General features: G+C 66.6%; 52 protein-coding genes, 1 tRNA gene and 1 pseudogene (1 of these 54 running past the window's edge). 35 read left to right on the top strand and 19 right to left on the bottom strand.

Features of this window, described 5'->3' with window-relative positions; translation table 11 throughout:
* Both LGN19_RS23240 and LGN19_RS23235 read left to right on the top strand, forming a co-directional pair.
* Positions 1-44, top strand: the end of a protein-coding gene (locus LGN19_RS23240; protein ID WP_226217331.1) for a LysE family translocator. The gene continues 547 nt to the left of window position 1, outside the view; 44 of the gene's 591 nt are visible here — the last part of the coding sequence; its start codon lies beyond the left edge, outside the window; its stop codon occupies positions 42-44.
* Between the two features lie 272 nt (positions 45-316).
* Positions 317-1,396 carry a purine-nucleoside phosphorylase gene (locus LGN19_RS23235; protein WP_043180933.1) on the top strand — a complete coding sequence of 360 codons (1,080 nt, stop codon included), beginning with the start codon at positions 317-319 and terminating at the stop codon, positions 1,394-1,396.
* Positions 1,397-1,490: 94 nt separating this feature from the next.
* On the opposite strand, the gene LGN19_RS23230 is transcribed toward LGN19_RS23235, so the two are convergent.
* The 4 genes from LGN19_RS23230 to ceoR all read right to left on the bottom strand — a co-directional run bounded on the left by LGN19_RS23230 (position 1,491) and on the right by ceoR (position 5,322).
* Entirely contained in the window at positions 1,491-2,246 is a 756-nt protein-coding gene (locus tag LGN19_RS23230) for a hypothetical protein (protein ID WP_226217329.1), read from the bottom strand.
* Positions 2,247-2,259: 13 nt separating this feature from the next.
* Entirely contained in the window at positions 2,260-2,871 is a 612-nt protein-coding gene (locus LGN19_RS23225) for a M35 family metallo-endopeptidase (RefSeq protein WP_226217327.1), read from the bottom strand.
* Between the two features lie 662 nt (positions 2,872-3,533).
* Entirely contained in the window at positions 3,534-3,827 is a 294-nt protein-coding gene (locus LGN19_RS23220; RefSeq protein WP_226217325.1) for a DUF4148 domain-containing protein, read from the bottom strand.
* A 490-nt stretch (positions 3,828-4,317) separates the two neighbouring features.
* Complete coding sequence (ceoR, locus tag LGN19_RS23215; RefSeq protein WP_122948099.1) at positions 4,318-5,322, bottom strand: putative multidrug efflux transcriptional regulator CeoR; 1,005 nt, start codon at positions 5,320-5,322, stop codon at positions 4,318-4,320.
* Between the two features lie 174 nt (positions 5,323-5,496).
* On the opposite strand from ceoR, the gene LGN19_RS23210 reads away from it, so the two are divergent.
* The 4 genes from LGN19_RS23210 to opcM are packed head-to-tail and all read left to right on the top strand — an operon-like array spanning position 5,497 to position 12,399.
* Positions 5,497-6,357: an alpha/beta hydrolase gene (locus LGN19_RS23210; RefSeq protein WP_122948098.1), complete on the top strand. Its 861-nt coding sequence runs from the start codon at positions 5,497-5,499 to the stop codon at positions 6,355-6,357.
* Between the two features lie 32 nt (positions 6,358-6,389).
* Positions 6,390-7,607, top strand: coding sequence for a multidrug efflux RND transporter periplasmic adaptor subunit CeoA (ceoA, locus tag LGN19_RS23205; RefSeq protein WP_226217323.1), 1,218 nt, complete (start codon positions 6,390-6,392; stop codon positions 7,605-7,607).
* 45 nt (positions 7,608-7,652) lie between these two features.
* Positions 7,653-10,853: a multidrug efflux RND transporter permease subunit CeoB gene (gene ceoB, locus LGN19_RS23200; protein WP_122948096.1), complete on the top strand. Its 3,201-nt coding sequence runs from the start codon at positions 7,653-7,655 to the stop codon at positions 10,851-10,853.
* Between the two features lie 10 nt (positions 10,854-10,863).
* Complete coding sequence (opcM, locus tag LGN19_RS23195) at positions 10,864-12,399, top strand: multidrug efflux transporter outer membrane subunit OpcM (RefSeq protein ID WP_226217322.1); 1,536 nt, start codon at positions 10,864-10,866, stop codon at positions 12,397-12,399.
* Between the two features lie 314 nt (positions 12,400-12,713).
* On the opposite strand, the gene LGN19_RS23190 is transcribed toward opcM, so the two are convergent.
* Together LGN19_RS23190 and LGN19_RS23185 are read right to left on the bottom strand one after the other, a co-directional pair.
* The gene (locus tag LGN19_RS23190) at positions 12,714-14,207 is read right to left on the bottom strand and encodes a M81 family metallopeptidase (RefSeq protein WP_226217320.1); all 1,494 of its coding nucleotides are present in this window, start codon (positions 14,205-14,207) and stop codon (positions 12,714-12,716) included.
* Between the two features lie 101 nt (positions 14,208-14,308).
* The gene (locus LGN19_RS23185) at positions 14,309-15,613 is read right to left on the bottom strand and encodes an MFS transporter (protein ID WP_226217318.1); all 1,305 of its coding nucleotides are present in this window, start codon (positions 15,611-15,613) and stop codon (positions 14,309-14,311) included.
* 141 nt (positions 15,614-15,754) lie between these two features.
* On the opposite strand from LGN19_RS23185, the gene LGN19_RS23180 reads away from it, so the two are divergent.
* The gene (locus LGN19_RS23180) at positions 15,755-16,726 is read left to right on the top strand and encodes a LysR family transcriptional regulator (protein WP_174958126.1); all 972 of its coding nucleotides are present in this window, start codon (positions 15,755-15,757) and stop codon (positions 16,724-16,726) included.
* Positions 16,727-16,753: 27 nt separating this feature from the next.
* Here the strand turns inward: LGN19_RS23180 and LGN19_RS23175 are convergent, their stop codons facing one another.
* Complete coding sequence (locus LGN19_RS23175) at positions 16,754-17,644, bottom strand: LysR family transcriptional regulator (protein ID WP_175222527.1); 891 nt, start codon at positions 17,642-17,644, stop codon at positions 16,754-16,756.
* Between the two features lie 99 nt (positions 17,645-17,743).
* On the opposite strand from LGN19_RS23175, the gene LGN19_RS23170 reads away from it, so the two are divergent.
* The 4 genes from LGN19_RS23170 (at position 17,744) to plcR (ending at position 22,380) form a co-directional block, all read left to right on the top strand.
* On the top strand, positions 17,744-18,187 hold the full coding sequence (locus LGN19_RS23170) for a PACE efflux transporter (protein WP_122949627.1): 444 nt from the start codon (positions 17,744-17,746) through the stop codon (positions 18,185-18,187).
* A gap of 122 nt (positions 18,188-18,309) precedes the next feature.
* Positions 18,310-19,248: a hypothetical protein gene (locus tag LGN19_RS23165; RefSeq protein ID WP_226217317.1), complete on the top strand. Its 939-nt coding sequence runs from the start codon at positions 18,310-18,312 to the stop codon at positions 19,246-19,248.
* Positions 19,249-19,627: 379 nt separating this feature from the next.
* Positions 19,628-21,781: a phosphocholine-specific phospholipase C gene (locus tag LGN19_RS23160; RefSeq protein ID WP_226217315.1), complete on the top strand. Its 2,154-nt coding sequence runs from the start codon at positions 19,628-19,630 to the stop codon at positions 21,779-21,781.
* Positions 21,781-22,380, top strand: a complete 600-nt coding sequence (gene plcR / locus LGN19_RS23155; protein ID WP_226217312.1) for a phospholipase C accessory protein PlcR — start codon at positions 21,781-21,783, stop codon at positions 22,378-22,380. The genes LGN19_RS23160 and plcR overlap by 1 nt, the downstream gene beginning before the upstream one ends.
* Positions 22,381-22,460: 80 nt before the next feature.
* Here plcR and LGN19_RS23150 read toward each other — a convergent pair whose 3' ends face one another.
* The 5 genes from LGN19_RS23150 to LGN19_RS23130 form a co-directional block, all read right to left on the bottom strand.
* Entirely contained in the window at positions 22,461-23,312 is an 852-nt protein-coding gene (locus LGN19_RS23150; RefSeq protein WP_226217310.1) for an alpha/beta fold hydrolase, read from the bottom strand.
* Positions 23,313-23,582: 270 nt separating this feature from the next.
* Positions 23,583-23,912 (bottom strand): DUF3579 domain-containing protein, encoded by a 330-nt coding sequence (locus tag LGN19_RS23145; protein WP_226217308.1) that lies wholly within the window; start codon positions 23,910-23,912, stop codon positions 23,583-23,585.
* 22 nt (positions 23,913-23,934) lie between these two features.
* Positions 23,935-25,296 (bottom strand): sigma-54-dependent transcriptional regulator, encoded by a 1,362-nt coding sequence (locus LGN19_RS23140; protein WP_226217306.1) that lies wholly within the window; start codon positions 25,294-25,296, stop codon positions 23,935-23,937.
* Positions 25,286-27,169 carry a sensor histidine kinase gene (locus LGN19_RS23135; protein ID WP_226217304.1) on the bottom strand — a complete coding sequence of 628 codons (1,884 nt, stop codon included), beginning with the start codon at positions 27,167-27,169 and terminating at the stop codon, positions 25,286-25,288. Before LGN19_RS23135 ends, LGN19_RS23140 begins: the two co-directional genes overlap by 11 nt.
* 103 nt (positions 27,170-27,272) lie before the next feature.
* Entirely contained in the window at positions 27,273-28,637 is a 1,365-nt protein-coding gene (locus tag LGN19_RS23130; RefSeq protein WP_175222533.1) for a 2-hydroxycarboxylate transporter family protein, read from the bottom strand.
* A 430-nt stretch (positions 28,638-29,067) separates the two neighbouring features.
* Between LGN19_RS23130 and LGN19_RS23125 the strand changes: the two genes are divergently transcribed.
* The 6 genes from LGN19_RS23125 to LGN19_RS23100 are packed head-to-tail and all read left to right on the top strand — an operon-like array spanning position 29,068 to position 35,282.
* Positions 29,068-29,898, top strand: coding sequence for a MetQ/NlpA family ABC transporter substrate-binding protein (locus LGN19_RS23125; protein ID WP_226217302.1), 831 nt, complete (start codon positions 29,068-29,070; stop codon positions 29,896-29,898).
* Between the two features lie 11 nt (positions 29,899-29,909).
* Entirely contained in the window at positions 29,910-31,322 is a 1,413-nt protein-coding gene (locus tag LGN19_RS23120) for an LLM class flavin-dependent oxidoreductase (RefSeq protein ID WP_226217301.1), read from the top strand.
* 18 nt (positions 31,323-31,340) lie between these two features.
* Entirely contained in the window at positions 31,341-32,528 is a 1,188-nt protein-coding gene (locus tag LGN19_RS23115) for a methionine ABC transporter ATP-binding protein (protein ID WP_226217299.1), read from the top strand.
* Positions 32,521-33,177: a methionine ABC transporter permease gene (locus LGN19_RS23110; protein ID WP_011353926.1), complete on the top strand. Its 657-nt coding sequence runs from the start codon at positions 32,521-32,523 to the stop codon at positions 33,175-33,177. The genes LGN19_RS23115 and LGN19_RS23110 overlap by 8 nt, the downstream gene beginning before the upstream one ends.
* A gap of 54 nt (positions 33,178-33,231) precedes the next feature.
* On the top strand, positions 33,232-34,074 hold the full coding sequence (locus LGN19_RS23105) for a hypothetical protein (protein WP_226217297.1): 843 nt from the start codon (positions 33,232-33,234) through the stop codon (positions 34,072-34,074).
* Positions 34,071-35,282, top strand: coding sequence for an acyl-CoA dehydrogenase family protein (locus tag LGN19_RS23100; RefSeq protein ID WP_226217295.1), 1,212 nt, complete (start codon positions 34,071-34,073; stop codon positions 35,280-35,282). Before LGN19_RS23105 ends, LGN19_RS23100 begins: the two co-directional genes overlap by 4 nt.
* A 16-nt stretch (positions 35,283-35,298) precedes the next feature.
* Here the strand turns inward: LGN19_RS23100 and LGN19_RS23095 are convergent, their stop codons facing one another.
* Entirely contained in the window at positions 35,299-36,114 is an 816-nt protein-coding gene (locus tag LGN19_RS23095) for a hypothetical protein (RefSeq protein WP_226217293.1), read from the bottom strand.
* A gap of 264 nt (positions 36,115-36,378) precedes the next feature.
* Between LGN19_RS23095 and zigA the strand changes: the two genes are divergently transcribed.
* Genes zigA through LGN19_RS23070 form a run of 5 tightly spaced genes read left to right on the top strand, consistent with a single transcriptional unit; the run spans position 36,379 to position 41,084 of the window.
* A complete protein-coding gene (gene zigA / locus LGN19_RS23090) occupies positions 36,379-37,587 on the top strand; it encodes a zinc metallochaperone GTPase ZigA (protein ID WP_226217292.1) in 1,209 nt (402 codons plus the stop codon).
* A 58-nt stretch (positions 37,588-37,645) separates the two neighbouring features.
* On the top strand, positions 37,646-38,566 hold the full coding sequence (folE2, locus tag LGN19_RS23085; protein ID WP_226217291.1) for a GTP cyclohydrolase FolE2: 921 nt from the start codon (positions 37,646-37,648) through the stop codon (positions 38,564-38,566).
* A complete protein-coding gene (locus LGN19_RS23080; protein ID WP_226217289.1) occupies positions 38,560-39,138 on the top strand; it encodes a 6-pyruvoyl trahydropterin synthase family protein in 579 nt (192 codons plus the stop codon). Before folE2 ends, LGN19_RS23080 begins: the two co-directional genes overlap by 7 nt.
* Positions 39,138-39,698: a carbonate dehydratase gene (locus LGN19_RS23075; RefSeq protein WP_089433370.1), complete on the top strand. Its 561-nt coding sequence runs from the start codon at positions 39,138-39,140 to the stop codon at positions 39,696-39,698. Before LGN19_RS23080 ends, LGN19_RS23075 begins: the two co-directional genes overlap by 1 nt.
* A 3-nt stretch (positions 39,699-39,701) precedes the next feature.
* A complete protein-coding gene (locus tag LGN19_RS23070; protein ID WP_226217287.1) occupies positions 39,702-41,084 on the top strand; it encodes a dihydroorotase in 1,383 nt (460 codons plus the stop codon).
* Between the two features lie 127 nt (positions 41,085-41,211).
* Here the strand turns inward: LGN19_RS23070 and LGN19_RS23065 are convergent.
* Positions 41,212-41,313: pseudogene (locus LGN19_RS23065) on the bottom strand (transcriptional regulator); the annotation flags it as partial.
* Between the two features lie 98 nt (positions 41,314-41,411).
* Positions 41,412-42,257 carry a helix-turn-helix domain-containing protein gene (locus LGN19_RS23060; RefSeq protein WP_122948075.1) on the bottom strand — a complete coding sequence of 282 codons (846 nt, stop codon included), beginning with the start codon at positions 42,255-42,257 and terminating at the stop codon, positions 41,412-41,414.
* Between the two features lie 196 nt (positions 42,258-42,453).
* On the opposite strand from LGN19_RS23060, the gene LGN19_RS23055 reads away from it, so the two are divergent.
* Positions 42,454-43,416 carry a DUF2167 domain-containing protein gene (locus tag LGN19_RS23055; protein ID WP_226217285.1) on the top strand — a complete coding sequence of 321 codons (963 nt, stop codon included), beginning with the start codon at positions 42,454-42,456 and terminating at the stop codon, positions 43,414-43,416.
* A complete protein-coding gene (locus tag LGN19_RS23050; protein WP_043180875.1) occupies positions 43,413-44,138 on the top strand; it encodes a site-2 protease family protein in 726 nt (241 codons plus the stop codon). Before LGN19_RS23055 ends, LGN19_RS23050 begins: the two co-directional genes overlap by 4 nt.
* A gap of 71 nt (positions 44,139-44,209) precedes the next feature.
* Here LGN19_RS23050 and LGN19_RS23045 read toward each other — a convergent pair whose 3' ends face one another.
* On the bottom strand, positions 44,210-45,589 hold the full coding sequence (locus tag LGN19_RS23045) for an MFS transporter (protein ID WP_226217283.1): 1,380 nt from the start codon (positions 45,587-45,589) through the stop codon (positions 44,210-44,212).
* A 247-nt stretch (positions 45,590-45,836) separates the two neighbouring features.
* On the opposite strand from LGN19_RS23045, the gene LGN19_RS23040 reads away from it, so the two are divergent.
* The 3 genes from LGN19_RS23040 (at position 45,837) to LGN19_RS23030 (ending at position 48,482) form a co-directional block, all read left to right on the top strand.
* Positions 45,837-47,414 (top strand): aldehyde dehydrogenase (NADP(+)), encoded by a 1,578-nt coding sequence (locus LGN19_RS23040; RefSeq protein ID WP_226217281.1) that lies wholly within the window; start codon positions 45,837-45,839, stop codon positions 47,412-47,414.
* Between the two features lie 47 nt (positions 47,415-47,461).
* Positions 47,462-47,761 carry a hypothetical protein gene (locus LGN19_RS39955; protein ID WP_226217279.1) on the top strand — a complete coding sequence of 100 codons (300 nt, stop codon included), beginning with the start codon at positions 47,462-47,464 and terminating at the stop codon, positions 47,759-47,761.
* Positions 47,762-47,927: 166 nt separating this feature from the next.
* Positions 47,928-48,482 carry a hypothetical protein gene (locus tag LGN19_RS23030; protein WP_175033757.1) on the top strand — a complete coding sequence of 185 codons (555 nt, stop codon included), beginning with the start codon at positions 47,928-47,930 and terminating at the stop codon, positions 48,480-48,482.
* A gap of 118 nt (positions 48,483-48,600) precedes the next feature.
* Here LGN19_RS23030 and kdgD read toward each other — a convergent pair whose 3' ends face one another.
* Complete coding sequence (gene kdgD, locus LGN19_RS23025; RefSeq protein WP_122948070.1) at positions 48,601-49,515, bottom strand: 5-dehydro-4-deoxyglucarate dehydratase; 915 nt, start codon at positions 49,513-49,515, stop codon at positions 48,601-48,603.
* A gap of 229 nt (positions 49,516-49,744) precedes the next feature.
* On the opposite strand from kdgD, the gene garD reads away from it, so the two are divergent.
* From garD to LGN19_RS22995, 6 genes are all read left to right on the top strand, one after another.
* Positions 49,745-51,298 carry a galactarate dehydratase gene (garD, locus tag LGN19_RS23020; RefSeq protein ID WP_226217277.1) on the top strand — a complete coding sequence of 518 codons (1,554 nt, stop codon included), beginning with the start codon at positions 49,745-49,747 and terminating at the stop codon, positions 51,296-51,298.
* Between the two features lie 286 nt (positions 51,299-51,584).
* On the top strand, positions 51,585-51,977 hold the full coding sequence (locus LGN19_RS23015) for a nuclear transport factor 2 family protein (RefSeq protein WP_226217275.1): 393 nt from the start codon (positions 51,585-51,587) through the stop codon (positions 51,975-51,977).
* A gap of 79 nt (positions 51,978-52,056) precedes the next feature.
* Positions 52,057-52,512, top strand: a complete 456-nt coding sequence (locus LGN19_RS23010) for an RbsD/FucU family protein (protein WP_226217274.1) — start codon at positions 52,057-52,059, stop codon at positions 52,510-52,512.
* Between the two features lie 117 nt (positions 52,513-52,629).
* Complete coding sequence (locus LGN19_RS23005; protein ID WP_226217272.1) at positions 52,630-52,899, top strand: hypothetical protein; 270 nt, start codon at positions 52,630-52,632, stop codon at positions 52,897-52,899.
* Between the two features lie 26 nt (positions 52,900-52,925).
* Positions 52,926-53,750 (top strand): DNA polymerase, encoded by an 825-nt coding sequence (locus LGN19_RS23000; protein WP_264173158.1) that lies wholly within the window; start codon positions 52,926-52,928, stop codon positions 53,748-53,750.
* Complete coding sequence (locus LGN19_RS22995) at positions 53,737-54,105, top strand: hypothetical protein (protein ID WP_226217268.1); 369 nt, start codon at positions 53,737-53,739, stop codon at positions 54,103-54,105. The genes LGN19_RS23000 and LGN19_RS22995 overlap by 14 nt, the downstream gene beginning before the upstream one ends.
* Before the next feature lie 133 nt (positions 54,106-54,238).
* Here the strand turns inward: LGN19_RS22995 and LGN19_RS22990 are convergent.
* Positions 54,239-54,327, bottom strand: a tRNA-Ser gene (locus LGN19_RS22990).
* A 35-nt stretch (positions 54,328-54,362) separates the two neighbouring features.
* Positions 54,363-54,977: a hypothetical protein gene (locus tag LGN19_RS22985; RefSeq protein WP_226217266.1), complete on the bottom strand. Its 615-nt coding sequence runs from the start codon at positions 54,975-54,977 to the stop codon at positions 54,363-54,365.
* 324 nt (positions 54,978-55,301) lie between these two features.
* Here LGN19_RS22985 and terL point away from each other — a divergent pair, with 324 nt between their 5' ends.
* Together terL and LGN19_RS22975 are read left to right on the top strand one after the other, a co-directional pair.
* Positions 55,302-56,414, top strand: a complete 1,113-nt coding sequence (terL, locus tag LGN19_RS22980; protein WP_226217264.1) for a phage terminase large subunit — start codon at positions 55,302-55,304, stop codon at positions 56,412-56,414.
* Entirely contained in the window at positions 56,378-56,812 is a 435-nt protein-coding gene (locus tag LGN19_RS22975) for a tyrosine-type recombinase/integrase (protein ID WP_226217262.1), read from the top strand. The genes terL and LGN19_RS22975 overlap by 37 nt, the downstream gene beginning before the upstream one ends.
* The last annotated feature ends 112 nt before the right edge of the window (positions 56,813-56,924 follow it).

Raw genomic sequence — 56,924 nt, 5'->3', positions numbered from 1 at the left:
TCGTCGTGCTGGGTTACGGAGTCGCAGGGCTGGCGCGGCTGTAGCAGTATGCGGAGAGCGGTTGTGCGGGCACGGCGGGCGAGTCGGTCAACTCGATAGCATTCCTGATGGTGTTGCATGAGGTGGATGCCGATTGCTGCGCAATTGCGCTCGAATTCCGGCGATGTGCATCACGCTTTGCGCGCAGATCTCGTCCGTACGGCAACATCGCTGCCGTTTCGTAGTCGGGTTCCGGATCGCGCACGCCCGTTCTATACTCCGACGCGCAGTCTACGAGAGCCGTTCTCACCCAACATCATCGAAACAAGGAACGCCGATGCTGACTCGCTCCATTCTTTCCGCCGCTGCATTCTCGCTCGCAGCCTGTGCCACTGCGCCGTCGATCGCGCAGGATAACCAGGGCAACGACGCGGGCAACAATGCATTCGCCGAGACCGGTGCACAGGGCCGCCCGGTCAAGGTCATGATCATCACGATGTTCGGTCCGGAGGGCCAGGCATGGCTCGACCGGCTCGGCCCGTGGCGCGACATCGCCGTGCCCGGCCTGTCGCCCGATTATCCGAACGTGCATTGCAACAAGCAGGACGTGTGCGTGGTCACGACCGGCATGGGCTATGCGAATGCGTCGGCGACGATCATGGCGCTCACGTTCTCGCAGCGCTTCGATCTGCGCCGCACGTACTTCCTGATCTCGGGTATCGCGGGCGTCGACCCGGCGCAAGGCACGATCGGTTCGGCCGCGTGGTCGAAATACCTCGTCGATTTCAGCCTGCAGTGGGAGCTCGATGCACGCGAGATTCCGGCCGGCTGGAATACCGGCTTCCTCGGCATCAACACGAAGAGCCCGAACGACAAGCCACCGCTCGACTATCGCACCGAGGTGTTCCAGCTCAACCCGCAACTGACCGACGCCGCGGTCGCGCTGTCGCGCAACGTGGTGCTTGCCGACAGTGCGCAGGCGCAGGCCGCGCGCGCGAAGTTCACGTATGCGCCGGCGAACCGGCCGCCGACCGTGATTCAATGCGACACGTCATCGGGCAACACGTGGTTCTCGGGCACGCTGATCGGCGAGCGCGCGCGCCAGTGGACGAAGATCCTGACCGACGGCAAGGGCACCTACTGCATGACCGCGCAGGAAGACAACGCGACGTATGAAGCGCTCAAGCGCGCGGCGAGCGTGAAGCGGGTCGACCTGTCGCGCGTCGCATTGCTGCGCACGGGGTCCGATTTCGACCGGCCGTATGCGGGGCAGACGAGTGCCGACAACCTGCTGAACTACGCGGACCAGGGCGGCTTCGCCCCGGCGACCGAAAACCTGTATCGCGCGGGCAATCCGCTCGTTCAGGACATCGTGACGCACTGGGGCGAATGGCGTGATGGAGTGCCGCGCCGCTAAGTTGACGTAGCGACGCGTGGAAGCAGGTTGATCGTCCGCGCGTGGCAGAACTCCGGGTGACTTTGTGTCACCCGGAGCGACCGGACATCAGGAATCACTGCGTGGGCCGGGCGATCTTGAGTTCGATTCGCGTATATTCGGGCCCCAATAGCTGCATGGTTGCAGTTTGACCGTGCTCATCCGTCATTCCGATGTACTGCTTTGCACTGGTGCTGATCCGGTAGCAGATGTGTGCAAGCGGCTGCTTGTCCCCATCCCGTAAAAACAACGATTGGTTCCGTGTGCGAGCGGTCCAGCGCTCGGACGTCACGAATCGTGCCGGCGCGGGTTCCCTGTCATCGTCGCACGTAAAACGGTACGAGCCGGGCGGGGGGCCTGGTGTCTCGGGTGTCAGTGCATAACTGGCGACGCCAGGTGTACCGGCCGAATTGCAGAGACTTTGGCACCCTGTGGGCGGGCACTTGGGAACGAATTGAACCCAAAGCTGCTTTGCGTCGTCGGGATCGAGCCAGCCGTTCCGACGCGACACGATTCGCTCGCCGACATGGATGTCATCGGGCACCATGCCGAGTTGCACGAGGAATGATTTCATCTGTGCGCCGCGTTGTTGTGCGAGTTGAACCGGTTGTTTTTCCCAATCGTAGGCTGTCGCTTCAATCGATGCAGCGGCGCCCTCGCGCGTCCACTCCTTGGCGGTCAGGTAGTGTCTGACGACGGAGAGTCTGTCGCTGTTGTTGATTTCGACCGAATTCATCGGTAACTGCATGCTGTCGGTCAACATGACCTTGCATGCATCGGCCTGTATCGGGAATGACAGGACGGCAGTCAGTGTGGCAATGGCATGTCGCATGAGACGCTCCGATCTAACGTGCCAGAATGAACCAGGCAATGTTGTCCGCGTTGCCGATCGCCTTGTCCGGAAAGCGCTTGGCGAACTGGGCACAAGCCGAGCGCCCGTATGCTCCCGAGTGGTCGTCGGCACCGAATGTGTCTGCAAAATGAGCGCATTCGTGAACGATCGTCAGTTGCTGCGACGAGAGATTGCCGGCCGATCGCCGGGGCAGTGAGCAAAAAGGAAGGTTGATGGCGATGGTATGGGTTGACGTGTCCGGTCGACAGACGTGTGCGACTTCAGCGTCGAGATGTTGCGTGTTCGGCAGGCATCCTGTCGCGTGATCGGCCTCGGAGCCGATGCGGACGAAATTTCTTGGGCCGAGATTCGACATGACGCTGGCCAAGGCGCCGAGTCCCAATATCAGCCGCCGTGTCGTATCGAAATGCGCCGAGCCGAACCATTCGATAACCCGCGTTTCAGTGGCCGGACTCCATCGAACCAATTCCCGCCTGCGCTGTTCGGTGATTGCCACCGCCTCGTCTCGCAATTCGAGTATTTGCTTCCTGAACGCCGAATCCGTCATGTTCGGACATATCGGCGCTCCGTCGAGCGATAAGTCGCGCTCTTGCGATGTTGTCATGGGCACTCTCCATTGGGTCATCATCGGGAGTGCTCATGCTAGATATCTGACCGCGACCCGCGATGCGCAAAATTTCAAGCGACGAGGCGAGCGAGTGTTGGGAAGTGTGAATGGAGGGCTTGCACGCGCACGGCTTCCTGCGGCGAAGCCGCGTTCGTTCGCGCGCTCAACCCTGGATATGAGCAGGTTCAGCGCCGCGTGAACAGGCGAGGTGCAGCCGTTCAGCCCCGAAGGACTGCAGCGAATGTGGCTCGGCAGACGAGTCCGTCTGTGTCAATTGATCTGCCAAGCCTGGGTCGGATTCGGCCGTCGACTTCCCGGCGAGTAACGTCAGGAATTGTGTCGCTGCGAAGACAGAGTATCGATGCGATCGTGACGTGCGTTTCACGCACGCCAAGCCGATATGTACTGTTTGCCTGCCGCGCTGCTAGTGGCCGCCTTGGTCTCGGCGGCACATCACGGCAGACGTCAATGCGCGTGCGGGGCCGAACGGAACGGCGTCCACACTGGCGTGGTGTCGTCCCAGTGATCGAGCGGCGAAGGGAGTTGATCGTTCATCATGTGCTCCTGCAACTAACTATCTAACTGACTGACTCGGCGAGTCGTCGACAGGGAAATCACGACGCCGCGCACGGGGCAACCCGTTGCGCGGCGTTGCGCGTTTACCGGCCTCCGCCGGCGAGCTGGTTGCTTTCCGGCATCGAGCGATACGGGCCTTGTGCCAGTTCGAGCCCTTGCGGATATGAGTTCGCCTTGCGCAGGTACGCGAGCGTGCCGTCCTTGCGTGCTTGTACGACTTCCGCATTCACTTCGGCGCGTGTGCGCGGGCCGTAGTGCTGCGAGTACCACGACGTGTTGCCGTAGTCGCCGGCGTGCGGCGTGCCCGAATCGGCGAAAGCCGGTGCGGACACCGCGAGCGTGAGGGCGAGGGCGGAGAGAAGATGGCGGCGGTTCATGGCGAAACTCCTGTGTCGATATGAGTTAGCGCTTCAGCGCTTACTCAGATCCCATGCTTGGCGGTCGATATGAGTTAGCGCTTCAGCGCTTACTCAGATCCCATGCAACGCATTTCGGAGCTGGCGCCAGAGCGCTTACTCCGGTCCCATCAAGCGGGATCTGTTCGGTGCGCAACGAGGTGCGCGACAGGGTTTACTCTAGGTATCTGTTCCGTCGCGATAAATGCGGCAGATGCGAATTGAATAGTCGTGTCAGTGGAACAATCGACATCCGTACACCTGGCAGGGTTATGCGGAAACCGCTCGAACCCGCCTGCAGCGGGCCTCGCACGGGTGCGGCGACGATGCGCGACGACGCATGCGGACGATTGCGTCGCCTGGCACAAAGGTTTGCTGCGGATTCGGGAAGGATCAGGTGCGCCGGGCTGGAACGTGGCGCGGAGGCGGGGCGACGCGCGGGCCGCTCAGCCCGCGCGTGCAGTTCAGACGATTACGCGACCCACTCGTTGATGACCGGCGTGTCGAGCACCGGCGCGCGCTCGGCTTCCTCGAACGTGCGCTTGCTGCACGTCGCGTCGAGGCTGCCCTTGCCGCTCAGCAGCGGGCAGCGGTCGAACACCTCGGCGACCCAGTCGACGAACACGCGCACCTTCGGTGACAGATGCCGGCTGTGCGGATACACGACCGAGATCGGCATCGGCAGCGGCTTGACGCCGGGCAGCACTTCCTTGAGCCGGCCTTCGCGCAGATGCGGCAGCACCATGAAGAGCGGCGGCTGGATCAGCCCGAAGCCTTCGATCCCGCAGGTCACGTACGCATCCGCGTCGTTCACCGACAGGATGCCCTCCATCTTCATCTCGACTTCCTTGCCGTCGGTCAGGAACGTCCAGTCGATCGTGCGGCCGGTGCGGCTCGAGAAGTAGTTGACGGCCTTGTGCTGGTTCAGGTCGTCGATCGTCTGCGGCTCGCCGTGGCGTTCGAGATAGTCGGGCGACGCGACCGTCACGCATTCGAACAGGCCGACCCGGCGTGCGACGAGCGACGAGTCCTGCAGTGCGCCGACGCGGATCACGCAATCGACGCCTTCCTGCAGCAGGTCGACCGGCCGGTCGGACAGGCCGAGCTGCAGGTCGATGTCCGGATAGCGCGTATGAAATTCGCACAGCGACGGAATCACGAGCAGCCGCCCGATCGAACCCGGCATGTCGATACGCAACTTTCCGTGCGGCTTCCGGTTGTTCGCCTGGAAGCTCGCCTCGGTTTCCTCGACATCCGCGAGGATCCGCACGCATCGTTCGTAGTATGCGGCGCCGTCCGGCGTGAGCGACAGCCGGCGCGTGGTCCGGTGCATCAGCCGCACGCCGAGGAAGGCTTCGAGATTCTGGATGATCGTCGTGACGGACGCTCGCGGCAAGCTGAGCGTTTCTGCTGCCTTGGTGAAGCTGCTTGTATCGACGACGCGAGTAAACACCTGCATGGCCTGAAGCCGGTCCATCACAACCTCCGCAATCTAATGAGCCTCCCGAATAAGAAGGCTGCGCTACCTCGTGGGTAAACGCAGCCTCGGATTGTTCGGGGGCGTTGAATTGTGTTGCCGGATTATAGGCATTTATCCCAATGTCTGCCGGACCCAGAATTCGTTCCATCTCGAAATGGATGCTGCATCGTCATGGACGCTTCTGAATTCAGCAAATTCCTGAAGGCCGCGTTGCCCGTGCAAGCCACGGCAGGCGCGGCGCTGACGGTCACCGAAGTGGAAATTCCCGGCTACGCGCAGGACATCGTGCTGCGTCTCTACCGCCGCCCGGACAAGACCGGGTTGCCAGTAGTGCTTTATTTCCACGGCGGCGGCTTCGTCCGCGGTTCGCTCGAAGACGCCGATTTCGCCGCGCGTTTTTTAGCAGAACGCTTACCAGCTCTCGTAGTGTCGGTCGACTATTCGCTCGCGCCGGCCTTTCCTTTTCCGGCCGCGCCGGAGGATGCGTATCGCGCTGCCGTGTGGGCCGCGACGCGCGCCCGCGCGTTCGGCGGCAACCCGAAGAAGATCGGTGTCGCGGGCCACGACGCGGGCGGCCAGCTCGCGAACTGCCTCGCGTTCATCGCGCGCGATCGCGGCGAAGTGTCGATCGTCGCGCAGGCGCTGTTCGGGCCGATGCTCGACCCGAGCATGACGCGTATCGGCGACGCCGATCGTCTCGCCTCCGACATCACGGCGCGCGAATGCGCCGCCTGTTATCGCGCGTATCTGCCGCAGGCCGCGCAACGCATGCACCCGTACGCGGCGCCGCTCGAATCGGTGCGCCTCGCGGGGCTGCCGCCGACGCTCGTCGTCACCGCGCAGAACGACGTGCTGCACGTCGAGGCGGAGAAATATGCGGGCTGCCTGATCTCGTCGGGCGTGCTCACGCAGGTGATCCGCTATCCGGACATCACGCACGCCGCGCTCGCGACGCACGAAGCCGCCTTCGAGGAAGCCGTGCGCTTCTTCCAGTGCCGCTTCCAGGCGCGCCAGCCGAACCGTTCCGAATAACCAAAACCAATCCACGTTTACTGGAGATCCACATGGCCATCCTACGCACCTCCCGTTCCCGAATCGCGACAGCGGCGATCGTGACGCTCGCCGTCGTCGGCCTCGGAACGTTCGGCGCGATGCGCGTGAACGCGAACGCACCGGAGAAATCGGCAGCGCCGCTGCCCGAAGTCGACGTCGCGACCGTCGTGCCGCAGACCGTGACCGACTGGCAGAGTTATTCGGGCCGCCTCGAAGCGGTCGAGAAAGTCGACGTGCGCCCGCAGGTGTCGGGCACGATCGTCGCGGTGAACTTCAAGGACGGCGCGCTCGTGAAGAAGGGCGACGTGCTGTTCGTGATCGACCCGCGCCCGTACCAGGCCGAAACCGACCGTGCGGCCGCGCAGCTCGCGGCCGCGCAGGCACGCAACGGCTACGCGCAGACCGACTGGCAGCGCGCGCAGCGGCTGATCGGCGACAACGCGATCGCGAAGCGCGATTACGACGAGAAGCAGAATGCGGCGCGCGAGGCGACGGCGAACCTGAAGGCCGCCGAAGCCGCGCTGGAAACGGCGCGCATCAACCTCGGCTATACGCGGATCACCGCGCCTGTTTCGGGCCGCGTGTCGCGTGCGGAAATCACGCTCGGCAACGTCGTGTCGGCCGGTGCGTCGGCTGTGCCGCTGACGACGCTGGTGTCGGTGTCGCCGATCTACGCGTCGTTCGACGCGGACGAGCAGACCTACCTGCAATACATCAACGGCGCGCGCAGCGGCCGCAAGGTGCCGGTCGAACTCGGCCTCGCGAACGAAACCGGCTACTCGCGCAGCGGCGAGATCGACTCGGTCGACAACCGGCTCGACACGTCGTCCGGCACGATCCGCGTGCGCGCGCGCTTCGACAACGCCGATGGCGCGCTCGTCCCGGGCCTCTATGCACGCGTGAAGGTGGGCGGCAGCGCGCCGCACGAGGCACTGCTCGTCGACGACGCGGCGATCAACACCGACCAGGACAAGAAGTTCGTGTTCGTCGTCGACCAGCAAGGCCGCGTGTCGTACCGCGAAGTGCAGCAGGGGATGCAGCACGGCAACCGGCGCGTGATCGTGAGCGGGCTCTCCGCCGGCGATCGCGTGGTCGTGAACGGTACGCAGCGCGTGCGCCCCGGCGAACAGGTGAAGCCGCACATGGTCCCGATGACGGGCGGTGACGCGCCGTCCGCGCCTCTGGCGGACAACGCGAAGCCGGCCGCACCGGCGAAGGCGGATTCGTAAGCGGCTCGCCGCTTCCTATCCGCGTTCAACCAGACAGAGCCACACATGAACATTTCAAAATTCTTTATCGACCGGCCGATCTTTGCAGGAGTCCTATCGGTGATCATCCTGCTCGGCGGGGTGATCGCGATGTTCCTGCTGCCGATCTCGGAGTATCCGGAGGTCGTGCCGCCTTCCGTGATCGTGAAGGCGCAGTATCCGGGCGCGAACCCGAAGGTGATCGCCGAGACGGTCGCGTCGCCGCTCGAAGAGCAGATCAACGGCGTCGAGGACATGCTCTACATGCAGTCGCAGGCGAACAGCGACGGCAACATGACGATCACCGTCACGTTCAAGCTCGGCACCGATCCGGACAAGGCCACGCAGCTCGTGCAGAACCGCGTGAACCAGGCGCTGCCGCGCCTGCCGGAAGACGTGCAGCGGCTCGGCATCACGACGGTGAAGAGCTCGCCGACGCTGACGATGGTGGTCCACCTGATCTCGCCGGACAACCGCTACGACATGACCTACCTGCGCAACTACGCGCTGATCAACGTGAAGGATCGCCTGTCGCGGATCCAGGGCGTCGGCCAGGTGCAGCTGTGGGGTTCGGGCGACTACGCGATGCGCGTGTGGCTCGATCCGCAGAAGGTCGCGCAGCGCGGGCTGTCGGCCGAGGACGTCGTGCAGGCGATCCGCGAGCAGAACGTGCAGGTCGCGGCCGGCGTGATCGGCGCGTCGCCGTCGTTGCCGGGTACGCCGCTGCAGTTGTCGGTGAACGCGCGCGGCCGTCTGCAGACGGAAGACGAGTTCGGCGACATCGTCGTGAAGACGACGCCGGACGGCGGCGTCACGCACCTGCGCGACATCGCGCGGATCCAGCTCGACGCGTCCGAATACGGGCTGCGCTCGCTGCTCGACAACAAGCCGGCCGTCGCGATGGCGATCAACCAGTCGCCGGGCGCGAACTCGCTGCAGATCTCGGACGAAGTGCGCAAGACGATGGCCGAGCTGAAGCAGGATATGCCGGCCGGCATCGACTACAAGATCGTCTATGACCCGACGCAGTTCGTGCGGTCGTCGATCAAGGCAGTCGTGCACACGCTGCTCGAAGCGATCGCTCTGGTCGTGATCGTCGTGATCGTGTTCCTGCAGACGTGGCGCGCATCGATCATTCCGCTGATCGCGGTGCCGGTGTCGATCGTCGGCACGTTCTCGCTGCTGCTCGCGTTCGGGTATTCGATCAACGCGTTGTCATTGTTCGGGATGGTGCTCGCGATCGGGATCGTGGTCGACGATGCGATCGTGGTGGTCGAGAACGTCGAGCGCAACATCGAGAGCGGGATGAATGCACGGGCGGCGACCTACAAGGCGATGCAGGAAGTGAGCGGGCCGATCATCGCGATCGCGCTCACGCTCGTCGCCGTGTTCGTGCCGCTTGCGTTCATGTCGGGCCTGACCGGCCAGTTCTACAAGCAGTTCGCGATGACCATCGCGATCTCGACGGTGATCTCGGCGTTCAACTCGCTGACGCTGTCGCCGGCGCTGTCCGCGATCCTGCTGAAAGGGCATGGCGACAAGGAAGACTGGCTCACGCGCGTGATGAACCGCGTGCTCGGCGGCTTCTTCCGCGGCTTCAACAAGGTGTTCCATCGCGGCGCGGAGAACTACGGCCGCGGCGTGCGCGGCGTGCTGTCGCGCAAGACGGTGATGCTCGGCGTGTACCTCGCGCTGGTGGGCGCGACCGTGCTCGTGTCGAAGGTCGTGCCGGGCGGCTTCGTGCCCGCGCAGGACAAGGAGTACCTGATCGCGTTCGCGCAGCTGCCGAACGGTGCGTCGCTCGACCGCACCGAGAAGGTGATCCGCGACATGGGCTCGATCGCGCTGAAGCAGCCGGGCGTCGAGAGCGCGGTCGCGTTCCCGGGGCTGTCGGTGAACGGCTTCACGAACAGCTCGAGCGCGGGCATCGTGTTCGTCACGCTGAAGCCGTTCTCGGAGCGGCATGGCAAGGCGCTGTCGGCCGGTGCGATCGCGGGTGCGCTGAACCAGAAGTACGGCGCGATGAAGGACTCGTTCGTCGCGGTGTTCCCGCCGCCGCCGGTGCTCGGCCTCGGTACGCTCGGTGGCTTCAAGATGCAGGTCGAGGATCGCGGCGCGGTCGGCTATGCGCGGCTCGCGGATGCGACCAACGACTTCATCAAGCGCGCGCAGCAGGCGCCTGAACTCGGCCCGCTGTTCACGAGCTACCAGATCAACGTGCCGCAGCTCAACGTCGATCTCGACCGCGTGAAGGCGAAGCAGCTGGGCGTGCCGGTGACCGATGTGTTCAACACGATGCAGGTGTATCTCGGCTCGCTGTACGTGAACGACTTCAACCGCTTCGGGCGTGTGTACCAGGTGCGCGTGCAGGCCGATGCGCCGTTCCGGCAGCGCGCGGACGACATCCTGCAGCTGAAGACGCGCAACGACAAGGGCGAGATGGTGCCGCTGTCGTCGCTCGTCACGGTGACGCCGACGTTCGGCCCGGAAATGGTCGTGCGCTACAACGGCTACACGGCGGCCGACATCAACGGCGGCCCGGCGCCGGGCTTCTCGTCGGGCCAGGCGCAGGCCGCGATCGAGCGCATCGCGCATGAAACGCTGCCGCGCGGCGTGCGGTTCGAGTGGACCGACCTCACGTACCAGCAGATTCTTGCCGGCGATTCGGCGATGTATGTGTTCCCGATCAGCGTGCTGCTCGTGTTCCTCGTGCTCGCCGCGCTGTATGAAAGCCTGACGCTGCCGCTCGCGGTGATCCTGATCGTGCCGATGAGCATTCTGTCGGCGCTGACGGGCGTGTGGCTCACGCAGGGCGACAACAACATCTTCACGCAGATCGGCTTGATGGTGCTGGTGGGGCTGTCGGCGAAGAACGCGATCCTGATCGTCGAATTCGCGCGTGAACTCGAACACGACGGCAGGACGCCGCTCGAGGCCGCGATCGAGGCGAGCCGGCTGCGTCTGCGCCCGATCCTCATGACGTCGATCGCATTCATCATGGGTGTGGTGCCGCTCGTCACGTCGACGGGGGCCGGTGCGGAAATGCGCCATGCGATGGGGGTCGCGGTGTTCTTCGGGATGCTCGGCGTGACGCTGTTCGGGCTGATGCTGACGCCGGTGTTCTACGTCGTGCTGCGGACGCTCGCGGGCGGCAAGATCCACGTCGCCGGCAAAGACTCGTCCGGCTACGGTGTGCCGTCCCAGGGTGTGCCGGCTTCGGATGCTTGAGGACCAGAAGATGAATAACTTGCACAACACGAATGGCCTGATGCGCTTCGCGAAGGTGGCGGCCGCGAGCACCTTGCTCGCGACGCTGCTCGCCGCGTGCGCGGTGGGCCCCGACTACAAGCGCCCGGACGCGCCGACGCCCGCCGCGTTCAAGGAAGCGCCGACGCTGGCTGCCGGCGAACAGGCCGGCACGTGGAAGACGGCCGAGCCGTCGGACGGCACGCATCGCGGCGAATGGTGGAAGGTGTTCGGCGACCCGGTGCTCGATTCGCTCGAGACCCAGGCGCTCGCCGCGAACCAGAACCTGAAGGCCGCAGCCGCACGTGTCGAGGAAGCGCGCGCGGCGACGCGTTCGGCGCGCTCGCAATGGTTCCCGCAGATCGGCGCCGGCTTCGGGCCGACGCGCGAAGGGCTGTCGTCGGCGTCGCAGTTCCAGCCGCAGGGCACGGGCCCGACCAATGCGACGCTGTGGCGCGCGCAGGGCACGGTGTCGTACGAAGCCGACCTGTTCGGCCGCGTCGGCCGTAACGTCGAGGCGTCGCGTGCCGACCAGGCGCAGAGCGAAGCGCTGTTCCGCTCGGTGCAGCTCGCGCTGCAGGCGGACGTCGCGCAGAACTACTTCGAACTGCGCCAGCTCGATTCCGATCAGGACCTGTACCGCCGGACGGTGGAACTGCGCGAGCAGGCACTGAAGCTCGTGCAGCGCCGCTTCAACGAAGGCGACATCAGCGAGCTCGACGTGTCGCGCGCGAAGAACGAGCTGGCGACCGCGCAGGCCGATGCGGTCGGCGTCGCGCGCCGGCGCGCGGCGTCCGAGCATGCGCTCGCGATCCTGCTCGGCAAGGCGCCCGCGGATTTTGCGTTCAAGGAAACGCCGATCGTGCCGGTGGCGGTGAAGGTGCCGCCGGGCCTGCCGTCCGCGCTGCTTGAGCGCCGCCCGGACGTGTCGGCGGCTGAACGCGCGATGGCGGCCGCGAACGCGCGGATCGGCCTCGCGAAGTCGGCGTACTTCCCGAAGCTCGACATCACGGGGGCGTTCGGCTATGAAGCATCGACGCTCGGCAGCCTGTTCATGTGGTCGAGCCGCACGTTCCTGCTCGGGCCGTTCGCGGGCACCGCGCTGACGCTGCCGCTGTTCGACGGCGGGCGCCGTGCGGCCGGCGTGCAGCAGGCGCGCGCGCAGTACGACGAGCAGGTCGCGAACTACCGGCAGCAGGTGCTCGTCGCGTTCCGCGAGGTCGAGGACAATCTCGCCGACCTGCGCCTGCTCGACGACCAGATCCGTGCGCAGGATGCGGCCGTCAACGCGTCGCGGCGCGCGGCGACGTTGTCGCGCACGCAGTATCAGGAAGGCGAGGTTGCCTATCTCGACGTGATCGACAGCGAGCGCTCGGTGCTGCAGTCGCAGCTGCAGTCGAACCAGTTGACCGGTGCGCAGGCAGTGTCGACCGTGAACCTGATTCGTGCGCTGGGTGGCGGCTGGGGCGCGGCGCCGACAGCGGTCGGCAGCGCGGTGTCCGGCAAGGAGGACGTTGCCGCGCGATGAGTGTGCGTGACGGGCGGCGATGCGTGATGCATCGTCGTTCCCGTCATGCGGCGTATCGACGAACCCCGGTCATGCGGCTTTTGCCGGATGACCGGGGTTTTTTCATGGCATCGCCGCGGATGGCGTGATGTCGTCCATCGCCATGTTGCAACTAACGGTCAACCCCTGCCGGCACCTGCCAGCGGTGCGGACGGCGTCCCGCCGTCCGCACCGGTCAGGCACTGCCGCCAGCAGGACTCGGGACGGAACGGGGCCTTGGGCTGCGTTGCCGGATACGTGCGCGTGACGCGTCCGGCAGCCTGGATGCGCACGCGTCACGCGCCCGCGAACGCGTCGCCGGTCGGCCTCGTTCGCATGCCGCGCGCGAGCCGCGTCCACGGCAGGTCGGCCGGGTCGGCCTGCATCGGCCCCGGCGCCTTCGCGATCAGGATCGCGTGCGCGATGCCCTGGAAGTCGGCGCGGAAATGCACCGAACTCTTGTTGACGAGGATTTTCATCGCTTCCGGTTCGACGCCGCCCACGCGGTACAGATTGCGATCGAGCATCTGCGCCTTGCCGCCGCTGACGACGATCCGCACGCCGTCGATCCTCAGGCAGGCGACCGGCCCGACGTCGGCCAGCATGCCGTTCATCATCGGTCCGTCGTAGCGGCACACGCCGTCCGATACCGCGACGACCTCGAAGTGTCCGCGAAACGGCTCGTCGCCGGGTACGCCGGAGCCGCCGAGCGACAGTTCGATGCGCGCGCCGACACCGGCCCGCACCGCCGCCGCCGCCGCGGCCGGATCCCACAGCAGGCCGAGCGCTGCGTCTTGCGCGCCGTTGCGCAGCAACGCGCGCAGCAGGCCCGTCGTATTGGAATCGCCACCCGCCCCCGGGTTGTCCTGCGTGTCGGCGATCACGACGGGCCGGCTCGCGCCTTCCGCGAGCCGCATGGCTTCGCGCACCGCGTCGTCGGGCGACAGGAACGGCACTTGCCACTGCGCTTCGTCGGCCAGCATCTTGTCGTACAGCGCCTGCACGGCCGCGTCGACTGCGTCGGCGTCGCCATAGCCCCAGACGACCGGCCCGCACTCGGGGAAATCCGCTGCCGGAAAACCCGGCGCGAACGACAGCGATGCGACGCCGTCCGTCTCCAGCGACGCGAGGCGCGCGTACATCTCGCGTGCGGGATCGAGCAGCGTGCACATTCCGTTGATCGGGATCAGGAACGGCAACCGCCGTGCGGCGCGACGTAACGGGTCGCCGCCCGCGAGGAGGCGTTCGAGCAGCCCGGCCGTGCGTTCGCCGGTCTCGGCCATGTCCACGTGCGGGTACGTGCGATAGGCGACCAGCGCATCGGCATGGCTCAGCATCCGTTCGGTGACGTTCGCGTGCAGGTCGAGCGACGCGACCACCGGCACCGCAGGGCCGACCGCGTTACGTACGCGTTCGAGCAGCGTTCCTTCGCCGTCGTCGGTATGCTCGGCGACCATCGCGCCGTGCAGGTCGAGATACACCGCATCGAAGTCGCCGCGCCGCGCCGCGTCGACGATCTCGCCGGCGATCCGTTCGAATGCATCCTCGGTGACATGCGCCGACGGGCTCGCGCCCGCCCAGATCACCGGCTGCAACGCCCAGCCGCGCCGCTCCGCGGCGTTGATGAAGCCGCCAGCCGGAATGTTGACGTGGCGCAGCGCGAGCACGTCCGCGCCGCGTGCCATGGCCGGAAAGCCTTCGCCGCGTTCGAAGTTCGCATAGGCGGCCCGCGTGGGTGCGAAGGTGTTGGTTTCGTGCTGGAAACCGGCGATCAGGATGCGTGTGGTCATGAGACTGATTCCAGGAGGAGGGTCGGTGCAGGCGACGTGCGCCTGCCGGCAGGGCCGGCGGTACGGCGCCGCACGAGTTCAATGGGGCAACGCGACGTGGATCAGCGCGTCGCGACGGGGAGGCGGTTCATGATCAGCGTCACGGCGCCTGCGACCATCAATGCGACGATCACCAGCAGCCCGGCCTGCATGCTGCCGGTCGCGGTGCGGATCTCGCCGATGACGGTCGGGCTGAGGAAGCCGCCGATCAGGCCGATCGTGTTGATGAGCGCGATACCGCCGGCGGCCGCATTGCCTGTCAGGTATTGAGACGGGATCGCCCAGAACACGGTATAGGCCGCCCACGTCATCGCCGTCGCGATCGTCATGCAGACGAGCGATATCGCGAGGTTGCCGTCGGAGAAGGTCGCGGCAGCCAGCGCGGCCGCGGCGACCAGTGCCGACACCGCGCTGTGCAGCCGGCGTTCGTCGCGTCGATCCGAGCGTCGGCCGATCACGAGCATCGCGCCTGCGGCCGCGATATACGGAATCATCGAGTAGAAGCCGATCTGCATCGTGTCGGTCACGCCGTTCGCCTTGAGGATCGACGGCAGCCAGAAGCTGACCGCGTAGATCCCGCAGATCATCGTGAAGTAGGCGAAGGCCAGCAGGTAGACGCGCGGGTCGCGCGCCGCCTGCCCGAACGCGTGGTGGCCGGCCGCGGGCGTGTGCAGCTCGGACGCGAGCAGGCTTCGTTCGCGGTCGGTCAGCCACGCGGCATCGTCGGGCCGGTCGGCCAGCACCTTGAAGACGAGCAGGCCGAGCAACGCGCACGGCAGGCCTTCGACGACGAACATCCATTGCCAGCCGGCCAGGCCGTGTGCACCGTCGAGGGCGGTCATCAGCCAGGTCGACAGCGGTGAGCCGACGATGCCGCCGATCGGGCCGGCGAGCATCACGATCGCCATCACGCCGGCCATGCGCCGCGTGCCGTACCAGTACGTCAGGTAGAAGATCATCCCCGGCGCGAAGCCGGCCTCGAACACGCCGAGCAGGAAGCGCAGCACGTAGAACGAGGTTTCATCGTGCACGAACATCATGCCGGCCGACGTCAGTCCCCAGAGCACCATGATCCGGCTGATGGTCTTGCGTGCACCGATCCTGGGCAGCAGCAGGTTGCTCGGAATCTCGAACAGCACGTAGCCGAGAAAGAAGATGCCGGCACCGAGGCCGTACGCTGCGTCGGAGAAGCCGAGCGCGCTTTGCATATGCAGCTTCGCGAAGCCGATGTTCACCCGATCCAGATAGGCGAACGTGTAGCACAGCAGCAGGAGCGGCAGCAGGCGCCAGTTCAGCTTGCGATACAGGGCCTGCACGGGTGCACTGTCCAGAGCCGCCGGATGGCGGGAGGAGGAAACGGCGGACATAGATGTCTCCGGTGACGTGGGCGACTTACGACATGGATCTCGGTTGCTGCATCGTCAGAGAGACGAAAAAGCAGAGCAAGAGCAACTTCCATGAGCTAATGTTGCCCAACAGGCAACACACTGCGACGAACCGGAATCCCCATGCGCGAACTGAACCAGCGCCGCTTGCGCTACTTTCATGAAGTCCTGACCCACGGTTCGATCCGCGGTGCGGCCGACAGCATCAACACCGCGCCGTCGGTGATCACGCGGCAGATCCGGCTGCTCGAGGAGGAAATCGGCGTCGAGCTGTTCGAGCGCCAGGCGCGTGGCGTGCGGCCGACCGAGGCTGCCGTGCATCTGCTCGAATACTGGCGCGGTTGCCGCTCGCAGCAGGAACTGTTCGAGGAGCGGTTGCAGGCGCTGCGGCGGCTGCAGTCCGGCCAGGTGCGCATCGTGACCAGCGAAGGCTATGTCGACGTGCTGATGGACGAGGTGCTGACCGATTTCTGCATGCGTTATCCGAAGCTCGACGTGATCGTCGACGTGCTGCCCGTCAACAACGTGCTGCAGGAGGTGGCCGAGAGCCGCGCGCATATCGGGCTGGCGTACAACCCGCCCGCGCATCCGGAGATCCAGAATCTCGCGACGTCATCGCAGCCGGTGGTGGCGCTCGTCCACGCGGGCCATCCGCTCGCGGTACGCGGCGGCTCTGTGCGCGCGCACGAGCTCGGTGCGTATCCGCTCGCGCTGATGCCGCCGGCCTTTGGCCTCGGCCAGGTTGCGCAGATGCTCGCCTATACGGAGAACCTGCCGATCCGCCCGACGCTGACGACCAACTCGCTTGCGGTGCTGCGTCATTTCGTCAAGCGCCATGAAGGGGTCACGCTGATCGGCGCGTTCGCGGCCTATCGCGAACTGGAGAGCGGCGAACTCGTCGCGCTGCCGATCGAGCATCCGTTGTTCGATTCCGCGAAGGCGCGCCTGCTGGTGAAGGTGGGGCGGCCACTCGGCGTGGCGGCCGACACGCTGCTGAACTGCTTGCTGCACGACATGAAGATGTTCGCGACGGCGGATGGCGCCGGCCGGAACAAGGCGGCGACGCGGAAGCGGGCGGCCCGGCGCGTGCGATAACGCGAGTCGGGCCGTCGCGCGCAACGATCAGGTGGCGTCGCGGCCCGCCCGCAGCGCGCGCACCAGTTCGCTCGCCGCCTTGCCGAGCCCCGTGTGTTTCGGCCGCCGCAGGTACACGGGCAGCGGCAGCCCGTTGCGGATGTTGGCGAACACGAGCGGCGCGAGTTCGCCGTCGGCGACGTATCGGGCGATCACGGATTCGGGCAGGTTCGCCCAGCCATGTCCGGCTTTCACGAGTGCGATCGCGGTCGCCATGTCGGTCACTTTCCACGTGCGGTTGCCGATCAACGGCCGAATGTCGGTCAGTGGTCGCTCCGGATCGGCGATCACGATCTGCCGAAAGCCCGACAGCCGCTCGATCGCCTCGGGTGGCGCGCCTTCGGCGATCGCCGGATGGCTCGGCGCGGCGACGGCGACGAGCGTCTCGGTCCACAGCGCATGAATCTGCTCCTGCGGATGCAGGTCGAGCCCGCAGTACGCCACACAGAGATCGATGGTGGTGCGATGCAGCGCATCGACGATCGCGTCCTGCGGCGCCGTGACGACGCTGATGGCGAGCGCCGGATACTTCGCGGCAACCGCCATCAGCGCGCGGGCGACGGGCGCCGGGTCGATTTCGGCCGCGACGCCGAGCCGCAGCGTGTCTTCGACGCCTTCCGACAGATGCTGTGCGTGTGCACGCAACACCTGCAACTGCTCGGCGATCGATCGCGCGTCGGGCAGCAGCGCGGCCATCGCGGCGGTCGGCGTCGGTTCGCGTGTGCCGCGGTCGAACAGCACGAGGCCGAGCTCGGCCTCGAGGTTCGCGATCGCCATGCTGATCGCCGACGGCGTGCGGCCGAGCGCGCGCGCGGCGGCGGAAAACGAGCCTTTGTCGATGACGGTCAGCAGCATGTCGATGTGGTCGCTGGTCAGCATGCGCGGGCCTCCTGTCAGAAAAATTGAAAGGACCTGACTTTTGCGGGCGCGCTACCCGCTGATAGTCTCGCCACCTTGTTCGATAGAAGGGGGATGGTCATGCAAGGGTTGAAGAGACGCATAGTCTACGTCGTGATGTTCGAGGTGCTCGGCATCCTGATCGCATCGTCGGTGCTCGGCATGCTGAGCGGCGCGAGCGCGGCGACGAGCGGCCTGATGGGGGTGATGATCTCGACGACGGGCGTCACCGTCAATTTCCTGTACAACCTCGCGTTCGAGGCGTGGGAGCGCAAGCGCGCGGCGACGACGCGCACGGTCGGGCGCCGCGTGCTGCATGCGATCGGCTTCCAGGTCGCGCTCGTGACGTTCCTGATCCCGCTGATCGCATGGTGGCTCGACGTGTCGCTGCTGCAGGCGTTCCTGTACGACGCGGTGCTGATCGTGTTCTTCCCGATCTTCACGTTCGTGTACAACTGGGCGTTCGACAGCGTGTTCGGGCTGCCGGATGCGGTCACGCGCAAGGCTGAGCCGGCGGTCTGGTAAGCGAGGGCGCGGCGTGATGCAGGCAGCCGCTACAATCGCGCAAAGCATCGTTCGGGCGTGCGGGCCGCATGCCCGACGGTATTCCGTCGCGATTCATGCGCCCGAGCGGGCCGTTCAGACCGATGAGCATTCGAAAGACGTCGATATCCTGCGTGGCGTGGCTTGCCGGCGCATTCATCCTCGCATCGTCCGCGCAAGCGGAAGGGCCGAGGGTGCTGCCGCGCAGCGAACAGGCCGATAACGGTTACGCGTCGACGCAATTGCTGCTCAAGCCATGCGTCGACGTGCGCAAGCTGAGCGACGACCCGGATGACGATCTGTTGAAGGCGGCCGCCACCGCGCGTGCCGCGCTGCCGCCCGGCACCTGCGACAACGCCGCGTTGGCGGAGAAGGTGTTTGCCGCGCGCTTTCTCCAGTACGCGACGCTTGCCGCGGTGGACGACCCGTGGAATATCGACGAGAAGATCGATGCGCAGAACCGGGCAATCGGGCGCTGCAAGGACACACGATGTCTCGATCGCGAACTGGATGCGGTGATCGGTGCGTTGTCGCCGCTGTACCTGCATGCGCATCCCGTGTGGCCGCGCGGCAACGGCCTGTGCACGAGCGCGCCGGTCGATGCGCGTGCCGATCGCGCGCTGGCACCGCTCGGCACACGTGTACGCAAAGCACTGGCCCGCGAATGCGGCGACGAAGCGGTGATCGCACAAACCTGCGAGGGCCCGCACGGCAAGGTGCTGTTCGTGAGTTGCGAGATGAGCGGGAACCAGGTCAACGCGAATCAATGGCTGTACCGTGCGCGCAACCGCGGATTCGAACCGCTGCTGGGCGTCGAAGACGGCCCGGTCGGCGTGCTCGACACCACCTGCAACGGGTGGCCCGACCTCAAGACGCTGGCCCGGATCAGCATGGGTGAGCATCAGGCGACCTATTACCGCTACGACGGCGGCACGTACCAGCCCGTCTACTCATACACCGAAACGGGTGTCGGTAGCGACGGCAACGGCCGCGACCTGGTCGTTGCGCAGGGCGGGCCGTCCGTCCGCGTGACCTGCCGATAACGGCCAGACCGCCGCGCTGCCTCGGATCGCCTGGCCGGACGCATGGCGAATGCGCCGGCCCCCACGTATCCGCTGATTCCCCCATACCCGACACATGAAGCGCCACGTTGCCGCCGGATTGCATCGCCGAAAAATTGTAGAGGACTTCTAATGTCGTAATCGTCTGGATATTTGTCGGATCTTAACAAAATTGTCCGATTTCCCTTTCTAGAATCCGACAGATCGATGACGCGCGCGGCGGGCAGGAGGGGGCCGTCGACGCGCCGCGCGCCTGGTTCGGAACCGCCTTGCGGCCCCGAGGCCGCGCATCGCCCGCACGCGGCGCACGCCGCCTGCATGACCATCCCCGTCCAGCCAGAAAAACGAGGAGGGATTGCCGATGTCGCGTATCGATCGCCGTACGTTCCTGACCCGCTCGGCGCAGGCGGCCGGCGCTGCCGCGCTTGCGGCGACGCTGCCCGACAGCATTCGCCGCGCACTGGCCGTCGAGCCGGCCCGCGTGACCGGTACGATCCGGGACGTCGAGCACATCGTCGTGCTGATGCAGGAAAACCGCGCATTCGACCATTACTTCGGCACGTTCCCGGGCGTGCGCGGCTTCAACGATCCGCGCGTGGTCGCGCGTCCTGACGGCAAAAGCGTCTGGTATCAGAACTACAAGGGCCGCGATTACGTGCCCTGGCATCTCGACACGTCGAAGACGTGGGCGCAGTGGATGATGCCCGAGAACCACGAGTGGGATGCGTTCCACAAGCTGTGGAACGAAGGGCGCAACGACCAGTGGATGGCCGTGCAGTGGCCCGACGCGATGGGCTATTTCAAGCGCAACGACCTGCCGTACTACTACCCGCTCGCGAGCGCGTTCACGATCTGCGACGCGTACCACCAGTCGATGATGGGGCCGACCAATCCGAACCGGCTCTACCTGATGACGGGGCGCTCGTCGCCGAACGCGGACGGCAGCCAGGTCGCGATGTCGAACTGGATGGGCGACCGCTCGGGCACGGTGTCGTGGAAGACCTTCCCCGAACGCTTGCAGCAGGCCGGCATCGACTGGCGCGTCTATCAGGAAGGCGGCGTCGGTTCGTTCAACGTCGCATGGAATTTCCTGTCGAGCCGCTACTGGATCGACAACACCAACAACTACGACTGCAACGCGCTCGCGTGGTTTTCGCAGTACAAGTCGGCAGCGTCGAGCTCGCCGCTCAACCAGCGCGGGCTGACTGCGCGCGGTGTCGCGTCGTTGCGCGACGACGTGCTCGCGAACCGGCTGCCGCAGGTGTCGTGGATCGTGCCGCCGTTCTCGTCGTCCGAGCATCCGTGGTGGGGGCCGTCGTTCGGCGAGGAATTCGTGTCGCGCATTCTCGATGCGCTCACGTCGAATCCCGACGTGTGGGCGAAGACGGTATTCCTGATCTGCTACGACGAAGGCGACGGCCGTTTCGATCACGTGACGGCACCCGTGCCGCCGTGGAAGGCCGGCAAGGGGCTGTCGACGGTCAGCGTCGAAGGCGAGATCGAGCAGGCTTCCGGGCTGCCGATCGGGCTCGGCACGCGCGTGCCGCTGCTCGCGATCTCGCCGTGGTCGAAGGGCGGCTGGACCTGCTCCGAAGTCTTCGATCACACGTCGGTGATCCGCTTCATCGAGAAGCGCTTCGGCGACGATCATCCGGATGTCTATGAATCGAACATCACGCCGTGGCGTCGCGCGGTGTGCGGCGACCTCACGTCGGCATTCGATTTCGCGGGCGACGCGGACCGCACGGTGCCGCCCGCGCTGCTCAACCTGACCGCGACGAAGGCGCAGCGCGACAACGCGTACTGGGTGCAGTACTACCTCGCGAAGCCGAGCTATCCGTCGAGCTATCCGGCCGAGAATGCGCCGCTGCCGGTGCAGGAGCCGGGGCAGCGCAAGCTGCGCGCCGTGCCATACGAGCTGTTCGTCGAAGCGGCGCTCGATACGCGCGCCGGCGTGCTGAACGTGAGCTTCGCGAACAACGGCAAGGCCGTGCCGGGCAACGCGGCCGGCACGTCGGCCGCGGTGTTCCATGTGCACGACGCGATCGCGCAGAACGGCCCGCGCTTCTACACGATCCAGAGCGGCCGCGTGCTGAGCGACCAGTGGTGGCCGGTGCGCGACACGCAGGGGCGCTACGATCTCGCGGCGTACGGTCCGAACGGCTTCTTCCGCCGCTTCAAGGGCGGTGCGACGTCGAGCGCGCCGCTGTTCGACGTGACGGTCGCGTATCGGGCCGACGGCAATCTCGTCGTGCGGATGCGCAACGCGGGCCGCACGCCGCTGGTCGCGACGCTTACCGATAACGGCTACGGCGCCGCGTCGCGTTCGGGCACGGTCGCGGCAGGCGCTGCCGTCGACACGGTGCTGAACCTGTCGGCAAGTGGCGGCTGGTACGACTTCAGCGTGACGATCGATGCGGATGCCGGTTATCTGCGCACGCTGGCCGGCCATGTCGAAACCGGTGCGGCGAGCGTGACCGATCCGCTCTTCGCGCGTGTGACAGGGGCCGCATGATGAACCGAACCGTCATCGTATGGGGCACGGTCGCGCTGGCGGCAGGCGCCGTCGCGTCGGTCGTCGTGTTGTGGAGCGGCCGCCCGGGTGGCGCGCCGCAAGCCGCTTCTTCCACCGTTGTCAGCCAGGACTCCGCCATGACGAATCAAGCGTCCGCATCGCCGGTCAATTTCCGCGCGCAGCTCGACGGCTACGCGCACGAACGCGACGCGCTGAACGCGGCCGACCGTCAGGCGCGTGCCCGTTCGTTGCTCGCGCAACTGCGTGCCGATGCCGATGCGGGCAAGCTCGATCCGCGCGAGGCGTCGGGCCTCGCGGATCTGCTGTTGCAGGATGCAGAACCGGACGCCGGCGCGCGCCAGGCCGCGAGCGATGCGCTGCGCGACCATCTGCGCGATCTCGCGATGGGCGAGCGGCCGGCCTCGCCCGCGCGCGAGCGGCAGGATGCGGACTATGTCGCGCAGAGCCGCAAGATCATCGACGAGGTGACGCGCACGGTGCCGGACCGCGAGCAGCAGCGCGTGGCGCTCGATACGCGGCTGGCGGAGTTGCGCAGGCAGATCTACGGGACGGACGCGCCGGTGACGCACGGCGGTTGATGAAGCGGCGATGCGGCACGTATGGGCATCGTCGTTGAACAGCGAGGAGAACGGGCGGCGCAGAAGCCGCCCGGGAGCACTTACGCGGCGACGAACTCGTGCACGTAGCGGTTGAACACGGCGGGGCTTGCCGCGTTCATCCCGTGCGACGCGCCGGCGACGGTCTGCCGTTGCGCATTGCCGATCCACTGCGAAAGGGTATCGACGTTGTTGCGGAACATTTTCGGGCTGCGCTGGCCGTCGATCAGCAGCGTGCGGCATGCGATATCGCCGGCCGTGTGCTGCGAGTACGCGGGCAGCGGGTCGCGCAACTGCTTCGGCAGCGTGCTCGCGTTGTCGATCGCCATCGTGCGGAAACGCGACGTGCTCTTCTTCCATGCACCCGGCAGGCTCACGGAATCGACGAACATCTCGAGGCCCGATTCGACGTCGCCTTGCCCGATCAGGTTCACGGCGTTCGTGCGCAGCGCGATCGCGGCGGCCGGCAGCGCGGCTTCGCGCACGCCCGGCTGTTGCAGCGGGCCGCCCGGATCGGCGAGCGTCAGCGACTCGACGAGGTGCGGATGCTGGCGTGCGACGTTGAACGCGACGCTGCCGCCGCGCGAGTGGCCGACCAGATGCACGGGGCCGAGATCGAGCGCGTCGATGAATTCGGCGAGCTCGTTGACGTGGTTCTGCCAGCTGAACTCGTCCTGGATGCCCGCTTCGACGGCCGGCCAGTAATGGCTGAGGCTCGGCGCGATGCAGCGGTAGTGGGCCGACAGCGCGGCGAGCTGCGGATCCCAGTAGCGGTAGTCGCACAGCGAGCCGTGCACGAACACCATCGGCGCGCCGCTGCCCCGCTCGACATACGGCAGGCTGATGCCTGACGAAAGCGGCGCAAATTGCAGGTCGGGGTTCGCGAGCACGGACGGCTCGATTCGCATGTTCATCTGAAAGACTCAAAGGTGCGTCAACACGACGCAACTATGCATCACGGCGACCTGCAAGGAAAACGCATAATTTTCATCGTCACGATCAATTTTATTGATGGCTCGGCCGCAAACCCTTGTCGGAGGGGGATGGGTGTCGATGCTTTCAATCGTCTAACGATTGACCGTGGTGCCGGACTGGCCGGAAAAGGGGCGTGTGGCAGCCTGCGCACCTGCGCATCGCACCTTGGGAAAACGGGAAGGTCGCGAGCCGCGCAAGCGGCCCGCAGTTCAGCGCACCGCCAGCGCGGGCGCGGTCTGAAGCACGACGGGGAGGTCGTTGTCGGCCGCGAACTGCATTGCGAAATCGAATGCGTCCGCGCACACGGTGCGCAATTCGTCCGACACGAACAGGCATTTGACGTTGCCGTCGACGACGGGCATCGCGAGCCGCGACAGCGCGCACGGATAGCCGGGCCGCCGTTCGCCGACGAACAGCGTGATGACGCCCGCGAGGCGCTCGGGCCAGTCGCTCGGGCGGAAGGTTTTCTGCGCATGCGTGACGCCGCGGATCAGGTGGCCCGTGATGCGGCCCTGTTCGGAGACTTCGATGCGATCCATGCTGTGCGTGTCCTCGTTCGCGTCATTCGCCGCCATCGGCCGCGGCGTCGCCGCGCGCGGGAATCCGCAGGTTGCGCAGCTTGTGATAAAGCGTCTTCTTCGGCATCCCGAGCGCTTCGCTCGCCTCCGCGACATTGCCGTTGTGACGCTGCAGCATGTCCTCGATCAGCTTCCGTTCGAAATACGCGAGCTGTTCCGCGAGCGTGCCGCCTGCGGCCGGCGTGCCGCCGGACGACAGCAGGCTGTCGCCGGTCAGCCCGAGCACGAAGCGGTCGGCCACGTTCTGCAGCTCGCGCACGTTGCCGGGCCACGCGTGCGTCATCAGTTCGGATACCTGCGCAGCGGTGACGACCGGCGCCGGTTGCCCGAAGCGCCGAGCGGCCGCGAGCACGAAATGCTCGAACAGCAGCGGCACGTCCTCGCGCCGCTCGCGCAGCGGCGGCAGTTCGATCTGCGCGACGTTGAGGCGATACAGCAAGTCCGCGCGAAAGCGCCCGTCGGTTGCAAGCTCGGCGAGATCGGCCTTCGATGCGGCGACCACGCGGCAGTCGACCGGGATCAGCTCGTTCGCACCGAGCCGCTCGACCACGCGCTCCTGCAGCACGCGCAGCATCTTGATCTGCAGCGGAATCGGCATCGTCTCGATCTCGTCGAGGAACAGCGTGCCGCCGTCCGCCCATTCGATCTTGCCGATGCGCTTCTTGATCGCGCCGGTGAACGCGCCGGCTTCATGGCCGAACAGTTCGCTCTCGAAGACCTGCTCCGGCAGGCCGCCGCAGTTCAGCGCGACGAAATGCGCGTCGCGCCGGCCGCCGAAGTCGTGCAGGCTGCGCGCGATCAGTTCCTTGCCGGTGCCGGTTTCGCCGGTGATCAGCACCGACACCGACGTATCGGCGAGGCGCAGGATCTTCTTGCGCACGTCGGCCATCGCGGGCGACTTGCCGAGCACGAACGCCTCGATGCCCTGCCAGTTGTTCAGCGCCGCGCGCAGCCCCTGCACCTCGAGTGTCAGGCGGCGCTTCTCGACCGCGCGCGCGACGCGCCCCGCGATCACGTCCGACGAAAACGGCTTCTCGATGAAGTCGTACGCGCCGACCTGCATCGCGCCGACGGCCGTCGAGATATCGGCATGGCCGCTGATCAGTACGACCGGAATCTGCGCATCGATCGCCATCACGCGATCGAGCAACTGCAGCCCGTCGATGCCCGGCATCCGCACGTCCGACACGATCACGACCGGCGCGCCGGGCGCGACGTGATGCAGCGCGTCGGCGGCCGATGCGAACGCGTCGACCGCGAAGCCGGCAAGCTCAACCGCCTGTTCGACGCCGATCCGGACGTTTTCATCGTCCTCGACGACCAGCACCCGAATCTCATCTTCCATGCTCTGTCCTTTGCAGCGTGGCCGCCGCGAATTCGATACTGAACTGCGCGCCGCCTTCGTCGCGGTTCGTCGCGGCGATCTTCGCGCCGAACGCCTCGACGATGCGCGACGTGATCGCGAGGCCGAGCCCGAGGCCCTGGCCGCGCGGCTTGGTCGTGACGAACGGCTCGAACAGGTGCGGCAGCACCTCGGGCGCGATGCCCGCGCCGCTGTCCGCGACGGTGAAGCGCACGCGGCCGGCATCGTCCGGCCCGGTGGCTTCGACGACGATGCGGCGCACGGGCGCGTCATGCACCGCGTCGAGCGCGTTGCCGAGCAGGTTCACGATCACCTGCTGCAACTGGCTCGATTCGGCCGATACGGCGGTGCCGGGCGCGATGTTCACGTCGAGCTGCACGCCTTCGTCGCGGATCCTCGCATCGTAGATCAGCCGCGCATGCGCGACGGCCTCGTTCAGCGAGACCGCGACGCGCTCGACGTCGGGCTTGCGCGCGAAGGTCTTCAGCTCGCCGGTGAGCACGGCCATGCTGTCGACGAGCTTGCCGATCCGTTCGAGATTGGCGAGCGCCGGCGCCGGCTGGCCGCGCTCGAAGAACGTGCGCGCGTTGTCGCACAGCGTGCGGATCGCGACGAGCGGCTGGTTCAGCTCGTGCGTGAGGCCGGCGGCCATCTGCCCGAGCACCGCGAGCTTGCCGGCGTGCACGACTTCCTGCTGGGACGCGCGCAGCCGCTGCTCGGTGCGCTCGCGCTCGACGATCTCGCGCTGCATCCGTTCGTTCGCGGCCGTCAGCGCGGCAGTACGTTGCGCGACGGTCAGCTCGAGCTGGTCGTTCGCCCGGCGCAGCGCGTCCTGCGCGTTCAGCCGCGCGATGATCGCCCGGCGGCGCTGGATCGCGTAGCCGGCGAGCAGCGCGGCGATCAGGAACGCGCCGGTGACGAACACGAAGGCGGTCTGCTGCTGGCGCCGCGCGCCCGCGATGTCGAGCAGCACCATCAGCGAATCGCCGGCCTGCGGCGCGGGGCGAGACATCACGAGGTAACGCGTGGTGCGGCCGCTGTGGCGCGGATCGGGGAAGGTGCCGAACCACGCGGCCGCGCTGCGGTCGCCGATACGGCGGTACGGCAGCGCGTCGACCGTGCGGCCCGCGTATTGCCGCGACGCCTGGATGTCGCGCTGCTGCTGCGCGGTGATCGGGCGCAGCGCGGTGAATTTCCACGCGGGTTCGGTCGAGATCACGACCACGCCGTTGCTGTCGACGACCATCGCGGCGACGCCCGGCGCGCGCCACGCCGATTCGAGCGAATCGACGCTGATCTTCACGGCGGCCACGCCGATCGGCACGCCGTCGTCGCGCACCGCGCTGGCGAAGTAGACGCCCGGCACGCCGGTGTTGGTGCCGATGCCGAAGAAGCGGCCGCTGCCGCGCGCGAGCGCGTCCTTGAAATACGGCCGGTACGACACGTTGGTGCCGACGAAGCTGAGCGTCTCGTTCCAGTTGCTGGCGGCGATCACGTTGCCCTGCAGGTCGATCACGTCGACCGCGCCGCTGCCCGCGTCGCGGTTCACCGCTTCGAGGTACGTATCGACCGTGTGCACGAGCCCGGGGGCGTCCTGCGGCGCGGCTTTCAGCATCGCGCGCACGCCGTCCTGCCGCGCGACCAGGCCGGGCAGGATCTCGAAGCGGCCGAGTTCGCTCTTCAGGCTCGACGCATACAGGTCGAGCCGGTGCGCGCCGGTTTCCTCGAGCGCGTCGATCGCGCGTTCCCACGCGAAATCGACGGCCGCGGCCGCGACGCACACATACAGCACGCCGGCCGAGGCCCAGCCCCACCACGGGATTCCCTTGAAGCTCTTCTGCACGTTCGCCCTCATCGAAGCCCGCAACCGGTCGCCCTGAACGACGCGCGCCGCGCGCCGGCTGGGCCGGCGGCGGCGCGTGCGAAGCGGCCTGCGCGACGGTGCGCGCGGCAGCGCGTCATCCGAAGTGGGCGATCAGGATCAGCGTGACCGTGACGACGATCGCGCCGCCGATACGCGTCGCGATCTGCGCGAACGGCATCAGCTGCATCCGGTTCGCGGCAGTCAGGATCGCGACGTCGCCGGTGCCGCCTTGCCCGCTGTGGCAGGCGTTCACGATTGCGGTGTCGATAGGGTACATCTTCATCAGGCGGCCGACCACGAAACCGGTGCCCATCAGCGTCGCGACGGTCGACACGATCGTGATGACGTTGACGATCGTGAACGCGGCGGTCAGCTTGTCCCACGGCGTCATCGCGACGCCGATCGCGAACAGCAGCGGATACGTGACGGCGGTCGAGAAGAACTTGTAGACGACGAACGCGCCTTCCTGCAGCGGCGGCGACACCGCGCGCGCGAGCTTCACGAGCACCGCGAGGAACAGCATCGCGACCGGTGCGGGCAGGCCGAACAGCTTGAACGCCATCAGGCCGACGAGGTACAGCGTGATCGCCGTGATACCGGCGCCTGCGATGTGCGTGACGTCGACGTGGCCGCGGATTTCCTCGTTCTCCGGCGTCATGTCGCCCGATTCGCCGACCTGCAGGCGGCCGTTGCCGGTCAGGTGCGGCAGGCGCTTGCCGAGCATGTCGAGCGCGCCCGACAGGATGATCGCGGTCAGGCTGCCGAGCATCACCGGCGGCAGCACCATCGCGAACATCTCGCCTTGCGGCAGGTGCATCAGTTCCGAATAGCCGATCGACAGCGGAATCGCGCCTTCGCCGACGCCGCCCGCCATGATCGGCACGACGATGTACAGCAGCGTGTGGCGCGCGCCGAGGCCGAGTGCGGTGCCGACCGCCGTGCCGACGATTGCGGCCGCGACCGAGCCGGCCGCGAGCGGGATGAAGATCTTCACGAATCCCTGGATCAGCACGCGGCGATCCATGCTCAGGATGCTGCCGACGATGATCGACGCGATGAACAGGTACAGGAAGTTGGTCGATTTGGTGAATTCGACCGTCAGGTTCAGCACCGGCTTCGGCAGCAGGTGGTAGTAGGTGAGCGCCGACGGCACGAAGGTCGCGAAGATCGCGGCCGCGCCGATGTTGCGCAAGAGCGGCAGGCGCTTGCCGAGTTCGGCACAGGTGAAGCCGAAGAACGCGAGCACCGCGATCGCCATCGAGATCTCGCCGGGCACCTTGCCCGTCACCGAGAAGCCGACGATCAGCGCGAGCAGGATGAAATAGACGGGCAGCGGAATGATGCCGATGCGGATTTCCATCAGTTTCCACCAGCCTTCCGGCCAGAAGCGCTCGCGCGGGGCGGCGACGGCGTCGGAAACCGGCTCCGGATGGGACGGGGTATGGATAGAGGTCTGCAAGACGTGTCTCCTGATGTTGGAATGCCTGCATGGCTTCGCGGCATCGTGTGCCGTCTATTACGCAACCCCCGTGCCAGAAATCCGGCCTGCCGGAATATTTTTAATGTATTGATTTATAAGGGGTTTGTTTCGTCTGCGGAAAGGGCCGCCCGCTCGGCTGGCCGAGATTTCGGAATTCGCCCGGCGCCCAGGCCGAGATTTCGGCCTGGCGGCCGGCCGCGCCCGGTCTGTCCCCCGATCCGGCGTGGCCGGCCGCCATATCGCCGCGCGCGATTTTCTTCGCACAATCGCTTCGTAGACCGTCCCCGCGCCGCTCTCTATCATCGACTGATCCTTTTCCGATGCGATGCCCCCCGTCCGGAGAACGCCCTGCGTTCGCCGCGGCGTCGCTCATCCGTCGATACCGTCTTTGGACAGGAGAGTGGTTTCCATGCTGCATGCCGTTTTTTCCGCCCGCATTTCCGCCGGCCGCGTCGCGCGTCTGCTGGCCGCCGCCGTGCTTGGCGTCGCGCTGCTCAATGGCGCGCACGCCGACACCGCGCCGCTGAAGATCGGCATCTCGACCAGTCCGCAGATCGAAGCACTGAAGGTCGCCGCGAAGGAGGCGAAGGCGCAGGGGCTCGACGTGAAGATCGTCGAATTCACCGACTGGAATACGCCGAACGCGGCGCTCGCGAACAAGGACATCGACGTCAACTACTTCCAGCACATCCCGTTCCTCGAGAACGCGAACAAGCAGGGCGGCTACAACTTCGTATCGATCGCGCCCGGCACGATCATGAAGATCGGCCTCTATTCGAAGAAGGTGAAAAACTTCAGCGAGCTGAAGGACGGCGCGAAAGTCGCGATCGCGAACGATCCGGTGAACGGCGGGCGCGGGCTGTTGCTGCTGCAGCGCGCGGGGCTCATCACGCTGAAGCCGGGCGCCGACTACCGCGCGACGACGCACGACATCGTGTCGAACCCGAAGCACCTGAAGATCATTCCGCTCGAAGCGTCGCAGCTCGCGCGTTCGCTCGACGACGTCGATCTCGCGCAGGGCTACCCGAGCTTCATCAAGCTCGCCGGCACGACCGACCCGAACAGCGCGCTGCTGTTCGACGGCACCGAGAACAAGATCTTCGCGATCCAGTGGGTCGTGCGGCCCGACAGCGTGAACGACCCGCGCATCCGCAAGTTCATCGCGATCTACCAGCATTCGCCGGCCGTGCGCAAGGCGCTCGACAACGCGTTCGGCTCGCTGTACGCGATCGCGTGGTGACGGAGGCGACCATGACGACGGCGAACCGCAAGAAGATCCTGCTCAACGCGTTCAACATGAATTGCGTCGGGCACATTAACCACGGTCTGTGGACCCATCCGCGCGACCGCTCCGCGCACTACACCGATCTCGACTACTGGGCCGACCTCGCGAAAACGCTCGAACGCGGCAAGTTCGACGGGATCTTCCTCGCGGACATCGTCGGCGTGTACGACGTGTTCGGCGGCGGCCCCGATGCCGCGCTGCGCGAATCGGTGCAGGTGCCCGTCAACGATCCGCTGCTGCTCGTGCCGGCGATGGCGCAGGTCACGCGGCACCTCGGCTTCGGCGTGACCGCGAACCTGACCTACGAACCGCCTTACCTGTTCGCGCGCCGCATGTCGACGCTCGATCATCTGACGAAAGGGCGCGTGGGCTGGAACATCGTCACCGGCTATCTCGACAGCGCCGCGCGCGGCATGGGCCTCGCGCAGCAGATCGGCCACGACGACCGCTACGAGCGCGCGGACGACTACATGGACGTCGTCTACAAGCTGTGGGAACAGAGCTGGGACGACGACGCGGTGATCCGCGACGCGCACGCCCGCGTGTTCGCGCAGCCGGGCAAGGTGCGGCGCGTGAAGCATGACGGGCCGTTCTATTCGATCGACGCGATTCATCTGAGCGAGCCGTCGCTGCAGCGCACGCCGGTGCTGTACCAGGCCGGTGCGTCCGCGCGCGGCGTCGAATTCGCGGGGCGTCACGCGGAATGCGTGTTCGTGAACGGGCAAAGCAAGGCCGCCGCGCGCGCGGCGGCGCTCGACATTCGCGCGGCCGCTGCACGGCAGGGGCGCGACCCGGCGTCGATCAAAATCTTCGCCGGCGTGAGCGCCGTCACGGCCGAGACCGAGCGGCTCGCCCGCGAGAAGTTCGACGAATACCGCCGCTACGCGAGCCCCGAAGCCGGACTCGCGCATTTCGCGAGTTCGACCGGGATCGACTTCGCGAAGTACGGCCTCGACGAGCCGATCTCGTATGTGAAGACCGATTCGATCCAGTCGGCCGTCGACGCGATCTCGCGCAAGAGCACGGCCGGCACGTGGACCGTGCGGCGGATGCTCGAACAGATGTCGCTCGGCGGCCGCTACGCGCCGATCGTCGGCTCGCCGTCGCAGGTCGCGGACGAGCTGCAGTCATGGATCGACGAGACCGGCATCGACGGCTTCAACCTGACGCGCACCGTGATGCCCGAGTCGTTCGAGGATTTCGTCGACTGGGTCGTGCCCGAGTTGCAGAACCGTGGCGTCTACAAGGAAGACTACGATCCCGCGCCGACGCTGCGCGAGAAGCTGTTCGGCGCGGGCCCGCGGCTGCCCGCATGGCACACGGGCGCGCAGCACCGGCCGGCTGCCGTGGCCGAACCCGCGCATCCCGCGCATGCGTGAACGTGACGGAGCGAAGCGATGACGCAATTGTTCGATACGCTGGGTTTCATCGACGCGTCGGCCGCGCGTGCCGGCGCCGCTGCCACGACGCATGACGAAGCGGCCACGTTGGCCGACTCGGCCAGCGCCGCCGCGGTGTCGCTGGAACACGTCGGCAAGGTGTTCGCGACGCCGCGCGGCCAGGCTGCCGCGCTGCGCGACGTGACGCTCGACGTGCGGCGTGGCGAGGTGTTCGGGATCATCGGCCGCAGCGGCGCGGGGAAATCGACGCTGCTGCGGCTCGTGAACGGGCTCGAACGGCCGAGCTCGGGCCGCGTGCGCGTGCAGGGCGTCGACGTCGGCGCGCTCGACGAGGACGGTCTCGTCGCGCTGCGGCGTCGCACCGGCATGGTGTTCCAGCATTTCAACCTGCTGTCCGCGAAGACGGTGTTCGAGAACGTCGCATTGCCGCTGAAGATCGCCGGTGTGCCGAAGGCCGAGCGCGTGCGCAAGGTCGAGGCGCTGCTCGAACTCGTCGGGCTTGCCGCGAAGCGCGACGCGTATCCGGCCAGCCTGTCGGGCGGGCAGAAACAGCGCGTCGGCATTGCCCGCGCGCTGGTGCACGATCCCGAGGTGCTGCTGTGCGACGAGGCGACCTCGGCGCTCGATCCGGAGACGACACAGTCGATCCTCGCGCTGCTCGCCGACATCAACCGCCGCCTCGGGCTGACGATCGTGCTGATCACGCACGAGATGGAAGTGATCCGCGCGGTGTGCGACACGGTCGCGGTGATCGAACAGGGTGAAGTCGTCGAAACGGGCCCCGTGTGGCGCGTGTTCGGCGATCCGCAACACGGCGCGACGCGCGCGCTGCTCAGCACGCTCGTGCACGACCTGCCGGCCGAACTGGCCGCGCGCGTGCAGCCGTTGCCCGAGCAGGCCGCGTTGCCCGAAGGCGCACAGGTCGTGCTCGATGTGCGTTACACGGGCGAGAGCGGTGGCGAGCCGGATGTCGGTGCGCTCGCGGCGGCGCTCGGCGGTTCCGTGCGTTTCCTGCACGGCGGGATCGAGCGCATCCAGGGGCATGCGCAGGGGCGGCTCGTGATCGCGGCCGCCCCGCGCGCGGACGACGCCGGCCAGCCGCCGGCCCTCGGCGGCGCGGTTGCCGCGCTGCTCGAACGCGCGCGCCGCCACGCGAATCACGCGGAGGTGCTCGGCTATGTTTGACCTCTGGTGGCCCGAACTGCTCGACGCGATCCGCGACACGCTGTCGATGGTCGCCGCGTCGGCCGCGATCGCCGCGCTGATCGGCATCCCGCTCGCGGTGATCCTCGTGACGACCGCGCCCGGCGGCATCTACGAGCGGCGCGGCGTGAACGCGGTGCTCGGTGCGCTCGTCAACGTGTTCCGCTCGACGCCGTTCATCATCCTGCTCGTCGCGCTGCTGCCGTTCACGCGCGTGCTGATCGGCACGACGATCGGCGTCTGGGCGGCCGTCGTGCCGCTGTCGATCGCCGCGATCCCGTTCTTCGCGCGGATCGCCGAGGTGAGCCTGCGCGAAGTCGACCGCGGGCTGATCGAGGCCGCGCTCGCGATGGGCGCGAAGCGCCGCCACATCGTGTGGCACGTGCTGCTGCCCGAAGCGCTGCCCGGCATGCTCGGCGGCTTCACCATTACCGTCGTCGCGCTGATCGGCTCGACCGCGATGGCGGGCGCCGTCGGCGCGGGCGGGCTCGGCGATCTCGCGATCCGCTACGGCTACCAGCGTTTCGACACCACCGTCATGGCGACTGTGATCGTGATCCTGATCGCGCTCGTCTCGGCCGTGCAAATCACGGGCGACCGCCTGGTCCGACGCGTGACCCGGCGTACCTGAGCGACGCCACAAGCGTCCGCTCGCTTCATTCATGATTCTGAGAGAACAAAACCTATGACCTTGCCCATCGGCGCACCGCGCGAATGGAACGGACAATTCGAGGAAGCGCTGTTTCTCGACGTGGCGCGACGCCATCGTCCGGACTTCCCGGCGAAGCTCGCCATGCCGCCGCGCGAGCCGCGCAATGACGACGAACTGGCCGCCGTCGCCGATTACTACACGAAGATGGCGTCGCACGACCTGTTCATCGTGCAGGTCGTCGCGAAGGCGATCGACACGCTGTTCCGCGACGATCCGCACTTCCAGCTGATCCTGTCGCGCCAGCTCGGCGACGACGGCGCGCACGCGGTGATCGGCCGCGAACGCGTGACCGAACTGACGGGGCGCGATCCGCTGCCGGAAGTCGACCGGCTGGTCGCCGCGCACTGGGCGCGCATCGGCGACATCGCGGTGCGCGACGTCGCGGGCTTTCTCGCGTTCGAATGGCATTACGAGCTGCACATCCTCGCGAAGCTGTGGATCCAGCGCAGGACCGGCCGCATCGGCGATGCCGCGATGCGCGAGCATGGCGAGAACCGGATCCGGCCGGACGAGGAGTGGCATCGCGTGCAGATCGTCCAGTGGTGGTTCGACACGTTGAAGGCGCTGCCGGCGGCGGAACGCGACGCGCTGATCGATCGCGTGATCGCGGCCGACGAGGAAACGCAGGCGCGGCTCGACGGTTATCTGCACGACGAGTACGCGCACACCGCGCACGTGTTCGGCGCGGATATCGCCGAATACCGCGCGATCTACGACGACTGGCGCCGCGAGATCCTGTCGCGGCTGACGGGCCGCCAGCTCGACGCGCTCGTGCCGCTGTCGGGTGAAGCGGTTGCGCAGGAAGCCGTCGCATGAACGATCCACGTGGCCCGGCGACCTTCGCGCCCGATACCGATACGCCCGCCTTTGACCGCGCCGCGCTGGCCCGCGTGATCGACGCGCTGCGCACGACTGCCGCCGAGCGCGATCGCGCGGGCGGTCATGCGGCGCAGGAGAAGCAGTGGCTCGCCGATGCGGGTTTGCTGACGCTTGCCGTACCGCGCGCGTTCGGCGGGCAGGAAGCCGCGTGGCCGGCGATCTACGATGCGATCCGGCAGATCGCGCGCGTCGACAGCGCGCTTGCGCATCTCGTCGGATTCCAGTGCCTGCAGGTGGTGAGCGTCGACGTGTGGGGCAACGCCGCACAGCGCGAACGCTATCTGCGCGGCACGGTCGAGCAGCAGTGGTGGTGGGGCAATGCGGTCAATCCGCTCGACACGCGGCTCGTGGCCACGGCGACACCTGATGGCGGCTACCGGCTCGATGGCGTGAAGGGCTTCTGCTCGGGCACGCGCGGCTCGCAGCGGATGACGGTATCCGCGCACGATCCCGACACCGGCCGCCCCGTGTTCGGCGTGGTGCCGACCGATCGTCCCGGGATCACGGTCAACGAAGACTGGGATCCGATCGGCCAGCGCCAGACCGACAGCGGCAGCGTGCGCTTCGATGGCGTGACGCTCGCGGCGGACGAGGTGCTGCACCGATCCGAAGCGCCGCCGACCCCGCGTGCGACGCTGCGCACGCTCGTGTCGCAGCTCGTGCTGACCAACCTGTTCGTCGGGCTCGCGGAAGGCGCACTGGAGGAAGCACGCGACTACGTGCTGCAGCAGGGCCGTCCGTGGATCCAGTCGGAGGTCGCGCAGGCGAGCGACGATCCGTACACGCTGCAGCGCTTCGGCGACATGCGGGTGCGGGCGATCTCGTCGGCGGCGCTGGCCGATCTTGCGGCCGCAGCGTTGCAGCGCGCGTGGGCGCGGCAGGATGCGTTGACGGCGGACGAACGCGCCGAGGTGGCGCTCGCGGTATCGGAGGCGAAGATCGTCGCGCAGCGCGCGGCGCTCGAGAACGGCGAGGCGCTGTTCGACGCATGCGGCGCACGCGCGACGGCCGCGTCGCTCGGCCTCGACCGCTTCTGGCGGAACGCGCGCACGCATACGCTGCACGATCCGCTCGACTACCGGCTGCGCGATGTGGGCCGGTTCGCGTTGACCGGGGCGTTGCCGCCGGCGTCGCTCTATACGTAAGTGAGCACGCGCTCCGTTACTGGTCGACGGAAGGCGGGCCTTCCGTCGGCGCGGCCACGGGGGCGAGCGCAGGCTGGCTGGCCAGCGGTGCGCCGCCCTCCACGCCGGCGCGCTTGAACGACACCAGTTCGTTCGAATAGCGCGCGTTCCGCGTCCCGTTCGTGTCGTAGAACTCCTCGACCGACTTGACCCAGCGGCCGACCGCCGGCACGTACCAGAACGCCATATAGGTCTTGCCGGTCCCTTCCGCCATCCCGCTGTTGCGGCTCTGCATGACGATCGTCGAGCCGTTCGCGTTGCGCGATACGCCGGACGTGATCGATTGTCCCGGCGCGGCTTGCGCCTTCCACGTGCCTTCTGCCTCGATCTTGATCGCGTCGAACTTGCCGCCTGCCACGGTGACGGTGTCGGGGCCGACGACCTTGTAATGCGTGTCGTATGCTTCCGACGCGTGCTGCGCATTCGGGTGCGACTCGCTGTACTTGACCTCCCATGTCTTGCCGACCGTCAGCGGAAACGCCAGCGGACGGTTCACCACGGTTTCCGTGCCGTTGACGCTGCGGGAACGGCTCCAGTCCGCATCGACGATCAGTTCACGCGGCGCCTGCGTCGCGCCGCTTTGCTGCGTTTCGACGTAGATGTGCTCGGAAGTCGTGCGCTGCACGGAAATCTGGTCGCGCGTCTGGCGCCAGCCGTTCGGGCCGATTTCGACGGTGTTGATGTAGGTCCAGGTATCGCCCGGCTTCAGCACGGGGGCCGCGATCGACTGGGCGAGGGCGATGCCGGGCAGCACGGCGCAGAGTGACAACGCAGCGAAGGTTTTCTTTTTCATGGTGTGTGGAGGAGGGGCCATCGGTCTCGCCGGAGAGCTTATCAACCACACCTTTCATTCGGCATGCCGTGTGGTGTGCCGCTGCCGCTCGCGGTTTGCGTTGTACCGGCGCCCGCGCGTCATCGCTCGAATCCCTCCGGCGCGGAACTGTTCGACGGGGGGCTTTCACCAGTACGATCCGCTGGACGACTGAAATGATATGTTATATCGTTGCGATACAATGTATCACTCGACGATCGCCCACCCTCCTTCCGGAATCGCCCGATGAGCTCCGCACTCCACCCGTCCACGCGGCTTCCCGTGACCGTCCTGTCCGGCTTCCTCGGCGCCGGCAAGACAACGCTGCTCAACCACATCCTGAACAATCGCGAGGGCCGGCGCGTCGCGGTCATCGTCAATGACATGTCCGAAGTCAACATCGACGCCGCGCTGGTCCGCGATGGCGGTGCGGGGCTGTCGCGCACCGACGAGAAGCTGGTCGAGATGAGCAACGGCTGCATCTGCTGCACGCTGCGCGAGGATCTGCTGATCGAGGTCGACCGGCTCGCGCGCGAAGGGCGGTTCGACCAGCTCGTGATCGAATCGACCGGCATCTCGGAGCCGCTGCCGGTGGCCGAGACGTTCACGTTCGAAGGTGAGGACGGCCGCAGCCTCGGCGAAGTCGCGCGGCTCGACACGATGGTGACGGTGGTCGACGCGTTCAATTTCCTGCGCGACTACGCATCGCGCGACAGCCTGCAGTCGCGCGGCGAATCGATGGGCGACGAGGATGCGCGCACGGTGGTCGATCTGCTGATCGACCAGATCGAGTTCTGCGACGTGATCGTGATCAACAAGATCGACCTGATCGACGCAAGCGCGCGCGAGCGGCTCGTCGCGCTGCTGCGCGGCTTGAACCCGCGCGCACGGATCGAGATCGCCGAATTCGGCAAGGTGCCGCTCGAGCGCGTGCTCGACACGGGCCTGTTCGATTTCGACGCGGCGTCGCGCGCGCCGGGCTGGCTGCAGGAAATGCGCGGCACGCATACGCCCGAGACCGACGAATACGGGATCCGCAGCTTCGTCTATCGCGCGCGTCGGCCGTTCCATCCGCAGCGCTTCTTCGATTTCGTCGAAAGCGAATGGCCAGGCGTCGTCCGCTCGAAGGGGTTCTTCTGGCTCGCCACCCATCCGACCGTCGCCGGTTCGTGGTCGCAGGCCGGCGCGATCGCGCGGCACGGGCCGGCCGGCCACTGGTGGGCTGCCGTACCGCCCGAGCGCTGGCCGCAGGACGCGGAAGCCGTCGCGCAGATCCGCGCGCGCTGGGACGAACGCGTCGGCGATGCGCGGCAGGAACTCGTGCTGATCGGCATGGACATGGACGAGCCCGCGCTGCGCGCGCGCTTCGACGCGTGTCTGCTGACCGACGCCGAAATGGCCACCGGCCCCGACCACTGGACCACGTGGGATAACCCGTTTCACGACTGGCCCTGACCTGAACGCGCTTCCTGCATCGATCCGGATGGAGAAGGCGCTCCACCGGACCCCGAGCATGAATGCACCGCTTCCCGATATTTCCCTGACCGATGCCGCGCCGGGCCACCGCCCGCTCGAATGGGTCGGCATGCAGGGCATCGACCTGCCCGTTGCGGTGGCCGAGCCCGGCTGCCGGCGCGACGTGCATGCGCGCGCCGACGTGCAGGTCGATCTGCCCGCGCCGCACGTGAAGGGCATCCACATGTCGCGGCTGTACCGGCTGCTCGACGGTCTCGGCGATGGTGCGGCGCTGTCGCCGGCCGGCCTTCGGCGTGTGTTGCACGCGATGGTCGATAGCCATCGCGACTGCGACACGCGTAGTGCGCGGCTGCGGCTGCGCTTCGACCTGCTGGCACGCCGCGCGGCGCTGGTCACTGACGGGCTGGCCGGGTGGAAGGCCTATCCGGTTCGGGTCGATGCGACGCTGAACGGCTCCCGGTTCGAACTGCGCGCGCAAGTGACGGTCGTCTATTCGTCGACGTGCCCGTGCTCGGCCGCGCTGTCGCGGCACTGGGTCGAGCAGGCGTTCCTGACGGCATTCGGCCGCGACGATCGCGTGGAACCGGCGGCGGTCGCCGCGTGGCTGAAACGGCATGCGACGGCGGCCACGCCGCACAGCCAGCGCAGCGAGGCTGTCGTCAGCGTGACGCTGTCCGCCGATGGCACGACGCTGGGGCTGGTCGACCTGATCGATCGCATCGAGCACGCACTCGGCACGCCGGTGCAGACGGCCGTCAAGCGCGCGGACGAACAGGCATTCGCGGTGCTGAACGGCGAGAACCTGATGTTCGTCGAGGATGCCGCACGCCGCGTCCAGGCCGCGCTGGACGGCCGCCATGCGAGCCCGCGCGTGCACGTGCGCCATCTGGAAAGCCTGCATCCGCACGATGCGGTGGCCTGGGCCGCGCCGGTTCGCGAAGGCGCCGACGCATGCTGATCCGCAAGCTGTTCCGGTTCGAGAACGCGCACGTCGTGCGCGGCTGCAGCACGCGGCGCTGCTCGCATTCGATTCACGGCCATTCGTACCGCGTCGAATTGCTGCTCGAAGCGCATGCGCTGGACCGTGGGCAGATGATCTACGACTTCGGGCTGCTCAAGGGCGACGTGCGCGACCTGATCGACGCGTTCGATCATGCGGTGACGCTGTGGTCGGGTGACGATCCTTGCTATGTCGAGAGCATGCGCCGGCATTCCGAGCGCTGGGTGCTGCTGCCCGTGTCGCCGAGCGCCGAGCAGTTCTCGCGCGTGTTCTTTCGTCTCGTCGATGCGGCGCTGTCCTGCACCCGCATGGCGAACGGCGAAGCCGACGTGCGGCTGCATTCGATCATCGTTCACGAGACCGAGACCGGTTACGCGCAGTGTTTTCGCGACGATGCGTTCAACCCGCGCATGGGCCGCATCGACCTGGACGACATCGTGTTCGCGCCGGCCATCGCCGGACAGTGGCGCGATCCGGGGCTGTTCGAGCGGATCAAGCGCGGTCGCCCCATTTCAAGGCAGGAATCCTGATGATCAGAAAGAACCCGCGCGGCGACCTGCCGCAGATTCACCCGAGTGCCTTCGTCGATCCGACCGCCATTCTGTGCGGGCTCGTGATCGTCGAGGAGAACGTGTTCATCGGCCCGTACGCGGTGATCCGCGCCGACGAAACGGATGCCGGCGGCCGCATCGCGCCGATCGTGATCGGTGCGCATTCGAACATCCAGGACGGCGTGGTGATCCACTCGAAGTCGGGCGCGAGCGTCACCATCGGCCAGCACACGTCGATCGCGCATCGCGCGATCGTCCACGGGCCGTGCAAGGTCGGCAACGGCGTGTTCGTCGGCTTCAACAGCGTGCTGTTCAACTGCACGATCGACGACGGCTGCGTGGTGCGCTACAACGCGGTCGTCGACGGTTGCCACCTGCCGCCGGGTTTCTACGTGCGCTCGACCGAGCGCATCGGGCCGGAAACCGATCTCGCGGCGTTGCCGCAGGTGACGGCCGACGCGAGCGATTTCTCCGAGGACGTCGCGCGCACGAACAATGCGCTGGTGCTGGGCTACAAGCACATCCAGAACGAGTTCTGAAACATGGGCGAGCCTATCCGACGAGAAGGAGGCGCGAGCGACGCGCTGAAGCGACGTCACGCCGAGCTGCTCGTGCACGGCGGCACCGCGATGACGCCCAACGGTGCCGAGCGGATCGACATCGCGTGCGCGGACGGCTGTGTCGTCGCGCTAGGCGCGTTGCACGGCAGCTGGAGCGCCGATGTCCTGCTGGATGCCGCCGGCCTGCACGTGCTGCCGGGTGTCGTCGACAGCCAGGTGCATTTCCGCGAACCGGGCCTCACGCACAAGGAGACCCTCGAGGCCGGCACGCGCGGCGCGGTGCTCGGCGGCGTCACGACGATCTTCGAGATGCCCAACACGCATCCGTTGACGCTGACCGCGCAGGATCTGCAGGCCAAGCTGGATCTCGCGCGCGGCCGTGCGTGGTGCGACTATGCGTTCTACATCGGCGGCTCGGCCGCGAACGCCGAACGGCTGCCGGCGCTCGAGAACCTGCCGGGCTGCGCGGGCGTGAAAGTCTTCATGGGCAGTTCGTTCGGCGACCTGCTGGCCGACGACGAAGCCGTGTTGCGCCGGATCGTGCGCAACGGGCGGCGACGCATGGCCGTGCACGCGGAGGACGAGGCGCGGCTGTGCGAACGCCGGGCACTCGTGGAAGCGAGCGGCGACGTGCGCGATCATCATCGCTGGCGTGACGCGGAAAGCGCGCTGGCCGCGACGCGGCGCATCGTCGGGCTGGCCGCCGAAACGGGCCGCCGGCTGCATATGCTGCACGTGTCCACTGCCGAGGAAATGGCGTTCCTCGCGCGGCACCGGCATCGCGTGACGGTCGAGGTCACGCCGCATCACCTGAGCCTGCACGCGCCCGACTGCTACGCGCGGCTCGGCACGTTCGCGCAGATGAATCCGCCGGTGCGTGAGCGGCATCATCAGGACGCACTGTGGCAGGCCGTTCGCGATGGTGTGGTCGACGCGATCGGCAGCGATCACGCGCCGCATACGCGCGACGAAAAACGCCGGCCCTATCCGCAATCGCCGAGCGGGATGACCGGCGTACAGACGCTGCTGCCGCTGATGCTCGACCACGTGCATGCGGGCCGCCTGAGCCTCGCGCGGCTGGTCGACCTGACCAGCGCCGGGCCGGCACGGATCTTCGGCATCGCGGGGAAAGGACGCATTGCGGCGGGCTACGACGCCGACTTCAGCATCGTCGACTTGCACGCGCGTCGCGTCATTCGCGACGAATGGATCGCCAGCGTGAGCGGCTGGACGCCGTACGACGGGCGCGCGGTGACGGGCTGGCCCGTGCACACGGTCGTGCGCGGGCAGGTGGTGGTGCGAGACGGTGCGCTGAACGGGGCGCCGGCAGGGCAGGCCGTGACGTTTCTGGACGCGGCAGCGTAGCGACACGTTACCCGTTCAGTGCCCGCGCTTCCGGATGAGTACGTAAGCCTTCCCCGACGGAGCCTGCACGACCGACAGGCCGTCGGCGATCGTGCTGTCGGCCAGATGGCACCACCAGAGGGCGAGCCTACCCCGGCAACGCGTCTGCCAGCGCCCGCATCGCGTCCACCGTCTCCGGGTTCGCCGGAAAGAACGCCTCGATCGCGAGTTCCGACAGCGTCACGTCGATTCCGGATGAGCACGTATGCCTTCCCCGACGGAGCCTGCACGACCGACAGGCCGTCGGTGATCGTGCCGTCGGCCAGATGGCACCACCAGAGGGCGAGCCTACCCCGGCAACGCGTCCGCCAGCGCCCGCATCGCGTCCACCGTCTCCGGGTTCGCCGGAAAGAACGCCTCGATCGCGAGTTCCGACAGCGTCACGTCGACCGGCGTGCCGAACACCGTCGTCGTGCTGAAGAACGTCAGTTCGCCGGCCGCCGTGCGCAGCCGCAGCGGCACGGCGATATCCGCGAAGTCGGTGCGCGCATGCGTGTCGTCGGGCTGGCCGGCCGGCGCCGGATACGCGGCGAGTTCGTCGCGCAGCGTGTGCAGCGTGCGGTCGCCGCTTGCATCGATCTGCCGCTGCAGCCGATGCAGGATGTGCGCGCGCCATTCATGCCAGTTGACGATCTGCGACGCGAGGCCGTCCGGATGCAGGCTCAGCCGCAGCACGTTGACCGGTGGCTGCAGCAGCGCCGGATCGGCCTGCGCGACCAGCGCGCCGAGCATCCGGTTCGCGGCGAGCAGCGTCCAGTGGCGGTCCACGGCGAGCGCCGGGTAGGGCTCGTGGCCGCGCAGCACCGCGTCGACCGCATGGCGCGCGGCATCCAGTTGCGGATCCGAAAACGGCCGTTCGCGAAACAGCGGCGCGAAGCCGGCCGCGACGAGCAGCGCATTGCGTTCGCGCAGCGGCACGTCGAGACGTTCCGCGAGATGCAGCACCATCTCGCGGCTCGGCTGCGCGCGGCCCGATTCGACGAAGCTCAGGTGGCGCGCGGAGACTTCCGCGTCGAGCGCAAGGGCCATCTGGCTCAGGCGCCGGCGTTGCCGCCACGTACGCAACAGCGGGCCGATGCCGGATGCGCGGCTGGCGGACGGGGCGGGTGAATGGAGGGCGGCGGTCGGGTTCATGACGCTGATGATAGGCAATCCCGCGCACCTTGGGCATTACCTGCGACGTAAGCATCGCGCCGATTCCCGGGCGTGTCGTGTCGCTGCGTTACCATAGCCCCCGTGCCAACTGAGAGACGACGCCGGACCCGCGATTGAAAACGCCTGGGCCGGTGGCGTGCATATTTACGACAAGGCATTCCAGGGGAATCCAACAATGAAAAAACTTGCCGTCCGGCTCGCCTGCGTGGCGACGCTTGCATTCACCGCGATCAGCGGCCACGCGCAGACCGAAGCTGCGCAGGTGGAAATGAGGGCCGCCGCCGCGGCCGCCAACGACGCGGTCGTGAAGGGCCCGACCGACATCGACGTGAAACACGAAGCGGTGCTGAAGCTGAAGGCCGGCGAATCGTTCGTGCCGGCCGCCGAAGCCGGCCGCTACCTGCGCTCGATGGGCAACTCGATCGATGAAACGAAGCTGGTCGGCCTCGTGCTGCCCGACGATCCCGATGCCGACTGGATTTCGGTCGTGTCGTTCGAGCCGAGCGGCTATATCCGCGACGACGACGCGAAGGACTGGAAGCCCGACGAGCTGCTGAAGAGCCTGCAGGCCGGCACCGAGGAAGACAACCCCGGGCGCAAGGAGCGCGGCCTGCCGGAAACCGAGGTGGTCGGCTGGGCGAAGGCGCCCGCGTACGACGCGGCCACGCACCGGCTCGTGTGGTCCGCGATCATCCGCGACAAGGGCGCGGCCCCGAACGCCGAAAACGACGGCGTGAACTACCGGACGCTCGTGCTCGGCCGCGACGGCTACCTGTCGCTGACGATGGCATCGACACTCGGCGATCTGCCGAAATACAAGGCGTCGGCCGACGACCTGCTGTCGAACATCAGCTTCAACGACGGCAAGCGCTACGCCGATTTCAACAAGTCGACCGACCACGTCGCCGAGTATGGCCTCGCGGCGCTGATCGTCGGCGTCGGCGCGAAGAAGCTCGGCCTGCTCGCGCTGATCGGCGCGTTCGCGGTGAAGTTCTTCAAGATCGGCGCGGTCGCGCTGCTGGCCGGCGGCGCGGCGCTGAAGCGCTTCTTCGGGCGCAAGCCGAAGGCGGCCGCGGTGCCGGCCGTCGCCGATGCATCCAACGTATCCGACGTGTCCGGCGCGGAGCGCAAGGAATGACGAAGCTGTTGCTGCTGATCTTCGGCGGCCTCAAGCTTGGCAAGGTGCTCGTGTCGGCGGGCACGATGCTCGCGTCGATCGCGGTCTACGCGCTGTTCTACGGCTGGCGGTTCGCGGCCGGTTTCGTCGCACTGCTGCTGGTGCACGAGGCCGGCCACTACCTCGCCGCGCAGCGGCGCGGGCTCGATGTCGGGCTGCCGACCTTCATCCCGTTCGTCGGCGCGTGGATCCAGTTGAAGGAGATGCCGCACGATGCGGAAACCGAGGCGTATGTCGGGCTCGCCGGGCCGTTCGTCGGTACGCTCGGTGCGCTGGCCTGCTACGCGGCCGCGCGCCACACCGACAGCAACCTGCTGCTCGCACTGTCGTACACGGGTTTCTTCCTGAATCTGTTCAACATGATTCCGCTGTCGCCGTTCGACGGTGGGCGGATCACCGCGGTGCTGTCGCCGCGTATCTGGTTCGCGGGCGTGCCCGTGCTGATCGCGCTGTTCGTGTATCGCCCGAGCCCGCTGCTGATCGTGATGGCGATCCTCGCGCTGCCGCAGCTGAAACGCGCGTGGCGTTACGATCCCGACGCGCCGGAAAACCGTGTGTACTACGCGACGTCGATCGAGACGAAGACGACCTATGCACTCTGCTACGTCGGCCTGCTCGCGTTCCTCGCGCTGATGACGTCCGGCGTGCACGACATGCTGCGCGTCGCGCATTCGTCGATCTGACGCCCGATACCTGATGCAAAAACGGCGGCCGGTTTTACGCGGCCGCCGTTGTTCTTGACTGAAGCCAAACGTCAGGCGTCGCGATGACGCAGTTCGACGCGCCTGATGTCCTTCACGATCACGAGATAGCTGAACACGGTGACGAGCGCATTCAGCCCGACGAACACGAGTGCGCCGTTGAACGAGCCGCTCGCGCCGACGAGGTAGCCGATCGCGATCGGCGCGACGATGCCGGCCGTGTTGCCGAACATGTTGAACAGGCTGCCCGACAGGCCGATCGCTTCCTTCGGCGCGGTATCCGCGACGACGGCCCAGCCGAGCGAGCCGATGCCCTTGCCGAAGAACGACACGGCCATCAGCGCGATCACCAGCACTTCGCTGTCGACGTAATTGCAGCCGATGATGACCATCGACAGCGCCATCCCGCCGACGATCGGGATCTTGCGCGCGAGCGTCAGCGACACGCCGCGGCGGATCAGCCCGTCCGACAGCATCCCGCCGAGCACGCCGCCGAGGAACCCGCAGATCGCGGGCAGCGATGTCATGAAGCCGGCCTTCAGCAGCGACATCCCGCGCGCCTGCACGAGATAGATCGGAAACCACGTGAGGAAGAAGTACGTGAGCACGTTCACGCAGTACTGGCCGAGGTACACGCCGATCAGCATCCGGTTCGACAGCAGCTGGCGCACGTAGTACCAGCCGGCGACGCGGCTGCCTTCCGTGCGCGTGCCGCCGGTGCCGCGCGCCGTCGTCCGCACGAGCCCGCCGCCCTGTTCGATGTGGTCGAGTTCCGCGCGGTTCACGGCCGGATGGTCGGCCGGGTCCTTCATGACGCGCAGCCACAGGAGCGCGAGCGCGATACCCGCGAGGCCGAGCCACAGATACACCTGGTGCCAGCCATACGCGTGCGTGAGCCACGCCATCAGCGGCGAGAACACCACGGCCGCGAAATACTGCGCGGCGTTGAAGATCGCCGACGCGGTGCCGCGCTCGGCGGTCGGGAACCAGCTCGCGACGACCTTCGCGTTCGCCGGGAAGGCGGGGGCTTCGGCGATGCCGACCGCGAAGCGCATCGCGAACAGCGCGGCGACCGCGAACGCGGCGCTGCCGCCGAGGCCGATCGTGCTCTGCAGCAGCGTGAACGCCGACCACAGGAAGATGCTGCCCGCATACACGCGGCGCGCGCCGAAGCGGTCGAGCAGCCAGCCGCTCGGCAGTTGCGCGAGCACGTACGCCCAGCTGAACGCCGAGAAGATGTAGCCCATCGTCACCGGATCGATGCCGAACGCCTTGCGGATCGGCGTGCCGGTGATCGACAGCGTTGCGCGGTCCGCATAGTTGAGCGTCGTGACGACGAACAGCATCGCCAGGATCCAGTAGCGCACGGCGGTCCGGCGCGCGGTGCGCGCGAGGTCGAGCGGAAGGTCGCGGGAGGAGGTTTGATTAGACACTTTAATGTATGTCGTCGTATGACATTGCGGCAGTTTATTGGCAATAATCAGATGCAGAAAGATCGGGTTTTCCCTCTGAATGATGACGTGAAATCGCGGATATTTCGAGGATTGGCCCGTTGAATAAGGGTTTGGCGTGTACCGGTGCCTGCCCCGGCGTGAGCGAGAATTTCGATGTTGAGTGGGCGGACATCGTATCTGTTGGGCTACAATGAGCAACCCATTCCCGAACCACGGAGCACACCCCATGCAACTGACAGGAGAGATGCTGATCGGCGCCGACGCGGTGGCCGGCTCGGCCGGTACCTTGCGCGCGTTCGACCCGTCGAAGGGCGCGCCGATCGACGCGCCGGCGTTCGGCGTCGCGACGCCGGCCGACGTCGAGCGCGCCTGCGAACTCGCGCGCGATGCGTTCGACGCGTACCGCGCGCAGCCGCTTGCGGCCCGCGCGGCGTTTCTCGACGCGATCGCGGATGAAATCGTCGCGCTCGGCGACGCGCTGATCGAGCGCGCGCACGCCGAAACGGGCCTGCCCGTCGCGCGGCTGCAGGGCGAGCGTGGCCGCACCGTCGGCCAGCTCCGGCTGTTCGCGCGCGTCGTGCGTGACGGGCGCTTCCTGGCCGCGTCGATCGATCCCGCGCAGCCCGCGCGCACGCCGCTGCCGCGTTCGGACCTGCGGCTGCAGAAAGTCGGGCTCGGGCCCGTCGTCGTGTTCGGTGCGAGCAATTTCCCGCTCGCGTTCTCGGTGGCCGGTGGCGATACGGCGTCGGCGCTCGCGGCCGGCTGCCCGGTGATCGTGAAGGCGCACGAGGCACACCTCGGCACGTCCGAGCTGGTTGGCCGAGCAATCCGCGCCGCCGTCGCGAAAACCGGGATGCCGGCTGGCGTGTTCTCGCTGCTGGTCGGCCCCGGCCGCGTGATCGGCGCGGCGCTCGTCAGCCATCCGGCGATCCAGGCTGTCGGCTTCACCGGGTCGCGGCAGGGCGGCATGGCGCTCGTGCAGCTCGCGAATGCGCGTCCGCAGCCGATTCCCGTCTACGCGGAAATGAGCAGCATCAACCCTGTCGTGCTGTTCCCGGCGGCGCTCGCCGCGCGCGGCGACGCGATCGCGACGGGCTTCGTCGATTCGCTGACGCTCGGCGTCGGCCAGTTCTGTACCAACCCGGGCCTCGTGCTCGCGATCGACGGCCCCGATCTCGACCGCTTCGAAACCGTCGCCGCGCAGGCGCTCGCGAAGAAGCCGGCCGGCGTGATGCTCACGCGCGGCATTGCCGATGCGTATCGCAACGGCCGCGGCAAGCTGGCCGAACTGCCGGGCGTGCGTGAAATCGGTGCGGGCGAGGCGGCGCAGACCGACTGCCAGGCCGGCGGCGCGCTGTATGAAGTCGGCGCGCAGGCGTTCCTGGCCGAGCCGGCGTTCGGCCACGAGGTGTTCGGCCCGGCGTCGCTGATCGTGCGTTGTCGCGATCTCGACGAAGTCGCGCGCGTGCTCGACGCGCTCGAAGGCCAACTGACGGCCACGCTGCAGATGGATGCCGACGACAAGCCGCTCGCGCGCCGGCTGCTGCCGATCCTCGAACGCAAGGCCGGGCGCCTGCTCGTGAACGGCTACCCGACCGGCGTCGAAGTGTGCGACGCGATGGTGCACGGCGGGCCGTTCCCCGCGACGTCGAATCCGGCCGTCACGTCGGTCGGCGCGACGGCGATCGAGCGTTTCCTGCGGCCCGTGTGCTACCAGGATTTTCCGGACGACCTGCTGCCGGAAGGGTTGCAGGAGCGCAATCCGCTTGAGATTCCGCGGCTGCGGGACGGAAAGGCGGAGTAACTGACGGGCGCGGCTGAAGGCTGGATCCCGGCGGCACAAGCGCCGGGATGAAGTCCGGAAACGGAAAGGCGGAAGGGGCCGGTTGGCCGCTTCCGCCTTTTTGCATGGCCGGCTTTCGCGTCGCCGGGTCAGTGAGCGGGATGTGCGACAAGCCCCAGGCGATCGGCTGCGGCCAGCAGGCGCCGGTCGCGAGTCCACAGCTTGCTGCCGCTGGTCAGTCGGACCGAAGCGAGCAAGTGTGCGTCGACGTAGCCGATACCGAGCCCATGGAGCGGCACGACGTCGATCATGCGTTGAACTTCATCGTCGGTTGCCGCGATGGCGACGGGGAGATCGTGTCAGCATGACAGGCGGTCGGGCCTTTCGGGGCGCGATGGTGCGTGGGGAACGTGCCGTCGATCGTTCTGCCTTCCGCCTCGCCCGTTTTTCTCCTACAGTACCGAAGCCTTGGGCCGCCAGGCCCGCAGGCGAAACCTGAGAGATCGAGAAAAAGACCAAGAGGGAACGAAATCCATGAACATCAGCAAGCGTGGCGACCACCTGTTCGCGGCCGGATTGTGGAAAGCGATCGGCGATATCGCGAAATCGGTGCGCACCCAGATCGGCGAAACCAGCGAAGGGCGCGTGCTGGCCAATGCGCTGTTCGAATTGCAGCGCGACCTGGGCGGCAATGAATTCGAAGTGACGATCAACCAGGGGCGGCCCGTCACCGGCTCCGATCCGCATTCGCTCCGGTTCGGCCAGGCCGTCCAGCGGTTCCGGCTGGACATGGAGGCGCTGGTGTTCGCGCTGAAGCATCGTCGCAGCATCGACGAGCGCGACCCCGGCTTGCGCACCGAGGCGCTGACGCAGGCCAACAGCCAGCTCGCGACCGCGAAACAGTACGCGACCCTCACGCTCGGGCGATTCTTCGACGCGGTTGTCGATCCCGACGTGCTGGATCAGATTCTCGCCGACGACCCGAACACGCGCTTCCGGCGGTCGGCCGCCGGCGCGGATATCGCCGCGACCCGGCTCAGGCTGGGCAGCCTGCGCTACCGGATGGTCGGGACCATCTCGCAGATGTAACGGAAACGGCCGGCCCGCGGAGCGCGGGGCGGCCGTCGAGAGGGGAATGCCCGGCAGAACGGGCGGTTCCGCGCGGGCAGGCACGCATCGGATCGCGTGCCGTCTGACTGCCTGCCGCTTACTGCGGCCCCATCTTCTTGATCAGCACGTCGAGCTCCGCGACTTCTTCGTCGTTGAGGTCGACGAGCGGCGCGCGCACCGGGCCCGCGTCATGGCCGACGAGCTTCGCGCCCGCCTTCACGATGCTGACCGCATAGCCCGCGCGGCGATTGCGGATCTTCAGGTACGGCAGGAAGAATTCGTCGATCAGGCGGCCGACCGTGGCGTGGTCGTCCTTCGCGATCGCTTCGTAGAATTCCATCGCCGTCTTCGGGATGAAGTTGAACACGGCCGACGAATACACCGGCACGCCGAGCGCCTTGTACGCGGCGGCATAGACTTCGGCCGTCGGCAGGCCGCCGAGATACGCGAAACGGTCGCCGAGGCGGCGGCGGATCGTCACCATGCTTTCGATTTCGCCGACGCCGTCCTTGAAGCCGATCAGGTTCGGGCAACGATCGGCGAGGCGCTCGAGCATGTCGGCGTTCAGCTTCGAATTCGCGCGGTTGTACACCACCACGCCGATCTTCAGTGCGCGGCACACCTGCTCGACGTGGTCGGCGATCCCTTCCTGGCTGGCTTCGGTCAGGTAGTGCGGCATCAGCAGCACGCCGCTTGCGCCGAGGCGCTCGGCCTCCTGCGCATACTCGATCGCGACGCGCGTCGCGCCGCCCGCGCCGGCGAGGATCGGCACCTTGCCCTTGCAGGTTTCCGTCGCGACGCGGATCACGTCCGAATACTCGCGTTGCGTGAGCGAGAAGAATTCACCGGTGCCGCCGGCCGCGAACAGCGCGCTCGCACCGTACGGCGCGAGCCATTCCAGGCGCTCGGCATAGGTGGACGGGCGGAAGCTGCCGTCGGCGTCGAAATCCGTCAGCGGAAACGACAGCAGGCCGTGGGAGATGATCTGTTTGAGTTCTTGCGGTGAAGTCATGGTTGGGTCGTCCGTCTAGCGCGAGTGCTGGGTTCGTCGGGAACGGCATACGTGCCACATTGGCGATGTCGTTGTATGTCATCGTACAACGAGGGGAGGGGTGACGCAAGCGGTTTGCTGGTAGATAAAGGGTAGGGTCTTTCCGGATAAGGGTTTACGCAGCATCGCCGATCTCGGTTGAATGTCGTATGATGACTAACGATGTGGCCTCTAGCCTCCAGGAATTCCGATGACTGCTTCCCCGCTCTATATCCGCGTGCATCCGGACGACAATGTCGCGATCGTCGTCAACGACGGCGGCTTGCCCGAGGGCGCGACGTTCGCCGACGGGCTGACGCTGCGCGAAGGCGTGCCGCAGGGGCACAAGGTCGCGCTGGTCGACCTCGCGGCCGGCGACCCGATCGTCCGCTACAACGTGGTGATCGGCTACGCGCTGGTCGAGTTGCGGCGCGGCAGCTGGGTCAACGAGCGCACGATGCGCATGCCCGACCCGCCGGGGCTCGACGACCTGCCGCTCGCGACGCGTGCCGCGCCGCCGCTGCCGCCGCTCGAAGGCTATACGTTCGAGGGCTTCCGCAATGCCGACGGTTCGGTCGGCACGCGCAACATCCTCGCGATCACGACGACCGTGCAGTGCGTGTCGGGCGTGGTCGAGCATGCAGTGAAGCGGATCAAGGCCGAGCTGCTGCCGCGCTACCCGAACGTCGATGACGTGGTCGGGCTCGAGCATACCTACGGCTGCGGCGTGGCGATCGATGCACCCGACGCCGACATCCCGATCCGCACGCTGCGCAACATCAGCCTGAATCCGAACTTCGGCGGCGAGGTGATGACCGTGAGCCTCGGCTGCGAGAAGCTGCAGCCCGAGCGCCTGCTGCCGCCCGGCACGATTCCGGTCGCGGCCGACGGCGCGACGGACAACGGCGGCGTGGTGTGCCTGCAGGACGCCGCGCACGTCGGCTTCAACTCGATGATCGATTCGATCATGAAGATGGCCGAATCGCATCTCGAGCGATTGAACCGCCGCCGCCGCGAGACGTGCCCGGCGTCGGATCTCGTCGTCGGCGTGCAGTGCGGCGGCAGCGACGCGTTCTCGGGGCTCACTGCGAACCCGGCCGTCGGCTTCGCGGCCGACCTGCTGGTGCGCGCGGGCGCGACGATCATGTTCTCCGAGGTGACGGAAGTGCGCGATGGGGTCGCGCAGCTCACGTCGCGCGCGGCGAACGAGGACGTGGCGCGCGAGATCATCCGCGAAATGGACTGGTACGACCGTTATTTGCAGCGCGGTCGCGTCGACCGTAGCGCGAACACGACGCCCGGCAACAAGAAGGGCGGCCTGTCGAACATCGTCGAGAAGGCGATGGGCTCGATCGTGAAGTCGGGCAGCGCGCCGATCGCCGGCGTCGTGCGTCCCGGCGATCGCGCGAAGCAGAAGGGCCTGCTGTACGCGGCGACGCCCGCGAGCGACTTCATCTGCGGCACGCTGCAGCTCGCGGCCGGGATGAACCTGCACATCTTCACGACCGGCCGCGGCACGCCGTACGGTCTCGCGCAGGTGCCGGTGATCAAGGTCGCGACGCGCAGCGATCTCGCGCGGCGCTGGCACGACCTGATGGATCTCGACGCGGGGCAGATCGCGACCGGCGCGGCCACGATCGAGGACACCGGCTGGGAACTGTTCCGGCTGATGCTCGACGTCGCGAGCGGCAAGCGCCGCACGTGGGCCGAGCAATGGAAACTGGCGAATGCACTGACGCTGTTCAATCCGGCGCCGGTGACCTGACACGCGCGGCCGTTGCCGCCGGACGAAGCGGGCGCCCGAGGGCGCCCGTTTTCATTGCGGCGGAGCAAGTGTTCACGGGATGCCCACGATGAGGAGAACTTGCTGCATGGCGGGTCACGTCCGGCGTGCGGAGCGGCCACGGGCTCGAAGCGACCGGCGTGATTTCCTTACCCCGCAAGTAATCGACCGCCCGCGAGATGCCGGCGACGATGACTGCACGCGAATACGAAACCGAAACACGCCACGTTCGCGACATCGTCCTCTCATCGACTCAAGGAGCCTCGCCATGAACACCGCCCAATCCGCTTCGTCCGTTCACGCCGACCTGATCGACCGCTACTTCGATGCCTGGAACGAACCCGACGTCGCGCGCCGCCGTGCGCTGATCGATGCGACCTACGCGAGCGACGCGGCCTATCGCGATCCGCTGATGACCGGCGACGGCCATGCCGGCATCGACGCGATGATCGCGGCCGTGCAGGCGCGCTTCCCCGCGTTTCGCTTTCGCCGCACGACCGACGTCGACGGGTTCGGCCAGCACCTGCGGTTCTCGTGGGCGCTCGTGTCGCCAGACGGTGCGGCGATCGTGAAGGGTTCGGACTTCGGCACCGTCGACGCGTCGGGCCGCCTCGCGTCGGTCACGGGTTTCATCGACGAAATGCCGGCCGCGGCGTCGTGACGCGAACGACACATGCCCGGCGGTCACCGGGATCGGGTAACGTTATGCGGTTTGTTCCTGATCCCGGAGACTAGCCGACATGCTGAAGAATCTCGACCCGCTGCTGCACGCCGACATCCTGCACACGCTGCGCGCGATGGGCCACGGTGACGAAATCGCGATCTGCGACGCGAATTTCCCGGCGGAATCCGTCGCGGAGCACACGGTGGTCGGCCGCGCGTTGCGGATCGACGGCGCCGATTCGGCGCGCGTCGTGCGCGCGGTGCTGTCCGTGCTGCCGCTCGATACGTTCGTCGACACGCCCGCATGGCGGATGGAAGTCGTCGGCGACGCGTCGGCGGTGCCGCCCGTGCAGCGCGAGGTGCAGGCCGAGATCGACCGCGCGGAAGGGCGCACGGTGCCGCTGACGGGCGTCGACCGGTTCGCGTTCTACGAGCGCGCGCAGCAGGCCTACGCGGTGATCGTCACCGGCGAGCTGCGCGGCTACGGCTGTTTCATCTTCAAGAAGGGCGTGTTGTTGAGCGACGCGGGCTAAACGCCTTTTCCAACTCGCCGCCTTCGGGCCGCGCGGTGGCCGCCGTGTAAAGATTTGCTACAACCGTTAGGCACTTGCTTTCGTTCCCCTAGGTATTTGATTTCCCAGGGGAAAATTTTGATCGCATCTGACAGCGAAGCAAATCAAGCAGTTACACCCGTCACGTTTTCGTACACGGTAAAGCCAGTGCCTGTAGGCGCGTTCGATCACGACGCGCAGCGGGCCTGGGAGCATTTCCAGGTCCAGCGCGGCATCGACCGCTATCGCCGGACGCTCGTCCGCGACAAGGAGGACGGCACGACGACTTCCCGAGATCTCGGAGAAGTCCAGCATGGTCAACGCATCGCCTCGGAACTGATTGGTCCGATGGTGGCTGCGGTTATGTGAACTCGAACGGCGCGGTGACCGGACGTATGACGCACTCGCGTCCGAACTCCGCGAACATCGACAAGGAGATGCGTCACATCTGGATTCCGCGCGAGTCGTGGAAGCAGGTCGGGTGTGACGCCGAGGGCCTGGAGCTGCGTGTGCTCGCGCACTACCTCGCGCGGTATGACGGTGGCCGACTTACGCGTCAGTTGCTTGAAGGCGACAAGGCGCTCGGCATCGACGCGCATTCGGTGAACCGCGACAACACGGACCTGTTCTCCCGCGATGGTGCGAAGATGCTGCTGTACGGCTCGTTGTACGGAGCAGGCGACGAGAAGGCAGGGAACATCTGGATCGCTGACTGGCGGACAAGCGGCAAGCCCGTGTCCGAATGGCCGGCGTGGTGCCACGTCCGAGGAAAACTCAAGACGGCTAAGGCTATCGGTCGGGTCGTCAAGGCGAAGCTCCTCGACGGTATCGTGGGTTTCCGCAAGCTCATCAAGGACATCGAGACCGCAGCGAAGTCGCGTGGCTGGCTGAAGGGTATCGACGGTCGACGCATCCGCGTGCGCCACGCCCACGCTGCGCTGAACACGCTGTTGCAGGGAACGGGCGCCATCATCATGAAGAAGGCCCTCGCTATCTACCACGCGGAGATCACCGAGATCCACGGCCTGGTTCACGGCGTCCACTTCGGCTACCTCGCCAACGTCCACGACGAAGTACAGCAAGAGTGCCTCCCGCAGTGCGCGGAGCTGATCGGCACGACCTTCAAGAACGCAATCACCAAAGCAGGCGAGCACTGGAATTTCCGGTGCCGTCTCGATGGTGCATTCGACATCGGAAACAACTGGCATGAAACTCACTGACCTTCAAATTCTCGCCGCCGAGGTTCGTCGCGTCTACCCGGACGCCGTGATCGCTGGCGGCGCACCGCGCGACGTCCTCCATGGCAAGCCGGTCAAGGACATCGACGTGATGACCGGGCGCAGCGTTCGTCGCGCGGGCTTGGAGCAGCTCGCTCATCTTGGTGACGGGCGCTTCGACGTGACCGAGCCGCAGGACCCCTCGGGTTCGGAGGCCGTCCTGACGCTCATGGGCATCTCGACGGAAACCACGCGCGACGTCCGCCGCCAGGAAGACTTCATCGTCTCCAAGCAAGCGGTTGGTCACGGTACGCTCCGCGCCGAGTGCGCTGTCGAGTTCGCGTTGCCGGCCGCGTAACCCCGTAGGGGATCACTGGATTTTTCGGGTGATCCCCATTTTTTGTGCACTTCGAATGAAGTAGGCAAACTGGAGACGAAAAAAAGGGGCCACAATGAGCCCCTTGAATTTGTAATTTGTGACCTGATAATAGTGGTGCGCACGGTGGGATTCGAACCCACACTCTCCTCCCAGAGCTACAGTTTTCAAGACTGCTGTGTCTACCAGTTCCACCACGTGCGCTTCTCTTACCTTACCTCTAGCGGGACTATGCTCAACTAGCTGCCCCGCTGCTTCAGAACCCATCCTTCGGGTGTGCTTTCCACAATGTCCATGCTGGAAAGGTGCGCCGCCAAGTTGTTGACTGGGTTCTTGCCGCCTACCTCATAGCCTAATGCAGCTAGGTGCGCCATGAGTTCCCGCGTCTTCACAGGTCGATTAAGACCTTTTAGTACGTGCACCACTCCAGGCACAAACTTCCGGCGATCCCCGAAAACTGCCTCAACTTCTTCCACCGTCGCCCCTTTCTTGAGACCACGGAGAAGCTCCCAAGCCCTACGCGGCGTCTCCTCTTTGGTCGCCTGCTCCTCGCCAGCCATACGCAGTGGCCCCCCCACGAAGGTTTTCCACTCACTCTCGGTCACGGGCGAAGGCGACGGCGGTGGCGGCACATTGACTGAACGCTGACTCTCGGTCACGTGCGGGGGCGGCGACACTTTGACTGGTCGTTGACGCTCGGACGGCGGGGCAAGCATCGCCACCACGCTTTCAAACGCGCTATACACGGCTTCGTCGAGACGCTGCAACTCCACCTGTAGAGCTTGGATTTGCGCGGCTACTCTTCGTCGCCGCTCGATAAGTTCGTGAACAGACGGCATGGTCGTTTCCTTCATGGTGAAGCCATTATAGTGGCCCCACAAAAATTTGTACAAAGGAATCGCAAAAAATTGTGTCGGCGCACAATTGTTGCACAAAAACAACGAACTGCTGTGGCGGCATCGCGTGGAGGGTGGGGCACATTGCCGCATGTAAGTAATTTCTTACTCCTTGGCCGTCTTCCTGAATGTGTACCCATCACAAGCTTTCCTCTACTACCCCTTCAGCAATGGCTCTTACTCGACTTCAAGCGATCAACCGCATGCTCACTGCCGTGGGCGAGTCCGTGATTCTCGTCGAGGTCGCGGGCGCTGGCGATTACGCCAACTGTTCCGACATTCTTGACCAAGTCAGTGGGCATCACCGGCCAGATCACCGGCTCCCGTGCAACGCTCATTATTGCGGACGACATCGAGGTCACGGACAACTCGCGAACCGAAGAGGCCCGCGAGCGGCTCCTGCACAAGACGAATGAGTTCGCCGCAATCAAGGTGACGGGCGGAGCCGACGTCATCTTCCTGGGCACGCCCCAGACTGAAGAGTCGATCTACACGAAGCTCATCAGGGAGATGGGCGCGACCGGTTGGATTCTGCCGGCCCGGTATCCGATGCCGGACAAGCGTCAGTCCTATGTCTTCACGCGCGAGGGCGGTTCGGAGATCGATTGCCTGTCACCGCGAGCACGGGCAGTGGACCTGGACTCTGACCTTCAGTGGAAACCCACGGACCCTGAGCGATTCAATGAGATGGAGTTGCAGAACCGGAAGTCGAAGGGGCGTTCCTACTTCGCGCTCCAGTTCCAGCTCGATACGTCTCTCTCGGACGCAGAGCGCTATCCGCTGAAGCAGCACGACCTGATCGCGATGGCCTGCAATCCGTTCAAGGCGCCGCAGATCGTCCAGTGGGGTCACGACTCCAACGGGCGCAACAAGCGGATCGACCTGATGAATTACGGGTTCACGGGCGACTCCTGGCTGGCTCCGCTGTTCGTCGACGCCGAGTGGCGCGAGTACGAGCAGTCTCTCCTGTTTGTTGACCCTTCGGGGCGCGGTAAGGACGAGACGGCCTGGGCCATCGTGAAGACGCTCAACGGCATGCTGTACGCCGTGGAGACCGGTGGTGTCTCGGGCGATCCGGGGACGGCGATGGCCGCGATTGCTGCCGCCGCGAAGAACCACAAGGTCCATGAGATCGTCGTCGAGCCAAACTACGCAGGGGCAGTCTGGATCAATGCTTTCGAGCCGATCCTGGCGAAGGTATGGCCGGCTGAGAAGCCCGGGGATACCGCAGCCTGCACGGTGCGGGAAGCCGCGTGGAGTCGGACGCAGAAGGAAGTCCGGATCATCGAGACGCTCGAAGGCGTGAAGCGTCTCGCGTTGCACGACGTCGCTTCGAAGTGGCTGGCGACAAGGAGATCGTGTGGAGTGACCGACACAATCGCGCGGCCAGCCTGAAGCTGAAGCGCACGAAGGGAAAACTGCGCTGGCTCACGCTCGACGAGGAGGCCCTGCTCGTGAAGGAACTGCGGCGGCGCGTGCGTTCTGACGACGTCGCGGGCCAGGACAACCTGGACCTGGTGACGCTGCTGCTCGACACAGGGGCGCGGTACATGGAGATCGCGCAGATGCGCTGGCCGCAGGTAGACCTGGAGGAGGGCGTGATCTACCTCTATCGCTCGAAGGTGGATAACGAGGGCGGCTTGCGGCTCACGAAGCGGGCACTCGACGTCCTCAAGCAACGCAGGGCGTCAACGTGGCCCAGGACCTACGTGTTTCCTGCGCAGAACCCGGCCGGACTCAGCCGGAAGGTCTGGGCAACTGAGGACATCTGTCGAGGCTGGGCCTGTCAGTAATTTCGTGTTCAAGGCATATGATGCTCCCAAGGAGAATGTATGCCTCGCAAACCGAAAACCAAGCCGGCGGAGCTGCCGGCGATTCCCGCCGAGTTGCTGGAGCAATTCGGCA

It is taken from the genome of Burkholderia sp. AU30198 (genome assembly GCF_020419825.1).
Lineage (GTDB): Bacteria > Pseudomonadota > Gammaproteobacteria > Burkholderiales > Burkholderiaceae > Burkholderia.
Note: the sequence above shows the minus strand (reverse complement) of the source record. Positions and strands in the feature narration are given on the sequence as shown.

Coding starts and splice junctions, on each gene's coding strand:
- LGN19_RS23235 (WP_043180933.1), top strand. CDS start 317: ATGCTGACTCGCTCCATTCTTTCCGCCGCTGCATTCTCGCTCGCAGCC.
- LGN19_RS23230 (WP_226217329.1), bottom strand. CDS start 2,246: ATGCGACATGCCATTGCCACACTGACTGCCGTCCTGTCATTCCCGATA.
- LGN19_RS23225 (WP_226217327.1), bottom strand. CDS start 2,871: ATGACAACATCGCAAGAGCGCGACTTATCGCTCGACGGAGCGCCGATA.
- LGN19_RS23220 (WP_226217325.1), bottom strand. CDS start 3,827: ATGAACCGCCGCCATCTTCTCTCCGCCCTCGCCCTCACGCTCGCGGTG.
- ceoR (WP_122948099.1), bottom strand. CDS start 5,322: ATGGACCGGCTTCAGGCCATGCAGGTGTTTACTCGCGTCGTCGATACA.
- LGN19_RS23210 (WP_122948098.1), top strand. CDS start 5,497: ATGGACGCTTCTGAATTCAGCAAATTCCTGAAGGCCGCGTTGCCCGTG.
- ceoA (WP_226217323.1), top strand. CDS start 6,390: ATGGCCATCCTACGCACCTCCCGTTCCCGAATCGCGACAGCGGCGATC.
- ceoB (WP_122948096.1), top strand. CDS start 7,653: ATGAACATTTCAAAATTCTTTATCGACCGGCCGATCTTTGCAGGAGTC.
- opcM (WP_226217322.1), top strand. CDS start 10,864: ATGAATAACTTGCACAACACGAATGGCCTGATGCGCTTCGCGAAGGTG.
- LGN19_RS23190 (WP_226217320.1), bottom strand. CDS start 14,207: ATGACCACACGCATCCTGATCGCCGGTTTCCAGCACGAAACCAACACC.
- LGN19_RS23185 (WP_226217318.1), bottom strand. CDS start 15,613: ATGTCCGCCGTTTCCTCCTCCCGCCATCCGGCGGCTCTGGACAGTGCA.
- LGN19_RS23180 (WP_174958126.1), top strand. CDS start 15,755: ATGCGCGAACTGAACCAGCGCCGCTTGCGCTACTTTCATGAAGTCCTG.
- LGN19_RS23175 (WP_175222527.1), bottom strand. CDS start 17,644: ATGCTGACCAGCGACCACATCGACATGCTGCTGACCGTCATCGACAAA.
- LGN19_RS23170 (WP_122949627.1), top strand. CDS start 17,744: ATGCAAGGGTTGAAGAGACGCATAGTCTACGTCGTGATGTTCGAGGTG.
- LGN19_RS23165 (WP_226217317.1), top strand. CDS start 18,310: ATGAGCATTCGAAAGACGTCGATATCCTGCGTGGCGTGGCTTGCCGGC.
- LGN19_RS23160 (WP_226217315.1), top strand. CDS start 19,628: ATGTCGCGTATCGATCGCCGTACGTTCCTGACCCGCTCGGCGCAGGCG.
- plcR (WP_226217312.1), top strand. CDS start 21,781: ATGAACCGAACCGTCATCGTATGGGGCACGGTCGCGCTGGCGGCAGGC.
- LGN19_RS23150 (WP_226217310.1), bottom strand. CDS start 23,312: ATGAACATGCGAATCGAGCCGTCCGTGCTCGCGAACCCCGACCTGCAA.
- LGN19_RS23145 (WP_226217308.1), bottom strand. CDS start 23,912: ATGGATCGCATCGAAGTCTCCGAACAGGGCCGCATCACGGGCCACCTG.
- LGN19_RS23140 (WP_226217306.1), bottom strand. CDS start 25,296: ATGGAAGATGAGATTCGGGTGCTGGTCGTCGAGGACGATGAAAACGTC.
- LGN19_RS23135 (WP_226217304.1), bottom strand. CDS start 27,169: ATGAGGGCGAACGTGCAGAAGAGCTTCAAGGGAATCCCGTGGTGGGGC.
- LGN19_RS23125 (WP_226217302.1), top strand. CDS start 29,068: ATGCTGCATGCCGTTTTTTCCGCCCGCATTTCCGCCGGCCGCGTCGCG.
- LGN19_RS23120 (WP_226217301.1), top strand. CDS start 29,910: ATGACGACGGCGAACCGCAAGAAGATCCTGCTCAACGCGTTCAACATG.
- LGN19_RS23115 (WP_226217299.1), top strand. CDS start 31,341: ATGACGCAATTGTTCGATACGCTGGGTTTCATCGACGCGTCGGCCGCG.
- LGN19_RS23110 (WP_011353926.1), top strand. CDS start 32,521: ATGTTTGACCTCTGGTGGCCCGAACTGCTCGACGCGATCCGCGACACG.
- LGN19_RS23105 (WP_226217297.1), top strand. CDS start 33,232: ATGACCTTGCCCATCGGCGCACCGCGCGAATGGAACGGACAATTCGAG.
- LGN19_RS23100 (WP_226217295.1), top strand. CDS start 34,071: ATGAACGATCCACGTGGCCCGGCGACCTTCGCGCCCGATACCGATACG.
- LGN19_RS23095 (WP_226217293.1), bottom strand. CDS start 36,114: ATGAAAAAGAAAACCTTCGCTGCGTTGTCACTCTGCGCCGTGCTGCCC.
- zigA (WP_226217292.1), top strand. CDS start 36,379: ATGAGCTCCGCACTCCACCCGTCCACGCGGCTTCCCGTGACCGTCCTG.
- folE2 (WP_226217291.1), top strand. CDS start 37,646: ATGAATGCACCGCTTCCCGATATTTCCCTGACCGATGCCGCGCCGGGC.
- LGN19_RS23080 (WP_226217289.1), top strand. CDS start 38,560: ATGCTGATCCGCAAGCTGTTCCGGTTCGAGAACGCGCACGTCGTGCGC.
- LGN19_RS23075 (WP_089433370.1), top strand. CDS start 39,138: ATGATCAGAAAGAACCCGCGCGGCGACCTGCCGCAGATTCACCCGAGT.
- LGN19_RS23070 (WP_226217287.1), top strand. CDS start 39,702: ATGGGCGAGCCTATCCGACGAGAAGGAGGCGCGAGCGACGCGCTGAAG.
- LGN19_RS23060 (WP_122948075.1), bottom strand. CDS start 42,257: ATGAACCCGACCGCCGCCCTCCATTCACCCGCCCCGTCCGCCAGCCGC.
- LGN19_RS23055 (WP_226217285.1), top strand. CDS start 42,454: ATGAAAAAACTTGCCGTCCGGCTCGCCTGCGTGGCGACGCTTGCATTC.
- LGN19_RS23050 (WP_043180875.1), top strand. CDS start 43,413: ATGACGAAGCTGTTGCTGCTGATCTTCGGCGGCCTCAAGCTTGGCAAG.
- LGN19_RS23040 (WP_226217281.1), top strand. CDS start 45,837: ATGCAACTGACAGGAGAGATGCTGATCGGCGCCGACGCGGTGGCCGGC.
- LGN19_RS39955 (WP_226217279.1), top strand. CDS start 47,462: ATGAAGTCCGGAAACGGAAAGGCGGAAGGGGCCGGTTGGCCGCTTCCG.
- LGN19_RS23030 (WP_175033757.1), top strand. CDS start 47,928: ATGAACATCAGCAAGCGTGGCGACCACCTGTTCGCGGCCGGATTGTGG.
- kdgD (WP_122948070.1), bottom strand. CDS start 49,515: ATGACTTCACCGCAAGAACTCAAACAGATCATCTCCCACGGCCTGCTG.
- garD (WP_226217277.1), top strand. CDS start 49,745: ATGACTGCTTCCCCGCTCTATATCCGCGTGCATCCGGACGACAATGTC.
- LGN19_RS23015 (WP_226217275.1), top strand. CDS start 51,585: ATGAACACCGCCCAATCCGCTTCGTCCGTTCACGCCGACCTGATCGAC.
- LGN19_RS23010 (WP_226217274.1), top strand. CDS start 52,057: ATGCTGAAGAATCTCGACCCGCTGCTGCACGCCGACATCCTGCACACG.
- LGN19_RS23000 (WP_264173158.1), top strand. CDS start 52,926: ATGACGCACTCGCGTCCGAACTCCGCGAACATCGACAAGGAGATGCGT.
- LGN19_RS22995 (WP_226217268.1), top strand. CDS start 53,737: ATGAAACTCACTGACCTTCAAATTCTCGCCGCCGAGGTTCGTCGCGTC.
- LGN19_RS22985 (WP_226217266.1), bottom strand. CDS start 54,977: ATGAAGGAAACGACCATGCCGTCTGTTCACGAACTTATCGAGCGGCGA.